Below are 55,099 nucleotides of genomic sequence, written 5' to 3' on the forward strand. Positions count from 1 at the left end.
CCCGCCCCGTCCCCCCCCGCCGGGGGGCGGGCGGGCGCGCCCCCGGCCGCCCCCCCGGGGCCCGGGCGGGGCCCCGACCCGGGCGGGGGGGGGCCGCGGGCCCCCGCGGCCTGGGCGCGCTTGTCATTGCCCACCAGCGCGGGGCGCACCAGCACCCCGCCCGCGTCCAGCGCCAGCAGCCCGTGCTGCTGCGCCGAGACGCCGATGGCCTGGACCCCCTCGAGCAGCCCGCCCTCGGCGGCCTCGCCGAGCGACATCAGCCACGCCTGCGGGTCCACATCTCCGCTGCCGCCGACCGGATGCGGGGCGTACCCCTGTTTGATCACGGCACCCGTATCGGTGTCACAGACGACGATTCGTGTGCTCTCGGACGAACTGTCCAACCCGGCGACTATCCCCATGGATCAGATCATGCCACCGCCGGGTCTAGGTGTTGCTGGTGCCCCAGTCGTCCTCGCCCACCGCGCGGGGGGCGCGCTGCCCGATCTTCTCGCGCAGCGGCCGGACCTTGTCCAGCGCCCGCACGGCGGCATGCCGGCCTCCTTGCGCGGCCGATTCGGCGGTATTGCGGACGGCCGGGTTCCGTGCGAACTTCTGCGCGCACGCGCGCAACTGCTCGTACCGCTCGCGGCCGGCTCGCGTGCCCAGTACGTAACCCACAGCCATCCCGGTGATGAACGTCAGCCGGTAGCGCATCGACCTGCCCTTCTCGCTGTCCTTCACATCTGGACCCCGGGGTCGTGCCGCACGTCTACCCGCCCGCGCCGCAGATCACCCACGATCATCCAGAAGATCATCCCTGGATCGGCGGAGGTTCGCCCGAGGGTGGACGCGGCGAACCGATTGGCGGAGCACCCCCCTGCTTGCGCTAATGTATGTGTCGCAGCGAGCGCACGCCGTCCGGGAGATCCGGGCGGGGCCACGGTCGCGGCACACGAAGCAATCCCCTGTAGCTCAATTGGCAGAGCAGCCGGCTGTTAACCGGCAGGTTACTGGTTCGAGTCCAGTCGGGGGAGCTCGGTCCCCTGTAGCTCAATTGGCAGAGCATTCGGCTGTTAACCGGAGGGTTACTGGTTCGAGTCCAGTCGGGGGAGCAGGTGAGGAGGACCCCTCGTGGGGTCCTTTTTCATTTCCGGCCCCCTCCGGACGTGATCTACGTCATGATCGCAGCCAGGGGGCCTTCCAGCATCGGCCCTCCGAAGCAGCAGATCGTATGAGCGGCTATGCTGCGGCAGACGGCGCGCGCGGATGTGTACGACGCGCCGTTACGGGGCGGTAGCTCAGCCGGTTAGAGCAGCGGACTCATAATCCGTCGGCCGTGGGTTCGAGTCCCACCCGCCCCACCAGGGCACTACGCGGGCAGACCCATCCTGACCTGCGCAGACATAAGAACGGGAGTCGCCACGCTGACGCGGGGACTCCCGTTCATCCGTTCAGACCAAGATCCAGGGGACACACAGGGGACACGGGGCCGGTTCAGGGGACAGAGGGGCCCTCACGCCGCCTTCCGACGCCCCTTCGAGGTCCGGCGGGCGGTCCGGGCCGCTGTGGGTGGCAAGCCGGTCGGCAGCGCCCAGCCGTCCAGGCCCGGGGACTCGGACCGGGCGATGGTGAAGCGCGTGAGCGAGAAGTCCGCTCGCTGTTCCTCGGGGTAGCGGTCGTTGAAGTTCTCGACCCGGACCAGCTCCAGGTCGTTCGCGGTGCAGTGATCCCGTATCCACTTCACGGCCGCGTTGGCGGCGTCGTCCTGGCCCCGCCCGGCCAGAGTGATCATGCCGAGGAGATCGGAGTCGGGTTGGGACTGCGCTCCAACGGCCCAGGTGTCACCTGGATGCCGTGCGCCGTGGACGAAGAAGATGGCGATGTCGCCCTGCCAGGCGGTTTCGGGGATTGTAAGCGGGGCGCGGACCTGGAAGGGCACGTCGCGGGGGACGACGGCCATGACCGACTCGGCCTCGGCCCGCATCATCTCGGGCAGCACGCTGGTGTAGGTGTCGGAGGTGATCTGGCGCGAGGAGTGCCCCAGCTTCTCCTGGACCACCTTGATGTCGGTACCGGCGAGGAGGGACAGGGTGGCGGCGAGATGGCGCAGGTCGTGCAGGCGGACCGGCGGCAAGCCGGACAGCTCCACGAGGCGGGTGAAGCGGCGGGAGATCCAGTCGGGGTGCAGCGCCTCGCCGTTCTCGTGCGTCCACACGCGGCCGGTCTCGATGTAGGCGTCTCCCCACTCCTGGCGCTTCTGCTCCTGCTTCGCCCGGAAGCTGACCAGGTTGTCGCCGGATTCCAGGCTCAGGGAGAGGGTGCGGACGCTGTCGGCCTTCGGCGCTTCGCCGTACAGCTCGTACGCCACCTCCACGATCTGCTGGGAGATCCGCAGCCAGAGGGCATCGGTGCTGACCTCTGCCCAGGGCAGCGCGGCCATCTCGCCGCGCCGGGGGCCGAGGAAGATGAAGCTGTGCCACAGCTCGTAGAGCCAGTCGCCCTTGACGAAGTCGAGGAACTGACCCGTTAGCTCCGGTGTCCAGACCATGACCGGGCCGGGCTTCTCGCCGGTGCGCTTCCAGTGCTCGATGCGCTCGGGCGTCCAGACGAGCGGCTTCGGCCGGGTGACCGGCGGCAGCTCAACGAAGTGTGCCCAGTTCTTGGCGAATGCCTGCTCGCGCTTGATTCCCCAGGACAGCGCCGAGCTGAGGGTGTCGTTGATGCGGTGCATGGTGGCGGCGGAGGTGACCTTCCGCAACCCCTTCTTGCCCTCGCGCAGGGCCGCGTTAGCGTCGAGGAACGCTCTGCGGGCGGTGCGGCGCTCCTCCTTCTTCCCGGCCGCCTTCACCCAGGCCCGGTGTGCTTCGTCGCGTTCCTTCTGGAGCTGATCGACGCGGAGGCGGTGGAGGATCCGCTCGGCGTTCTCCTTCTCGATCGCGTCGTACATCTTGTCGAGGTGCCGGACCTTGAGGTCACGGCGCTTGATGTGGCCGAGGTGAGGGAGGAGGTAGAGGTTGATGTGCTCCTCGTAGCCGTGGCGGGTGGTGCGGGCGAGAGACTTCTTCGCCTTGATCCACCGGAGGAAGAAGTCTCCGCACGTTTCGTCGGAGAGCACGTCGGTGCCGGCGGTGGCGGCGTCGTAGAGTTCCTTTGCCTTCTTCTTGGCGTCATCCAGCTTGGCGAAGCCGCCGCGGCGCACTCGTGCACGTTTGTTGCCCGCGCCGCGCTCGGCCTCGAAGTAGAAGTACCAAGTGCCGTGGCCCTTGCCGAGCTTCGGGCACGTCAGCCCGATGTCCCCGATCTTCGGTGCACCATCGGCGTCGAGGACCGGGTTGCCCTCCTCGTCCTTGAGTGGTCCTTTGCACTGGCATCGCCGGTAGTAGCTCGGCGAGAACATCTGACCCCCTGCTGCCGACTGCCCCACAGCCCGCTTTGCTTGTGCGTACGTGTCCGTACGAGTCCGGTGTGATCTTTCTTCATCTTGCTGGGGCTGTCGGACACTGTTGTAAAGTCGTGCGCAAGTTGGCGCGGGGGAGGATGCGACCAACGACATGGCTGCTCAGGAGGCAGGCGAACAGGCTCCGTCCGGAGCGATGGGACTGGAGGAGCTGCTGGCTCTTCCGGCCACGGTGAACGTGACAACTGCTGGCCGGGCCCTCGGGATCGGCCGCGACAAGGCGTATGAACTGATCCGGTCAGGACGGTTCCCGGTTCGGACGCTCACCCTCGGTGGCACGATTCGTGTGCCGACGGCAGAGCTGTGGAAGATCCTCGGCGTGGAGGTACCAGGCTGAGCACGGGTAAGGCGCAGATTTGAGGTGTGTTGTTGTTTTGCAACAGTGTGACCTATCTTCGGTAAACTTGGTGTGGTAAGGGGGTTCGGCTAGGTCAAGGAGTCCAGGGCATGCCTCGGCTATATGGGTTCGACGACATGGCGCACGAGAGGGTGCGCGAGAGCGAGGCCGCGCCCTTGCGGCAGGCCGCTAGCCGCCGCTACCAGAAGCAGACCTTTGAAGCGATCACCGAGTGGATGAACGCCGAGGGCTACCGGACAACCCGGGGAGGTCTTTGGCGGCCGTCGGTTCTGGCGAATGTCCTCGACCACCCGGCGATCGCCGGGCTCGTTGAGGAGGCGGACGGCAACCTGGTGGACTCAGGGGGACCGCGCATCATCCCGCCCGAGGTGTTCAAAGCCATCCGGGCCATGCGGCCGAAGAACGATCCGACCCATCGTCGGGCTGAACAACGTGAATACCTCATGCCGGGCGAACTTGCCGATTGCGGCCTGTGCGGCGGCGTGGTCGGCTCATCCCCCGCGAACAGCGGGAGCCGGGGGTATCGCTGTCTCCCGAACAGGCCGCAGCACCCGGGCGGCTGCGGCAAGGTCCGCATCAACGCTGACCTGTTCGAGACCTACGTCGCTGAGCACGTACTGGCTGAGCTGGCCAAGCCGGAGGTCAGTGTCCTGATCGGGCAGGCGCGTGATGAGATCCTGGCAGAGGCAGCCGAGCTGCGTGCCCAGGTGAAGGCCGACAAGGCGCGGCAGAAGGAGCTCGGCGAGAGCTACGCTCGCTCGCCGGAGCTGTCCCTGAGCGCCTTCCGCGCCGCTGACAAGCAGTTGACCCATCAGATCCGGGAGAACGCCACTCAGGCCCGCTTCCTCGAGCAGGTTCAGCACGTGCCGGTGGGGGACGTACCGGACCTGGTCCGGTGGTGGAAGCATGCCCCGCTGGTATCGAAGCAGGGTGTGCTGACCCTCATGCTGGAGCGGATAACGGTCTATCCGGCTGCCGCACGAGGGTCGCGCACCGTGGACGGGGATCGCGTTGCGCTGACGTGGCGGAAGTGGAACCCCTCTCAAAGGGATACCGCCGTCACCGCAGGGTGACGGGGACCGCCTTGAGCGCGCGTGAGCGGAACGAGGCACGCCACTGCAACTGCTGTGGAGGAACGGCGAGATCCAACTGGGGGAACCGGTGAAGCAACGTATGGAGGGCGATCTGGATCTCCATACGAGCCAGCGGTGCACCAAGGCAGTAGTGCATGCCCTGGCCGAGGGCCAGGTGGGCCTTGTCCTCGCGGCGGATGTCGAACTCATCCGGTGAGGGGTATCGCTCAGGGTCCCTGTGCGCGGAGGCCAGGCAGAGCATGACGGTGTCCCCTGCGGGGATCTGTGTGCCGCCGATCTCTATGGGTTCGGTGGGGAAGCGCCGAATGGCCATCTGGTTCGGGTGCGCGTAGCGCAGCAGCTCCTCGACGGCTTCGGGCAGCAGGCCGGGCTCAGCGCGCAGCTCTGCGACCTGTCCCGGGTGCCGGAGAAGGGTGACCAGGCCGGCACTGATCAGGTGCTGGGCGTTCTCGCTCCCGGCCATCAGGAGCAGGAAGGCGAGGGAGACGAGCTCGTTTTCCGTGAGTTGATCGCCTTCGTCTCGTACAGCGATGAGTGCCGAGAGCTCGCGGCGGTCGGTGGTGATGCAGGCGCGCTGGAGCGGCGGGAGCTGGGTGACGCTGCGACCTTGGTGGATACGGCCCTCGGCTACCTCCTGGGCTCGGAGCAGAAGGTGGCGGTCGAGGGCGCGGAACACGCCGACGAGGAGACGCCGACACCGGGTGCGGCGGAGGCCGCCGCGGTGCAGGAGCGGCTGCGGAAGTGGGCGGACAAGGAGCTGCTGACGTTCCGGGTCCAGCAGGCGGAGCGAGCGGCAGTGCTCCTTGGGGACAGCGTCATGGCGCTGGCGTGGAACCCAGAGAAGCAGCGCCCAACGCTGCGGGTCTACGATCCGGGGTTCTTCTTCCCTCAGTGGGAGGACGAGGACGACGACTTCCCGCGCAAGGTTCACCTGGCGTGGGATCTGCCGGCGGACGACGATGCCGGGCTGAAGGCCAGGGTGCGTCGGGTGACGTACGAGCTGGGCCCGATCTTCGAGGACAGCGACGACGGGACGGAGACTGGTGGGCGGTCGTACCCGTGGGAGCCGGGCCGGACGTCGAACGTGACGTGCTACCTCACGGACGCGGAGTGGCTGCTGGAGGACCTGAAGAACGGCGAGGCGCTGGACCGGCTGCCGATGGACAAAGCTGCCTACCGGGTACGGCCGGACGGCACGGAGCTGAATCGGTTGGATCTGATGATCGACTTCGTGCCGGTGGTGCACATCGCGAACACGATCCCGGACGGCGGGGAGCACTGGGGCCGGTCGGTCCTCGCGCGCGTTCTGCAGGTGCTCGATGAGCTCGCGGCCACTGACTCGGACAGCTCGGCGGCGTCGGCGACGACGGGCACGCCGATCATCGGGCTCGCGGGGGCGCGGCTGCCGGTGGACCGGGAGACAGGCAGGCCACAGGAGCTTGAGGTGAAGGCCGGTGCGGTGTGGCAGCTCGGTGAGACCGGGCGGATGGACGCGCTGGACACGTCGCCGCAGCTGGCCGAGCTGCGGGCGCGGGTGGATCACCTGCTGGAGCGGATCGCGGCCAACTCGCGGGTGACGGCGGCCGGGCTCGGCACGCTGGACGCCACGGAGGTGCCGTCGGGGTACGCGCTGAAGCTGGCGCTGGGGCCGCTGGACGCGCTGATCGGCATGATGCGGCTGGCGCGGGAGCACAAGTACCGGTTGTTGTTCAAGATGGTTCAGCGGTTGTACCAGGCCGGTCGGGCGGAGGGCTGGATGGCGGGGGAGACGCTGTCGGCGCGGCTGGCGTGGGCACCACACACGCCGACGGACCGGGGCGCGGTGTTGGAGGAGGTTGTCAAGGCGTACGGAGGCAGGGTGCTGTCGTTGGAGACGGCGGTGACGATGCTGCTGGAGGCTGGGTACCCGATCAAGGACGCCTCGCAGGAGGTGGAGCGCATCCGGGCGAAGTCGCAGCAGGAGGCCGAGGTGCGGATGGCGGAGGCGGCGGCGCGTCGGGGGCGTGACGAGGATGAGGAGGGCCGGGAGGATGACGCCGGTCCGGGCGCGGCCGGGGCCGAGGAGCGGAGGCCGGTGAAGAAGGAGAGCGAGCGGGAGCCGGTGGGTTCGGGCGCCGTGAGGTAGGCCCGGACTCCGAGTCGCCGGTGGGGCTTTGATCGCGTGGCGTTCCCGGACGACTTCCGTGGCTTCGGCGAGGGCCGGCTCCTTTCGGGGCGTCTGTACGGATGCGAAGGAAGTCCGGACTCGCGGCGATGGCGGTCGCAGGGTGCTCGCGTCATCCTGGAGCTATGACGGAAAAGCATCGTTCGGATGCCCTGGTCAGCGAAACGATTTCCCGCGACGGGACGGTTGCCCTGGTGACCGGCGCGGCACACGGGATCGGGTTGGAGGTCGCCAGACAACTCGCGCAGCGTGGGATCGATGTGCTCGTCGGAGCGCGTGACCCCGGCAAGGCCGCGGCGGCCGTGCGCGGACTCGACAGGGTCAGTGCGCTGCCGGTGCCGCTCGACATCACCGACCAAACGTCAGTGGATCTGGTCCTCCGCACTGTCGAAGAGACGAAGGGCCGACTCGATATCCTCGTCAACAACGCGGCAGCGCACCCCGACCACGACGAGACGGTGACGAGCGTCGACCTGGAGTCCGCCGCGAGAGTGGTGCAGGTGGACCTTTTCGGCACGTGGCGTTTGACGATCAGTGCTCTTCCGCTGCTGCGGCGCGCGCCCGGGCCGCGGGTCGTGATCGTCAGCTCGGGTGCGGGCTCTCACTCCGACGATCGCTACGGGCTGGCCTCAGCCGGCGGGGCGTACGCCAGCCACGCGATCGGGAAAGCGGCGGTGAACGCCCTGACTTCCGCTCTCGCAGCCGGGCTCGCCGACACTCCGGTCGTGGTCAATGCGGTGTGCCCCGATGTCACGGCCACCGTGCCCGGTGCGGAGGCACGGGGAGCACGGCCGGTCGAGGAGAGCGCGCCGGGGATCGTCTGGGCGGCGACGCTGCCCGACGACGGCCCGCGAGGCGGCTTCTTCCGAGACGGCAAGCCGTTGGGATGGTAGGTACCGGCGAGCGCACGATGGTGCCCGATGACCTCCTGTCGGACGTCTTTCGGCACGTCGAGATTCATGGCGTGATCTCCGGCGGGATTGCCGCATGCGCGCCATGGGTGTCCTCCGGCGAGGTCAGCGACGATGTGAAGATCGTCGCGGTGCTGCGTGGGCAGGCGCACCTGCGAGCTGACGGCGGAGTCTCGGCGCACCTGGCGGAGGGCGACGTCGCTGTCCTGGGCCGTCGCTCCTGGCTCGCACTCCGTAGCGGCGCACAGCGGGAGTCCGCACGGGAGATCGCCCCTCCGGTGGGGTGGACCAGGCTTCCTCTCGACCCTGCGAGTCAGCCGGACGTGGTCGTTGGCGGGCACGTCCAGTTGGGTCCTCGGGGGCGCGAGCTGTTGCACTCGGTACTGCCCCCTGTCGGCCACATCCGTGGCTCGGCGCCTGGGGCAAGTCGGCTGCGCACTGTTCTGGATCTGCTGCTCCAGGAGTTCTCCGGCGGTGACGTCGGCTCCGGGTTCGCTGTCTCGCAGTACGCGCAACTCCTCGTGCTGGAGGTTCTGCGCGCGTACGCCGATCAGGCCGGGCTCTCCCCAGGGTGGCTCAGGCTGCTCTCGAACGAGCAACTGCGGCCCGCTGTGCAGCTCATGCATGACGACCCAGGACACCCCTGGCGGCTGGAGCAGCTCGCGCGAGCGGCCACGATGTCCCGGACCACGTTCGCGGAAAGCTTTCGGCGAACAAGCGGACTCCCCCCTTTGGTCTATCTCCGTCGCTGGCGCATCGTGCTGGCCGAGCGCGCCCTCCGGCACACGGACACCAGCGTCGACGCACTCGCCGCACGGCTCGGCTACGCCTCGCCGAACTCATTCAGCACCGCGTTCCGGCGCACCATTGGCGTGCCGCCCTTGACCTACCGGCGAGCACACGCCAAGACAGTCAGTGGACCAGCTCAGACAACAATCCCCGACTGAGGTGCCAGGGCGGTCGGCCGAACAGACGAGAATGTGCTTCGGACGGTGTCCGAGCGGGTGGCTACACTGATCGGCAGCGCGGGGGCGCGCACCTGGAGGAGACGTATGGTCCGGCCCCTACCGCCTCGCCGCCCTGTCGGCCACCGCCGTGACGGGCAGCCGATCTTTCCGATTCTCGGGGCCTCGTCTGAGGACGAGATGAACGAGCGCCTGGACGACGCCGAGGAAGGCGGCCAGGAGCAGCAGGTCAACGTCACCCAGGACCGCTTGGGCAAGATGCTCACGCGGGAGAAGGCTCAGGGGGAACGTGCTGCGATCAAGCGGCTGCTCTCGACGCTGGGGTTCGATACCCCGAAGGCGTTGACGGAGTTCGTCACCGAGCAGCGGGAGGCTGAGCAGGCCGCGCTGTCGGAGGTCGAGCGGCGGGAGCAGGCGGCGGCCGAACGGGAGTTGCAGGCCGCACGTCGTGAGGAGCTGGCCGCTGAGCGGGAGCGTGCGGCGATCCGCCGGGCGGCGCTGGTGGCGCTGGGCGCGGATGGCGACGACCTCACCGACGCTGAGCGGCTGCTGGCCGTCGATGACGAGGAAGCCGACGATGCGCAGATCCAGGCGGCGGCCGAGGCCCTGCGTTCCCGACGACCGGAGCTGTTCGGCGAGGTGCGCAGCCCGGTGCCGGCGGCCCCGGCGGGCGCTCCGGCCGGACGAGCCCCGTCGCGGACAGCGCCCCGGCAGAAGCCGGGCTCGGCTGGGCTGGAGATGGCCCGGCGCCGTGGCCTCATACCGGAGTTCAGCGACGCCACGAGCTGATCGGTAGCACGTACAGGGGACCACGCCCCTTCTCCCCGTGGACGGCACTGCCCTGGCGGGCGGTGTGCGGAAGCTGACCGCATCGTCCAATGGAGACAGAGCATGTCCATTCAGCCCGTTGAGTCCTCGCAGTACCTGACTGCCAACCGGGAGTGGCTGGCGTCGCTGCACGGCACCGATCAGACCGACACGATCACCCTCGACCTGCCGCTGTTCACCGAAGGGGTGCACTACGAGTGCGGTGAGTGCTGCGACCCGTACGGCCGGGTCTTCTCGGGTGTGCCGGTCGGTAAGGTCACCGAGTCGGGCCTGTACGGGCCGTATGACCCCGAGGCGCACTGTGGCCGCCAGGTGCTGCGTGGCTTCGTGATCGCCGAGGCGCCGTTCGCGCCGGGGCAGACGCGGGTTCCGGCCGCGCTGCTGTGGCACGGGGCGGTCAAGGCGTCCAAGGTGCCCGGCGGTATCGACCTGTCGCAGCTGACCTGGCACCCGCGGGCCGCGCTGATCCGGTTCGTGTGAGCGGGGCCTGACCTGTGTCGATTCAGGACCTGTTGAAAGACGTGGGCGTTGTCGATCTGACAGCGTTCGCGCGGGCGATCCCTTCTCCGAAGGACTTCCTCCTCACACAGAAGATCTTCCCGACGCTGGTGCTGCGGGAGGTCAAGTGGCGGGTGAAGGACTCGGGGCGGTACGTCAATGTGGCGAAGTACCGGGCGTTCAATGCGAGCGTGCCGTTCGCCACCCGTGAGGCGTGGCAGACCTCCCGTGAGGGGGCGCTGCCCGCGCTGGGGCAAAAGCTGATGGTCTCCGAGCAGGAACAGATCCTGCTGGAAGCCTCGCACGGCTCGGACCAGGACCGGCTGATCGAGCTGCTGTACGACGATGTCGAGCGGCACGTGGAGGCGATCCAGTCACGCCTGGAGATGGCGGCCGGCGACGTGCTGGCGGACGGGAAGTTTTCGCTGGTGCAGGAGAACGGGCTGACGCTGGAGGTCGACTGGAACGTCCCCGCGGCGAACATGCCGGTCGCGCAACGGCCGTGGTGGGACCCGGCATCGGACCCGATCGCCGATGAGCTCCGGTGGATCCAGCACCTGGACGACGTCGGCGCGCCGGAACCGGAGCTGGTGGTCACCAGCCGGAAGGCGTTCTCCTACCTCGCGGCGAACAACGCCTACCGGGCGGCCTACTACGGGTCGGTGAACCCGTCCACGACGCCAACGGCGACGCTCACCCCGCAGCAGATCAACGTGGTGCGCGGTAACTACTCGCTGCCGCCGATCACGTTCTACAAGGCGCAGGTGCGGGTGGACGGCAAGCCACGCAAGGTGCTGCCGGAGGATCTGTGGTGCCTGATCCCGCCGGACCGGGAGAAGTGGGCGCAGACCCAGATCGGGGTGACGGCCGAGGCGCTGGTGCTCTCGCGGGGCACGAACCCGGAGATCGTCCGCGAGGACGCGCCGGGCATCATCATCACCCGCGGGGTCCAGGACGACCCGGTGCAGATCTACACCAAGGGCGCGGCGGTCGGCATGCCGGTCATGCACACCCCGGACGCGCACATCGTGGCGAAGGTCCTGTGATGCCGGTGCCTCGACTGAAAGCCGCCGTGTACGTGCAGGATCCGGCTACGCGCGAGGAGCTGATCCTCCTGCCCGGCGAGGAGCCCGCCCCCCGCCTCGCCGCCCTGGTGACCCACCACGACGCGTGGGAAGTTCCGCCTGAGGGGCGCGGGCCGCTGCCGATCGCGGTCGGCGAGCCGGACCCGACCGCAGAGAAGACGGTAGACCCGGAGCCGGAGGACGCAGGCGGAGGCAGTTCGAAGAAGGCGCCGCCACGCCGCTCGCGATCCGCTTCGACGTCGCCGTGACCTACGGTCCGCCACCGGGAACGCCTCGGTGGCGGGCCGTTCCCGTACAAGAGGAAGGGCACTGGTGGATGAGTTCCAGCGGTCGTGGCTGCTGGCGCAGCTCGGACCGGATACGGACCCAGCCGACCTGGAGCGCCGGTTCTTCCGGCTGCGGTCGGCTCGTGCGGTGGCACTGGAGGTGCTGGGGGAGCGGAGAGCGAAGTTGCTCGCCGACCCGCTGAAAGTGACCGTCGACGGTGTTGTGACCATGGACCTGCAAGAGAACCTGCGCGGCATCGAGCGGCAGATCGACGGCGTACGTCAGGCTTCGGCTCCCGAGGACCCTGAAAGTGAGAGTGAGGAGGGGAACGCTCTGGCGACGTCATTCATAGTGCCGACACGTCGGTACCGGTAGATCGGTGCTGTTCAGGCAGAAGTCGGATCGACGAGCGGGGGATAGGGAAGGTTCGGCGGCTACCCGCATCCATGAGTCGATCGTTGGTGCACCGTTCTGTGGACAGGACTATCCACTGCCGAGCCAGCTGGGCAGGATCAGCACATGAGGATTCTGGTCATTGGCGGAACGTGGTTCCTGGGTAAAGCCATCGTGCAGAGCGCCCTGTCGCAGGGGTACGAGGTCACGACCTTCAATCGGGGCCGGTCAGGGGCCGACGTGCCGGGCGTTGAGGCCGTGCATGGCGACCGAACGGTGCCCGAAGATCTGCTGAAGTTGGCTCAGCGAGGGCCGTGGGACGCGGTTATCGACACATCCAGCTCGGAGCTTCCCCCGCGTGACGTGCTCTTGAGCGCAACGTCTTTGGCTCGCCAGGCCCGACGCTGGGTGCACATTTCCACTGTGTCCGTGTACGAGGGGTGGCCACACGAGGCGCTGACCGAAGAGTCGACACTGCTTAAGTGCCCCGCCGATGCCGACGAGTCATTCGGCTACACGGGCGAGGACGGGAGCCCCACCAAGTACGGCTTTCAGAAGGCCGGTGGGGAGCGCGCCGTGGTGCAAGTCTTCGGCGATGCTGCCGTGTTCCTGCGGCCCGGAGTGATCTTGGGTCCCGGGGAGTACATCGGCCGACTGCCCTGGTGGCTGGAGCGCGCCAAGCGGGGCGGGAGCATCTTGGCGCCAGCCCCGGCTGAGCAGCGAATTCAGCCTGTCGACGTTCGTGATGTCGCGGACTTCACGCTGCTTCAGGCTGCCGGTTCGGTCAGCGGAGGTTTCAATGTGACTCACCCGGACGGCATCGCATTCGGCGACTTCGTCCACGAGTGTCTGCACACAACCGGGGGTAACGGCACGCCCGTGTGGGTTGAGCCCACTGTGCTGGCCAAGCACGGTGTAAAGCAGTGGACCGAGATGCCGCTGTGGCGAACGCACGCTGGAGTGTGGTCGGTGGATTCTCAGCGTGCCGTGGAAGCTGGGTTGCGTTGTCGGCCGATCGCCGAAACGGTGCGCGATACGTGGCAGTGGTGGGCCGCCGACGGGCGTCCCGTGGACCACCCGCGGTGGGCAGAACACGGGATCGCGCCGGAGAAGGAGGGGAGGATTCTCGCCTCGCTCTGATCAGGCTTCGACAGCCAGCTGGTGGTTCCCGAGCTGGTATGGCGCCGATGCGCGGGTGAAGTCCTCGATGCGCTCGCGGAGCTGCGTGGGCAGATGAGCACCGTGGAAAACGGGCTGGGACAGGTAGCGACGGACCTGGGCGGCGCGCACCAAGATGCCCGTGATGCGGTGGTCCCCGGGGATAGCCCAGATGGGCTCAAGGGCCTCAGCGGCGCCATCGACGTCTCCGGAGATGAGACGCGCCAGTGCAAGGTCGGCGGCCGCACTGCCGAGGACGTGCGCGGCCCGGCTTGTGGGGTGCTTCTCCGAGAGCAGCGCCAGCGCCCGGCGGGCCGTGGCCTCGGCCTGTGCTCCGTTGCCGATCAGGAGTGCTGTTGAACTGTTCGACATGGCCAGCCGTTCATCGGGAAAGCCGAACTCGCCGCCTACGCCGTCGTGCAGGTCGTCGCGGTGGCCGAGGCCGGTCTCCTCAGACTGTTGGATTGCCCGCTGTGCAGACTCCACGTCGCCCAGGTGTCCGAGGGCTCGGGCCTGAATGGCCAGGAGACGGCGCTTTGCGACGTCGCCGAGCCCGCCATGCGACAGAGCACTACGGGCTTTGACGATAGCCTCCGTTGGCTCGCCGGCATGATAGGCGATATACGCCAGAGAGCCGTCCGCAAAGGCTTGTAGTGGGGTGAACCGTGCGCTCTCTCCGTACAGTGCGGCCGTACGCGCCAAACGCCTGGCTCCGGATAGAGAGCCGAGGTTGAAGGCGGCTGCCGAAAGCAAGGCCACTGCTTGGCCGCACAAGATCAGTAGCTCTTGCTGCTGCACCGGAATCTGCGTGCGATCGCGGTGCCGCTCTGCGTCCTGTCGAAGTTCCTCGGCCTGACTGAACACGGTGAGTGCCGGGCGGGCGTGGTACTCCTGTGCGAGAGTTCCTATCCGATCGCGGAGCTGGTCGATGGTGGTGTTGGAAATCGACGCCGTGGCGGTGCTGTCAGCGTCTTCGTGGGCTTCACGTGCCGTCATGAGGATCTGCTCTTCCAGGTCGAACGCGGGTACCTGGGGGCTTGTCGCAGGTGGGGGGCCGAAGAGGGCTTCGACGTCGTATCCGGGGAACATCGCCTCAAGGACGAGACAGGTGTCGGCGGTCGGTAAGCCCTTCAGCTTCCCAGCCGTCCAACGCCTGAACTGTGTTTCACCACAGGTCGGGTTGCTTGTCCCCTTCTTGACGACCTTGTCGGCTGTTTCATTGAACAGCGTCTCGAAGGTGGCGTAGGTCATCCGTCGTTGAGTGACCAGCAGCTTCAGCAGCGTCCTCGGTGCTTCGTTCATGCCACCCCCAGTGGATGCGCCGCAGTGCTGCGGCCGCTCCTGCGGATCAATCCCTCCTGGTGAAGGGGATACCGCGCGCTCGCTCTCCTGCAACCAGCGTTGTTGAGAAGCCACGCCAAAGCTATAGATAGGCCACCTCGCTCACCCGGAAGAACCCCAAAGGCCACCTCCCAAGTCATGGTGAGGCCACGCCGAGCAGGGGCAACCTGGGCCCCTCATCGCTCAGAGTGCTCGATCAACCACGAACATGGAAATCAGGGAGTCTTCCGTGAAGCCGCAGATCCAGCGTGCAGCTCGCCACCGACGCGGTCTGATGGAGCTCGGGAACGGACGGAAACGCATGGTGGTGGATGGTCATAACGAGGCCAAGTCCCTCCTCCACCACGGTGTCTCAGTTCGGAGGCCACGTTGATGACGACCTATGTGTGGCCCCCCAAGTCCCGTGATGGCTATGCCCTGGTGCACGCGTACACGGATGTTCTCGGCTGGCGCCTGTTCGTCGGCACGGAACCGGTGCGGCCCGGCGAAGTTGAAGACGCCTTCGTCCACAATGCCAGCACCGTTGTGCTGGCTGCCTGCGCTGAGTTCGACGCCGTGTCCGTCCCGCGCAAAGCCGCTACGGAGGCGCTCGTCAGGCTCGACCGGAAAGGGAAGGTCGTGCCCTGCCTCCTGCACGGCGACACGGGCACCTTTCTGGCCGCGCGCGGTACCGGACCGTGTGCCTCCATGCTCCCAAGCGTCCAGGTCACGGCTGGACGGGATGCGCGGATCATCCTGCCTCCGACGATCGGGGCCCGCTGGGACACTCCACCTTGGCACCCCACTGAACGGGCCCCACTGGAACTGCCCAGCGCCCGTGTCCTTCGCCCCTTCCTTGGAGAAGGACTGCGTCTCTACGGCCTCGGCGAGATGGGGGTCAGACCGTGACGGCCGAGATCACGGCGACCGTGGAAACAGGTGCGGTTGGGCTGGTCAAGCGCGCCAGACCCTTGTGCTTCGCAGAGCTGCCCGACATATGCCGGGAGGTATTCGGCCACGTCCGTCAGGTGGGCTGGTACGCCCAATGGCCTGGCACGTCAGTGCCGCTTCCGCCGCCCCCTTTACGCAGGAGGCCGTCCGCATCTTGACGCTCTTCGCCTTCGTCGCGTGGCGGCAAGGCGACCTCATCGCAGCCCGGCTCGCCCTGCGCGATGCCATCACCACCGACCCCGACTACGAGCTGGCCACCGGCATACATCTCGGCACCGTCGACGGCGAAGACCCCCGAGAATGGCTCGCCTCCGCCCGCGAGGGCAGTGCCCACCACGCGACGTACCTCCAGCACGCCGTCCAAATCGCCAGCGAGTACAGCCCCACCAACGCGGCGCGCTACCGCGAAGCCCTCGACGTAGCCACCGCCAGCTACCTGCCCCAGGCCCTCACCGAAGACCAGAAGATCCACGCCCGCCACAGCACCGTCGACATCATCGACGGAGCCCTGACCGACTTCCGCAACGGCCGACCTCAGCTCATGGACGAGATCGCCGCGCGCATCATCCTCGGCCTACAAGACCCGGAAACTCGAGACGCCGCATTGTCCACCGGCGAGGAGAGTGGTCTCTCCTACGAACGGCAGCTCTGGGGCTACCTCGCCCGACGCTGCGTACCGCCGCACACCGACAAGGCCCCGCCGCTCCTCACCCTCCTCGGCTGGGTCGCCTGGCGACAGGACGACACCATCACCGCCGCCCACGCCTTTGCGGACGCCCTCGACATCGACCCCGGCTACGATCTCGCCAAGATCCTGCTCGACGGCATCCGAACCCGGTGTGACCCTGCCGCGCTCCTGGCGGCATTCCGGAACGCCGCGGCGCGATTCGCCGCGAGCCGAGCGGATCTCGACACCCTCTGATGACCACCACGGTGGCCCCGGCAACCTCGCCGGGGCCACCCCAGCTCGGGCGCTGTCACTTGCCATACCGCCTACCTGCCCCAGTTCTGGAACAGGGCATCTTCCTTTGGTCCGCCCAGCGATCCGAACGAACTTCCAAGGCCAATTGAGATGCGCACGGCCGCGCTGTCTGAAAGGTGATCACTCGTTTGTGGGACTTCGGCATACAAAGCCCATTTCGTGACGAGTGTCCTGTCGGCCGTCGTGGACGGCCGAGCAACCAGGCTGCTAACGAAAGAAGTTGACGATGAGCTTCATCCAGACCGGCAAGATCGACCTGAACTCGGACAATGCGATCGAGACGACTGGCGGTAACACCTCGACCTTCACGCGCGTCACCTTCCCCACCCCGTTTCCGGCGGGTTCCAACGTCGTTGTCCTCCCGCTGACCCAGACCTTCAACGGTCCAGAGACACCCGGCATCCGCATTCATGACGTCACCAACACGGGCTTCCTCATCCGCCTGAACGAGGTGTATGCCGGCACCGCCAAGAGCGACGGCAAGCACACCACCGAAACCATCGGCTGGTTGGCCGCGACCGTCTGATGTGCGCGCACCGACCGGGTGCTGGGAGCTCCCTCCCTTGAGGAGCACCCGGTCGGAGCGCCGATGCGCACTCGCGCTCGACAGCGAAGCACCGAGGACCGCTCAGTGCTCCCCGAACTCGACGGCACGGAGGCGACATGAACGGGGAACGCATACGCTGGGGTACGGCGGCTGACCTGCAAGAATCCGCTCGGCTCCACCCCGGGCACAGGGGGCGAGAGCCCCGCTTCGCCGGTATGGAACTCCGCTGCGCGAGAGTTCGAAGCCTCGACTACCCCGCAACTCCACCTGCGTTGATGCAACTGGACGTCCCCAGGCTGTTCTTCCCGGAGCGCCCTCGGGGGACCGCCAGGGGACACTCAGGGGACGGAAGGACTCGGAAGGATCAGGAAGGCCGAAGATCAGCCCGAACCGCTTCGCGCATCTGACCTGCGGTTATGGGAAGAACAAGGCAGGATCCGGGAGCGATCGGAAGATCCGAAAAGGACTCATAATCCGTCGGCCGTGGGTTCGAGTCCCACCCGCCCCACCAGGGCACTATGCGGGCAGACCCATCCTGACCTGCGAAGACTCAAGAACGGGAGTTGCCGCGCCGACGCGGGGACTCCCGTTCATCCGTTCAGACCAAGATCCAGGGACCATACAGGGGCCCGGAGGGCGCCGGTTTGGCCGCGAACGGCCTACGCAGCCCCTTGATCTTGCTCGCTGGCCTCGGGACCACTCGGAGAGACGGGGACCGGAGTCCACCCGGCCAGCCCTGTCTCCTCCCCGCTGTCGATCACGAAGCGGGCGAGACGATGCAGGCGCTTCCCCGACTCTGGGAGATGCCCGCTGACCCTGGCCGCCGACAGAATTCTCAGACTGGCCTCCTTGCAACGGTCGCGTACCCACTGGATCGCGGCCTGGGCCGCCCTCTCCTGGCTGGCGGCCGATGTCTTGATCCTTCCGAGGGGGCGGTCGTCGTGCCGGGCTTTCACGCTGATCGTCCAGGCGCCATCTCGGGCTCGGACGGCGTCGGCGTGGACGACGATCATGCCGTCGTCGAAGAGCTTCTGCGGAAGTTCGAGCTGCCTCAGCACGTTGTAGGGCACGCTGCGTGGAATCGCGGACGTCATGGACTCGGTCTCGCGTCGTGCGAGCTCGGGAAGGACGCTGGTGTAGGTGTCAGAGGTGATTTGGCGCGAGCTGTGTCCCAGCCGCTCCTGGACGACCTTGATGTCGTTTCCTTGTAGCAATGACAGGCTGGCAGAGATGTGCCTGAGGTCATGAAGGCGCACGGGAGGTAGGCCGGACAGCTCCACCAGGCGTTTGAAGCGGCGGCTCACCCAGTCCGGGTGGAGTCCTTCGCCGTTCTCGTGAGTGAAGAACCGGTCCGACTCGACCCAGGCTTTTGCAGCGGCCCACTCCGCGCGCGCCTTGTCTCGCCTGGCTCGCCCTTGCCCCAGTACCTCGGTCGACTCATCGCTCAGGTTCAGCGTGCGGACGCTCTCGGCTTTGGGCGCTTCACCGTACAGCCGGTAGGCCACTTCAACGATCTGGGCGGAGATGCGCAGCCAGAGAGCGGCGAGGTTGACTTCCTGCAATGGCAGGGCGCACATTTCGCCGCGTCGGGGGCCGAGGAAGATGAAGGTGTGCCACAGGTCGTACAGCCAGTCGTCTCGGACGAAGTCGAGGAAGGCGCCGGTTTGCTCGGGCGTCCAGACCATGACGGGACCGGGCTTCGCGCCGGACCGTTTCCAGTGCTCGACCCGTTCGGGCGTCCAGACGAGCGGCTTCGGCCGGGTGACCGGCGGCAGCTCAACGAAGTGTGCCCAGTTCTTGGCGAATGCCTGCTCACGCTTGATTCCCCAGGACAGCGCGAACGCTCGCAGATCATCCACCAGCCGGGTCACCGGTTCGTCATGCTGATCGAAGAGGGGGTCCTCCGCTACCAGTTGGGCGACGAGGACGCGATGGCCGCGCAGCTTGGTTACCTGCTCACCGCTGGGGCCCTTCCGGCTGTCTCGTTGGGGATCATCCCCAGCGCGACGCGGGGGCGCGTCCTATGGCCTCAGGAGCTGTTCCACGTCTACGACGACACCCTTGTGTCGGTGGAGCTGCTGTCCGCGCGGGTCCAGGTCACACAGCCCTCGGAGATCGCGCTGTATCTGAAGGCGTTCGAACAACTGCGCGGCATGGCCGTGTACGGGGCCGAGGCGCGGGCGTTGATCCTGAAAGCCATCGAAGCCCTGCACTGACCTCGAGCACGACAAAGCCCCCTCGCCCGGCCCGGAGGCCAGACGAGGGGGCAGACGTTAACGAACGCCGTGAAGAATGCACGCCCGGAGTTAAGGGTCAGAGGCGGCGGCGGTCCGGCGTGGTCGGGCCGTTCGTCGGGTCCGTGACGTCAGACGCGAGATACGGATGTCGTGGACCGGCTGCTTGCCAACAACGAATCAGCCCCGTGGGCTTAGGCTTCTCATCCGCAGGCCAGCAGCCCAACGCCGCTCAGCAGTATTCCCGCCACGAGGAGGCTTCCCCAACACGCCGCCGATGCCTTGGGCGGATGTTCCGCCTGCAATGGCAAGGGCCACGGCTCCCACCACCACGGCAGCTTTCTTCGCGACCGACACCCTGTACTCCTCTCGCCTCTTCTCCCCTCCCATCACATACCGAGGCTGGCCAGCACGCACCCCGGGCGTGGCACCTGGGGCCTGGGGCTGGGGGCTAAGCGGCTTTGGTGAAGTTCGTCGCTGATCCTTTGATGCGTGTGCGTTGTCGGGCCAGAGCCTGGTCGACGGCGTTGCCGACTGTCTCAGAGGTGGTGTGAACGCGCTCGGGGTAGTCCTCGTACTTCGCCGAGCGCCATATCCGCTCGATGTCGTTGAGCTCGGGGCTGCGGGGCGGCAGGTAGAAGAGTTCGACACCAACAGCGGCCAACTCCTCGAGGCGGCCTTTGAACGCCCTGGCCACGTGCGCCGAGGCGTTGTCCAGGACGACGGTGCAGGGACGGGCACGCTTCCAGCCCGCGGGCGGTTCCTCCAGTCCCGCAGCCCCGCCGGGCAGACCAGCCAGCTTCGTGCACACGAACTCCAGCAGCATGGCCGCGTCGATCTTGCCGCAGGTCTTCTCCCACACCAGGCCGGCGCCCTGTCCCACGGACAGGGCGCCCAGCACGTTCACGCGCCGGCCCTTCTTGTCCTCACGTGGCACCACGGCCCGCTACCCTGCCCGTGACCAGGTGTATCCAGTGGGCATGGTCGGCGCGAAGCCGCTCTCGTGGAGGAAGTACAAGTCGCTTACGCCGGTATCCGCCGCCAGCCGTAAGGCCGTAAGTCCTCCAGCTGGGCCCGCGCGGCCTGCTGGAGGACGGGGTCGGCCTTGTGCCGCAGGGTGTCACGCGTTCGTTTCCACCGGAACCCGTCCCGGTGGAGCAACTCGGTCAGCCAGGCCGCGCCGGCCCTCACCCCGCGTTCGGCCCGCAGCCAGTCGCACAGTGCTGCGGCTGTCCAGGTACGGCCCTGACACGCGGACTCATCCAGCAACGCGGCCAGGGCCTGTCGGTCCTCGCGGGTGATCGAGGGCGGGCGGCTTGGGGGCGGGGCATCGGCCAGGGCTTCGAATCCACCGTCCTCGAAGCGGTGGACCGCACCTCGCACGGTGACGTTGTTACATTCGAGCAGATCAGCAACCTGGGGCACGGTCATACCTCGCGCAGTCAGCCGGATGCACTCCAGACGCAGCCGGGCATGCGGCGCGAGATCACGCGCCCGCAGACGCTCACGCACCTCACGTTCCTGATCAAACGTCAACTTCACGCGCAGGATCTTCGGCATGGCAGCCCCTCCCTGCCCCCTCGTACCCGAACTGCAGCCGACATCATCGACAGACCGCTCAGTCGCTCCCGTACGCGCGCAGGAAGGCGTCCACGGCCGCATCCGCGATGACGCGGAGCTCGGCGGCGGGGACGCGACGGGTGCCCAGCCGGGAGCGGGACTCCAAAGGGCCGGTGAGCAGGGCGAAGAAGTGTTCGGCGGCCTGCTCCGGGTCGCATGGGCGCAGGCGGCCGGCGAGCGAGAGGCGGGCCAGCCGATCGGCGAGCGCCGCGCGGGGACGGTGCGCGGTGCGCTCCTGCACGGTCTCGATCAGGTCGGGGAATCGCGCCACCTGGGCGTAGGTCAACCAGCGCAGCGCGCGGGCGCGTTCACCGCAGCAGATCCGCAGCAGCCGCTGGGCCAGGTCCGCAAGCGCCACACGCAGGTCATCGTCCGGGGCTCGCTCGCGCAGCCGCTCGACGACCGCGAGGTTCTCCGCCATCAGGGTGTCGGCCGCTGCCTCGATGGTGTGGCGGAAGAGGGTCTCCTTGTCGTTCAGGTGGCTGTAGACGGTCGGTTTGGCGACGCGCGCCTCCTCCGCGATCTCCTGGACGCATGCCTGTGCGTATCCGCGCCGCGCGAAGACGGCGAACGCGGCGTCCAAGATCGCCTGTCGCTTGTCGACCCGCCCGCGCGAGACGCCACTGCCCCCGCTTGACGCTGTTGAACCCATGGGTTCATTCTAACGTCAACACCAATAAGGCAGATTTACTGAACTGGCTAGTTCAATCAAGGGACGGGAAACCATGATCATTCACACGCTGCGCTTCGCCTTCAAGGATGGGACGACCGAGGAGCAGAAGGCCCAGGTGCTCGCGCTGATGCGGCGAACGGCGTCCGTCGAGTCGGTCTCGTTCGCAACCGTCGGGCAGAGCCTGGGCGATCCCGCCGACGGCCTCACCCACGCCTACTGCGTGGGCATTGAGGACCTGGCGGCCCTCGAGCGGTACATGCACGACCCGGTTCACCTGGCGGGAGATCCCGAGATCATCCCGCACCTGGCCAAGATCTCCATCGGCCCCGACCTTTCCGACGACATGGCCCCAGAGCTGGCCAGCGAGATCATGGCGCTGCACGAGAAGAAGGCCGCCATGCACCCGGAGTGGGCCGCCCAACTCGAACCGCTCCTTGAGATACAGGTCGCCTCGGGGCCGTCAGATCGTTCATGACCGGACCCGCCGCTCGTTCATGACCGGACCCGCCGCCGTCCTCGCGGATCCGACCGCAATGGGCCGCCGACCGCGTGAGAAGGCCGACAGCCCGTTTCGTGCACCCGCTCGGGGGTGCGGCAAGGCCTGAGGCGTCCCCCGAGTGTGGACACAGGGGCTCATGCCGCGATTGAGAGTTTAGCTGCTCGTAGGTGCTGCTGTTCGAACTCCACGGGCGAGAGGTGGTTGAGAGCACTGTGGCGCCTGCGTGCGTTGTAGTACGTGAGCCACTGGAAGATCTCCAGCCTCGCCTGGCGCATCGTCGAGAAAAGCCTGTGGTGCATTGTCTCTCTCTTGAGTCCTTGCCAGAAACTCTCGGCGAGGGCGTTGTCGTAACTCGAGCCGACCCGGCCCATGCTCCTGCGGATCCCGAATCCGTCGCAGACCTGCGCGAACACGGCCGCCGTGTACTGCGCGCCGCGGTCCGCATGGAAAATGACCCCGCCCACGTTGCCGCCGCGGGCCGCAACCGCCATCTTCAGCGCGTCGATAACGAGTTCGGCGCGCATGTGCGAGGCCATCGACCAGCCCAGCACCGGGCGTGAGCAGATGTCGATGACGCAGGCGAGATACAGCCACGCGCCGCCGACCTGCACGTATGTGATGTCGCCGCACCACTTCTCGTTCAACTGCCGGGCGGTGACATCGCGTTGGACGAGGTCCGGTGCCGGTGGTGCGAGCCGGTCCGGGATGGTGGTGCGCTTGCGGCGCCGCAGATGACGGCCCTCGATCCCGTTGATGCGCATGAGCCGCTCGACGCGTTTGCGGTTGACGGAGTGCCCGAAGCCGCGCAGCTCGGCATGGACGCGCCGGACCCCGTAGGTACCCTGGTGGCTGGCGTGTATCTCGCGTATCTCGCCGACGAGTTCCTCCTCATCCCGCCGCCTGGCCACCCTGGACTCAGCCGAGGTCAGGTGTCGGCAGAAGCCGGACCGCGACACCTGCAGCACCCGGCACAGCCGCTTCACGCCGAAGTCGGCGCGGTGGGCGGAGATGAAGTCCCAGCGACCGGTCATGCCCTCATCTCCGCAGCGGAATACTGGGCCGCCCGGCGCAGGATCTCGCGCTCGAGTTCCCATTCCTTCTCGGCCTTGCGCAGGCGGTTGTTCTCCGCCCGCAGCCGGGCCAGTTCCTCGTCCCGGCTCTCCACGGCCCGTTCCCCGCGCGTGCCGCGGCCGGCCAGTTCGTCGGCCTGGCGCACCCAACTGCGCAGCGTCTCGCCGGTCACCCCGACGTCGGCCGCGACCGCCGCGTACGTGCGCTTCCCGCCCGCCGCCCGGTACAGCGCCACCGCGTCGTTCCTGAACTCCGCCGGATACGGAGACTTACGTCCCACCAGGACACCCTTCCTCGGACCTAGAAGATCCATTGTCAGAGTGTCCACACCACGGGAGTCACCTCACCGCCAGCGCTTCACCCTGACATCAGGCAGGTTCGCAATGATCGACGACGGGCTCGGCTTCCAACTCGGGCCCTGGACTGCAGCCCTCGAGGGGAAGCTGGGCCAGCATGTCTCCGGTGTCGCCCGGGCGACGGCGGTGTCGATGGGGGTTTCAGCCGGAAGTGGGGACTGAGCCGATAGTGAATGTCCGGTGTTGGCCCATCCCAGTCGTTGGCGCTTCACGCTGGCAAGGGTCTGCTACTGGGCCCCGCAGCAGACCCTTGCGAACCGCGCCGTTAATCACAAGGCGGGTCAGTGCGCTGAGGATCTCAAGAGAGTCGCTACTACGCTCGTCTTGCTTGGCTACAGCGAACTAGCGCGACACTTCGATCTCTCTAGAAGAGCATGCGATCCGCCGTTGTATGAAGACTGCGTGATGCGGAAGCCGCGACATCGCATGCTTTGGCTGTACTCTCGCCTTACAGCCAAAGCATTCTCCACTTCTGCCGACGCTGGCGCGTCACTTCACGGGCACTTTCATTCCGAACAGTTTTTCCGCATTTCGGAACGCAATTTTTTCCTTGCTTTCGCGTGGCAAATCGACTCCCCGAAACCAGTCGGTCTGAGCTTTTATATCTGCAAACGGGTAGTCGGTTGCAAACATCACTCGATCCACACTTATGTACTTCAGCAGGAGATCGAGCAGTTCAGTCTGGGGGAATGCGCTGGTTGTGAACCAGCAATTGTCATGGAAATACTGCTCGAACGGCTTGTCCAGGCTTTTCTCGGTCACTTCGCTCATCTTCTCCACGATGCGTTTGTAGAAGAACGGAAGACCCTCTCCCATGTGGCCCATGATAATCTGGAGCTTGGGATGCCTGTCGAATACTCCCGAGGTGATCATTCGGACGCACTGAGTAACGACTTCCTGGTGCCATCCATATGCAGAGATGCTGAGAACCTGGTCCTGGTTCTCCTTCTGATATTCCGGCCGCATATTGCTGTAGTAGATTTGGAAAACCTCGTCAGGCGGCAGGCCCGGATGGATGTATATCGGCACATCAAGGGCTTCGGCGCGCGCCAGCAGGGGCTCAAAGTCGGGATGGTCGAGGAATTTCTTCCCGATGATTCCATTGGTCAAAGCCCCCAGGAAGCCATCTTCCCGAACTGTGCGTTCCAGTTCGTCTGCCGAGGCCTCCGGATTCTGCAGAGGCAAGGTTGCAAATGCCTGAAACCGCCCCGGATACTTGGCCATCGGTCCATCGACGAGCAACTTGTTGAGACGATACGCAAAATCGATGCCCTCCTTACCTTTGACATTCTGCACACCTGGCGTATGTGCGGAGAGGATTTGAACGTTGAGCCCCCCCTTATCCATTGCACCGATGCGGCGCGGGCCGAGCTCGGCAAGACCAGTATCCTCGAGGAACAGCCTGTCGTTCAGCACCATCAACTCATGGGTGGAAAAGGTCTCTTCCGTGCCGATGAAGGGCAGGTCCCGGTCCCGCAGTGAAATGTCCGAGGTCTTGTCCGAAGCCTCGTCCTCGTCCGCTGCCGAGACAGCGGCATACGTGGACAAGCCGGCACCAATGCCAAGTGCCGTGGCGGCGGTTAGAATGCCGCGGCGTCCCATGGACTTCATGTCAGTCTCTCCTCAGGTGTTTGTGTGGTGCGGTATCCGTGCGGCATCCGTCTGCGAGATGCTTCAGATCGACCCTTCGTCGTTACCAGGCGCGCCCAGGTGTCCCACCCACGCCGCGTCCCCCTCTTCGACCTCGGCGCCGGCTACGCCGGTCCCGCCGAAACACTGCCAGCCGAGACCAGGGGTCTTCGCGTCCTGCTCGCGCACCGCGGCAGCGCCGCCCGGCGGCACCGCGTACACGACGGCGTGGTGCGCGATGGCAACGTTCTCCGGTGCGAATTGGGTCCCGGTCAGGAACGCCGTCTTGGTCAGGCCCGGATCGATCATCTGGCACCGGTACCCGTCCGAGCCGCCGCCCTCCGGCGGCGCGGGCGTGTAGGCCTTGGCCATCCTCAGGTCGAGGAACCGCTCGCCGGCGCGCGGCGGCTGTGGTGGAGCTGACGACCCGCCCGCGTGCGCGCTGTGCGGGCCGGCCGCGGCGGGCCCCGCACTGTTGTCGGCGTGCGACCCGCAGGCGGCGACAGGGAACGCCGTCGCCAGCGACCCTGGTGGCCGCCCCGAATCTCAACCGCCCGGGCCCGGCGCTTTCCCTGACGGCGCTGCGTCGACTGCCATCACTAGCCTCCTACATACGGGTTGCATCGCTTATCCGGATGCCTACTTCCTACCGAGCGAACCTGAGACGACCGTTAAAGAGCTGCTATCACGATCTGCTGAATCGATGTGATCAGCGGGACGATGTGAAGATCGGTCTCTTTCGGTGGTGTGTGAGCAAGCCGTGGATCGTTGATGATCAGTTGTGGGAGCTTCTCGAGCCGTTGCTTCCGCCGTGGCCCGGTGAAGGCGCCCGGTCCGCGACCGGTGCCGGATCGGCAGTGCCTGCAGGGCATCTTGTACGTGCTGCATACCGGGATCGGCTGGGAAGACCTTCCGCAGGAACTCGGCTTCGGGTCGGGCATGACGTGCTGGCGGCGGATCAAGCGGTGGGCCGATGCCGGGGTGTTCGACGATCTGCATCGGATCCTGCTTGCCCAGCTGAACGCGGCAAACGAGATCGACTGGTCCCGGGCGGTGATCGACGGCAGCCACATCGACGCGAAAAAGGGGGTCCCGGAACAGGTCCGTCGCCGGTCAACCGCGCTAAACCGGGTTCCAAGCACCACCTGATCTGCGACGGTAACGGCACCCCGAACTACGTACTCACCTCCGGCGCGAACGTTCCCGACATCAAACGCGCGATCGACCTGCTCGACGGCTACCCGCCCATCGCCGGACGACCCGGCCGGCCACGCCGCAGGTTCGATGTCCTGCTCGCCGACAAGGGCTACGACAGCGAAACCTTCCGCCGAGCCTGCCGTGAACGCGGCACCCAGCCAGTCATCCCTCGCCGCAAGGGCCCGGATCAAAGGCCTGGGCAAGCTGCGCTACGTCGTTGAACAGCCCATCGCGCTGCTGCACCAGTTCCGCCGCCTCGCCATCCGCGGGACCTCACGGCCCGACGCCGTCGCCGTGGTCTGCGGCGCCGGCACCAACTGCGTGGGCCGGGCGGCGGACGGCCGGACCGCCCGCTTCCCCGCCCTCGGCCCGATCTCCGGCGACTGGGGCGGCGGCCACGACCTGGCCGAGCACACGCTGCGGCTGGCCGCCCGGGGCGAGGACGGCCGGGGCACCCCGACCGCCCTGTCCGCGGCCGTGGCGGCGCACTTCCGGCGACCCACCGTGGAGGCCGTCAGCATCGCCCTGCACCTGGGCGAGCTGCCGATGACCGCGATCCACGAACTGGCCCCCGTCCTGTTCGAGGTGGCGGCCACCGGCGACCCGGTGGCCGGCGGCCTGATCCGGCGGCAGGCCGGGGAGATCCTGGCCCAGCACCGGGTCGCGGCCGGGCGGCTCGACCTGCTCGCCGCCCCGCACGCCCTGGTGCTGGGCGGCGGGGTTCTGCAGGCCCGTCACCGGCAGCTGCACGATCAGATCGTGGCCGGTGCCCGGGCCCAGGCTCCGCTGGTGGAGATCAGCGTGGTCGAGTCGCCGCCGGTGGTCGGCGCGGCGCTGCTCGCGGTCGACGCCCTCGGCACGGCCGCCGTGGCCGAGCAGCCCATCCGCGCCGCACTGACTATCGGACCCTGGCGGTGAACCACCGGTTCATCGCTTCCGTGAACGACGGCACGTCACCGCCGGCCCACGCGACGATGCCGTCCGGCCGGATCAGCACGGCGTCGAAGCCCAGATCGTTCTCGGCCGGGCCGTTCACGTACCGGACGCGGTCGTGCCAGGGTGCGGCCACGTCCCGCAGGGAACCGGCGAAATCGAGGATCACGCCCTTCCCGTCCGGCAGGAGGTCGGCCAGCGCGGTGCCGTCGGCCAGCCGGAAGGCCGGCGCGTTGAGGCCGACGAGCGGCTGGTCACTGCCGAGGTCGTAGTGCAGGGCCAGCCCGGAGAGCCGGTCGTAGATGTAGGTCGCCACGTCCGGGGTCCGGATCAGCTCCCGAATCACCCCCTGAACCGCCTGCGAGAGCGGGCCCGGCCGCATGATCGCCACCTGGGCGCGGGACCAGTCGAGCATCCGCGCGGCGATCGGGTGCCGCTCCTCGGTGTACGTGTCCAGCAGCCCGGCCGGCGCCTGCCCGTGGACCGTCGCGGCCAGCTTCCAGCCCAGGTTCACTGCGTCGCCGATGCCGAGGTTGAGCATCTGCCCGCCCAGCGGCGAGTAGATGTGCGCGGCGTCCCCGGCCAGCAACACGCGTCCGCGCCGGTACGTTGTCGCCTGCCGCGCCCGGTCGGTGAACGTGGATGCCGCACGCACACCGGTCAGCGTCACGTCGGTGCCGGACACCCGGCGCAGCACCTCCTGGAGGTGCTCGAGCGTCAACGCCTGGGAGCGGTCGAAGGCTCCGCCGTCGAAGTCGTTGATACCGACGTGTCCCTCATGGTAGGTCCGCAGGTACATGCCCTCGGGCGTCAGATTGAACCCAGGGCGCAGCTTCTCCGGGTCGTCCATGGTGACGTGCATGGCGTAGCCGGTGAAGGTCGGATCGGTGCCCTCGAAGCCGAAACCCGCCGCGACGCGTACGGTGCTGCGCCCGCCGTCGCAGCCGACGACCCAGCGGGCCACGTGCTCGTCCGCGCCGGCCCGGACCACGACATGGTCGTCGTGCGGCTCGACGCCGGAGACCGCGACACCGCGGCGGATGGTGACGCCGAGCTTGGCGGCGCGCTCGCCCAGCACCGACTCGAGCGCCTCGAGACTGGTCACGATGCGTTCCGGGGCCGGGCTGGGCAGCCGGAAGGGCAGCCTGCCGACGTCGATGGCGTCCGGGTCGACCAGGATGCCGGCGAAGTGAAGGCTGCGCGGCAAGAACACATTCTCGCCGTAGCCCGACGCGGTCAGGATCTCGGCCAGCATCCCCCGGCGGTGGAACGCCTCGACCGAACTCGCCGTCAGCGTCCGCACCCCCAGCGGCAACGACTTCCACGCGGCGTCCGAATCCGGTTCCCGCTCCAGCACCTGGACGGTGCAGCCGGCCCGGGCCAGCTCACCGGCAAGGAACAGGCCGACCGGCCCGCCACCAACGATCAACACGTCATCCACGACACAGATCCCCTCATTCGTACGGTGGATCCAGACTCGCGTGAACGCCTGTCACGGGACGCACACGGCGCTCGCACGGGACCGCGCCCCGGCCGGGCCCGGTGAGCGGCGTGTGCGTGTCGCGTGAGAGGTACGGGCTACGACCCCGGGTCGCCGAGCCGGACCGCGGTGTCCCGGTCCAGCGCCCGACCTTCCGCGTACGCCTCCGCGAACTCCTCCCGGCCCAGCTCGGCCCGCACCTGACCGGCGAGTTCGCGGATCAGCGGATCGGTGTCGTCGTCGGTTCCACGCAGCCCGGCGGCCGCGCCGAGCAGAACCGCCGACTCCCCCGGCCGTCCGCGCGCGGCGGCCAGCTCCGCCGCGTGCACCGTCACCGCCGACAGGAGCGGCAGGTCCCCGCTCCGCCGGGCCGCCGCGAAGGCCCCGGTCAACGCCGTCGCCGCACCGGCACCGTCGCCCAGGCGCAGGCACAGGCCGGCCCGGGCACATCCGGCCAGCGCGCGCACCAGGTCACCGGGGGTCGCCGTCACGCCGGACAGTCCCGGCGGCACGGCGTCGAGCAGCTCCGCCGCCCGGGACAGCTCGCCGCGCCTGACCCGGATGTCGGCCTCGCGCACGTCGAGCACGGCCAGCGTCCAGCTCGACGCCACCCGCACGGCTCGGTCCCGGGCCGCCTCGATGGTCGCGATGGCCCGGTCGGTGTCGCCACTGCGCAGATGCAGCTCGATCCACCGCAGGTCGACGTCCATCCGATCGCCCAGCGTCGGAGATCCGAAGTTCGCAGCCAGTGACCGGGACTCGCGCAGGTCGGCCAGCGCGCCGTCGAGGTCGTCGTACAGACGCAGCTGCGCCCGCAACGACAACGCGCAGGCCTGGCTCCACCGGTCGCCCGCCCACCGGAAGCAGTCCAAGGCCGCTTCCACATCGCTGCGCATCTGACCGATCCGGCTGACGTTCTCGAGAAACTGCGCGCGTAGCAGGTAGGCGTAGCCGGACAGCCATACGTCGTCGCCGGCGGTCAGCTCCTCGACGACCGCCGTCACCGCCTTCTCGTCGCGGAGGAAGGCCAGCGGCAGCAGAACCAGCGCGGCTTGCGGGTCCGGCACCGCGGGGCCGGCGAGCAGCCGGTCGCTCAGCTCACGGATCGCCCGGTGGTCCTCGTCGGCCGGCGCGCCCGGCACCCGTGACCAGATGCCGGCCTGGCTGAACAGGTGGACAACGAGGGCGCGGTCGCGGCCGGGGGCCGGCCCGCCCGGCGTCGCCAGCGCCTCGCCCAGCCAGTACGTGGCGTCGGAGCGCCGGCCGGACATCTGCCAGTACCAGCTCAGCGCCAGAGCCAGCCCGACCGCGCCGGTGCTGTCGCCGGTCGCGCAGAGGTGGCGCAGGGCGGCCTGCAGGTTGTCGTACTCGGCCCCGATGACCTCCATGGCCGCCAGCTGACCAGGGCCGCGCAAGCCCGGGTCCTGTCCGGCGACCAGCTCGGCGAAATGGCCGGCGGCCCGGTCGCGGACGGCGTCGAGGTCGCCGCCGGCCGCGAGGCGCCCGGCGCCGTACTCGCGGATGGTATCCAGCATGCGATAGCGGCCCGGTGCCGGTCCCAGCTGCAGCAACGACCGGTCGACGAGGCCCGCGAGCAGGCCGGGGACGGCACCGGCCGGTATCGACGAGCCGGCGCACACCGCCGTGGCCGAGGCACGGGTGACGCCGCCGGGCAGCACCGAGATCCGCTCGGCCAGCGTGCGCTCGTCCTCGGTCAGCAGGTCCCAGCTCCACGCGATGACCGCGCTCAGCGAGCGATGCCGGGGCAGCGCGGTGCGGTTGCCGGTGGTGAGCAACCGGAACCGGTCGGTCAGCCCGTCGGCCAGCTCCGGCAGGGAGAGGGTACGCAGCCGCGCGGCGGCCAGTTCGAGCGCCAGCGGCATCCCGTCCAGGTCGCACACCACCCGCCGGATGTCCGGCCAGGTGGCCGGGTCGACGTCGAATCCCGGTCGTACCGCGGCCGCGCGCTCGGTGAACAGGCGCACCGACGGCACCGCCCGGGCCCGGCCCAGGTCGAGGTCACCGGTCGGCAGCGCGAGCGGACCCAGCGGCACCAGGGCCTCCCCGTCGACCGCCAGCGGTTCGCGGCTCGTCGCCACCACCCGCAGCCCGGAGCAGCGGGTCAGCAGGGCCGTGAGCAGGTGGGAGGCGGCATCGACGAGGTGCTCGCAGTTGTCGACGACCAGCAGGATCTCCCGGCCGCCGAGCTGGTCGACGAGGACGTCGACGTCGCCGGCACCGCGATGCTCGCGGCGGTCGAGCAGGGTCCCGGACCGCGATCCGATGCCCGCGAGCACCGCCGCGCCGATCTTGGGCGGTTCGGCGATCGAGGCGAGATCGATCAGCCACGCACCGTCGCGGAAGTCCCGCTGGTGGCGGCGGGCGGCCTCGACGGCGAGGCGGGTCTTGCCGGCGCCACCGGGACCGAGCACGGTGATCAGGCGGCCGGTCCGCAGGCGCGCGGCGATCCGGGCGAGCTCGTCGTCGCGGCCGATGAAACTGGTCAGCGGCGCCGGCAGATTGCCCGGTCCGAGCCGTTCGGCCGGGGTGGCCGGCACCGGGCCGGACGGCTGCGCGCGGAGCAGTCGCAGGTGACGGTCACGCAGCATGGAACCGGGGTCGGCGCCCAACGCCTCGGCCAGGGTGCCGCGGAAGCGCTCGTACACGGCCAAGGCCTCGGCCGTGCGGCCCTGGGCGGCGAACGCGTCCATGAGCAGCGCGACCGCCCGCTCGTGGACCGGTTGCCCGGCCAGCAGGGCGGTCAGGCGGGCGGCGGCCGCGCCGGCGTGCCCGACCGCGATCTCGGCCTCGGCCAGATCGGTGACGGCGTCCACCGACGCATGGGCCAGCCCGGCCGCCACCGCCGGGGCCACCGCGGCCAGCAGCGCCGGCTCGGCACCGGGACGGAGCCCGGGCAGCGTGACCGCCGCACCCAGCACGTCCACCGCGGCCCGCGGGTCGCCGGCGTGCAGGGACTCGCGGCCAGCGGCGGCCTGCCGTTCGAACCGCAGCACGTCGACGTCGGCGTCCCGGACGGCCAGCCGGTACCCGTCGGCCACCTGCGTGACCGCGTCGGCCGAGCCGAGGACCTTCCGCAGCCGCCACACCAGCGTCTGCAGAGCGTGCACGGGCTCGGCCGGCGGCTCGGCGCCCCAGATCGCCTCGACCAGGACGCCGGCGCCGACGGTCCGGCCGCCGGCCAGCGCCAGCCGGGCGGCCAGGCACCGCAACCGCGCACCGGGAACGCTCAGGGCCTCGCCACCACGGGAGACCGCGAACCCGCCCAGAAGGTCGACGCGCAGCCGCGCAGCCTCATCCATCCCTCGATTATCCCGCGCGACCGCCCGCGTCCCCCAACCGAGTGCCCGGGCGGCCGGGAACTACTGGTCGGCGAACAGCGGAGCGGCGGCGCGCCAGTCGGAGAGACGCCGCTCGTAGACCCCGCTGATGAACTCCACCCCGCCGGTGCCGAAGATGATCCGCGCCGGTGGCTCGGCCGCGTCGACCACCCGGAGCAGAGCCTGGGCGGCGACCTTCGGGTCTTCCGCCGGGCGGTCCGCGTGGCCGGCGGCCTGCTCGCGCAGCGGGTCGTAGGCCGACGGCCCACTGACGCTCCCTGACCGACCTGCCCGAAAGGGCCCGAGACCTGTGGACAAAGTGGAAGAGCTGGGCAGACAGTGAGGATGTCAGTGGCCTTCCTCCGCTCCTTCACCCACGGTCACGCCCTCCAACTGCACGCGGTGCACCGTAGGTTCCTCGGCGCACTGGCCACGCACACCCCGCTGCTGCCCGGCACCAGCGAGAAGGCGTTCATCGACGTCGGCTCCACCCACAAACGCGTCTACGGCCGCACCAAGCAGGGCGCCGAGTACGGCCGGTTCAAGGGCATCCGCACCCCGCACCCCCTGCTCGCCACGATCTGCACCCCCACCTCCCGGCCGCTGATCGCCACCGTGCGGATGCGCCGCGGCAAAGCAGCCTACTCCCGGGGCGCCCCGAAATTCGTCAGCGAGGCCCTGGCCACCGCCCACGAGGCCGGCTGCACCGGCCTGCGCATCCTGTGCGCCGACTCCCAGTTCTGCAACGCCGGTGTCATCGCCGCCTGCCGCCGGGCCGGCGCCCACTTCTCGATCACCTGCGGCATGAACCCCTCCGTCAAACGCGCCAGGCGCCGACGAAGACATCACAACAACTCACGCCGTATTCCCTGAAGGACCCGGAGCTGACCGGCATGACCCGCCCGCAACTCAGCGACCTCATCGACACACTGACTCCCTCGATGGAACTTCAACGCGAGCACGTGCTGCGCGCGCGCCGCGGTCGCGAACGCCTGGTGGCCCCCGGCACAGGTGCCAAAGCCAAACTCACCCCAGCCGAGCGAGTCCTGGTCACCGTGCTCCACCTGCGCAAGATCGCCCCCATGGACCTCCTCGCCCAACTCTTCGGCGTCACCGCCCCAACCATCAGCCGCGCGAGCCAGGAAGTCCGCCCCCTCCTGGAAGCGCACGACCACCCCATCAGCGCCTCCACCGCTCGCTTTCGCACACCATCCGACATCGCGACGTTCCTTAACCACAGCAAGATCAAGAAAGCATGTTAAAGATCTGCATGCCCTTAATCCTGGTCTCAGGTTGATCGGGGACGATGAGCGGCAAAAGCATCGACTGGAAGGGGGCGGGCCGGCGTGCGGATCATGATCGCGGATGATGAAGCGGCCATCCGTGAGTCGCTGGAGCGGGTGCTCCAGGTCGAGGGTTACGACACCAGCACCGTCGCCAACGGTTTCGCCGTGCTCGACGGGGTCGTTGGGGCCGACGGTGACACGCTGGATCTGCTGATCCTCGACGTGATGATGCCCCGCCTCGGCGGATTGGAGACCTGCCGGCGGTTGCGGGCCGCGGGTCGGGATCTGCCGGTGCTGATGCTGACCGCCCGTGACCAGGTCTCCGACCGGGTCACCGGGCTGGACGCCGGCGCCGACGACTACCTGCCCAAGCCGTTCGCCACCGAGGAGTTGCTGGCCCGGGTACGGGCCCTGCTGCGCCGGCGCACGCCGACCGACGAGGAGTCGCAGATCCTGTCGTTCGCCGACGTCCGGCTCGATCCCGACAGGTTCGAGGCGTGGCGGGGCGGGCGGCCGCTGCGCCTGACCCGTACCGAGTTCTCTCTCCTGAAGGTCCTCATGAGCAACGCGACCCGGGTCTTGACCCGCGACGCGCTGTTCGAGGCGATCTGGGGCTTCGACATGAGCGCCACCGCCAACAACCTCCAGGTGTACGTGAGCTACCTGCGCCGCAAGATGGAGGCCGAGGGTGAGCCGCGATTGATCTACACGCTGCGCGGCCTGGGATACGTGCTGCGGGAGACTCCCCCGTGAGCAGGCACGCCGGCCGGGAACCGCGCCGGCTGACCCGATGGTGGCGCCGGCGGTCCCTGCGGACCAGGCTGACGGTGATCGCGGCGACGGCCATCGCGCTCAGCGTGTTCGTGGCCTTCCAGGTGGCCAGCCAACTACTGGGCTGGGAGCTGCAGGACAGCGCCAAGAATCAGCTGCGCGCCGACTCCCGCATCCTGGCGACGAACGCGGAGCGCGCCGGTCTGGCGCAGCTCCAGCTACCGCCGTATCCCGGATCCGGTCGGCTGGTGCGGGTCATCCTGCCCGACGGCAAGACCCGGACGCCGGCCGGCCAACCCGCGCTGCCCCCCGTCAGCGAGCACGCCGAGCGCGTGGCGCAGGGCGCGTCGGCCGACCTGATGGAGTCGAGGGACAGCGACGAGGACGGCTACGTCATCTACACACTGCGGGCGGGCGACGGCGCGGTCCAGGTGGCCCACGTCGCCGACGACAGCCCGATCAACCAGTTCGGGTTCGGCATGCTGCTGATCGGGCTGCTCTGCGTGGTCGGTGGCGCCCTTGTCGGGCGGACCGTGGCGCGGACCGGGCTGGCACCGATCGACCGGCTGACCGCCGCAGCGGTACGTGTCGCGCACACCCGGGATCTCGACGCCGGCATCCCGGATGAGGGCGGTGGGGAGATCCGGCGGCTGATCCAGTCGATCAACGACATGCTCGCCGCGCTCCGGGACTCCCGGCGGGCCCAGCGGCTGCTCGCCGAGGACGCCGCCCACGAGCTCAAGACCCCGCTCACCAGCCTGCGCCTCAACGTCGAGCTGCTGATCCGGCTCGATCGGCGCGGCACCCTGGACAGCGCACTGCCGGCGGAGAGCCGGACCCGGCTGCTCAACGATCTCGGCGCCCAGGTGACCGAGTTGAGCACCCTTGCCGCCGAGCTGACCGACCTGGCGCGCGGTGACGTCAGCGACGAGAGCACCGAGTTGCTCGACCTCGCCGACGTGGTGGTGGCCGCCGCGACCCGGGCGCGTTCCCACGTGCCCGACATCGAGGTCGCGCTCGACGTGACCTCCGTGTGGGTGAGCGGGCGTCCCGCTGCGCTCCAGCGGGCGGTGCTCAACCTCATCGACAACGCCGGCAAGTGGTCCCCCGCGGACCAGCCGGTCCAGGTCCGGCTCCGTGCCGAGGGCGCGTCGGCGGTGCTCGAGGTCGACGACGCCGGGCCGGGCATCGACGCCGTCGACGTACCGCGGGTGTTCGACCGGTTCTACCGTGCCGACAGCGCCCGGGCGTTGCCGGGATCCGGTCTGGGGCTGTCGATCGTGCAGCGGGTCGTCGACGCCCACGGCGGCCGGGCCACCGTCGCCCGCTCCGCACGCGGTGGCGCGCTGCTTCGGGTCGACCTTCCGGCCGCGGTGCGCTGACCCGCCCCGGCGGCGCGGCGCAGGACCAAAGGGCGGCGGCCGTCGGGCAATGGCCCCGCGCGGCCCACCACCGGGCAGGACACGGTGTGCCGACCTCAGCCCCGGCCGCACGGCGCGGGACAAGCGGCCCACCACCGGGCAGGACACGGTGCGCCGACCCCAGCCCCGGCCGCACGGCACAGGACAAGCGGCCCACCACCGGGCAGGACACCGCGATGCGCCGACCCCGGCCCCGGCGCGTGGCGCAGGACCAAAGGGCGGCGGCCGTCGGGCAATGGCCCCGCGCGGCCCACCACCGGGCAGGACACGGTGTGCCGACCTCAGCCCTGGCCGCACGGCGCAGGACCAAAGGGCGGCGGCCGTCGGACCATGGCCCGCGCGGCCCACCACCGGGCAGGACACCGCGATGCGCCGACCCCAGCCCCGGCCGCACGGCGCGGGACAAGTGGCCCACCACGGGGCAGGACACCACGGTGCGCCGACCCCGGCCCCGGCGCGTGGCGCAGGACCAAAGGGCGGCGGCCGTCGGGCCCATGAAAAAAATCCGGGACGGGCCTGGGTCCCCGTCCCGGATCTCGTCCGTGCCGCCGCGCTCACCGTTGCAGCGCGGGCTCCTCGTCATCACCGAGCGACTGTTGACCGTCCGGCAGCTCCGCCGCTGGACGGGACAGCCGGCTCGGCCACCAGATCCGCCGGCCGATCAGCAGGGTGAGGGCGGGCACCAGGACCGACCGCACCAGCAGGGCGTCGAGCAGCACGCCGAAGGCGACCAGGAACCCGACCTCGATCAGCATCACCAGCGGAAGTGTGGCGAGGACCGCGAACGTGGCCGCCAGGACCAGGCCTGCCGAGGTGATGACGCCACCGGTGGCCGAGAGAGCTTTGAGCATGCCCTCTCTGGTGCCGAGACGCACGGTCTCCTCCCGGGCCCGGCTGGCCAGGAAGATGTTGTAGTCGACGCCGAGCGCCACCAGGAACAGGAATGCCATCACCGGCGCCGAAGAGTCGATACCCTTGAACCCGAGGATCGTGTCGAAGACGAACACGCTGCCGCCGAAGGCCGCGGCGAATGAGACGATCACGGTGGCCATCAGGACCAGCGGGGCCACGATCGCGCGCAGCAGCAGCCCGAGGACGATCAGGACGACGGCGAGCACCAGCGGGATCACCAGCTTCTCGTCGCGGCTGGTGGTCACCTCGGTGTCGAGGTTCTCCGCACTCGGCCCGCCGACGATCGCCTCCGCCCCGCTCACCGCGTGCACGGCGGTGCGCACCCGCTTGATCGTGTCGTACTCTGCGACGGTGTCCGGCGCGTCCGTCGGGAACACGGAGATGTTGGCCCAGCCACGGCTGGTCTGCTCCGGGATGGCCAGGGCCACACCGCGAGTGTCCTTGACGATGTCGAGCACCTGCTCCTGGTGCGCCGGCCGCGTGAAGATCGTCATCGGCTGGCCGCCGAGCTCCGGGAAGTGCTGGCGGAGAACGGTGAAGCCGGTGACCGACTCCGGCGCGGACTGGAACTGGTCCTGCTCCCGCAGGGCGCCGGTGTTGCCCGCCAGCCCGATGGCGAGCACGCCGAGGACTCCGAGCGAGCCGAGTGCCGCCACCCACCGGCGGCGGCTGATGGCGGTGCCGAGCCGTCCCCACAGCCCCGGCTTCTCCTCCACGGCCGTGCTGAACCGCGGGATGGCCGGCCAGAAGATCCGCCTGCCGAGCACCACGAGCACCGCCGGGAACAGCGTCAGCATGGCCACCAGCGCGCACAGGATGCCGGCCGCACCGATCGGGCCCAACCCGCTGGTGCTGTTCAGGTCCGCGACGAGCAGGCAGAGCAGGCCGGCGACCACGGTGGCCGCGGACGCGACGATGGCCGGCGCCGCGCTGCGTAGCGCGTGGACCATCGCGACCCGGACGTTCTCATGGTGGTGCAGTGCCTCCCGATATCGAGCGATGAGCAACAGCGCGTAGTCCGTGCCGACGCCGAATACCAGGATCGTCAGCAGCGCCGAGTTCTGGTCGTTGACCACGATGCCGAAGCCCTTGACGAGGAGGTAGACGGTCCCCATCGAGGTCAGTGCGGCCGCGCCAACGGCCGCCAGCGGGATGATCCACAACACCGGGCTGCGGTAGGTGAGGATGAGCAGGAGCGTGACGACGACGATGGTGGTGAGGAGGACCTGCACGTCGATGCCGTCGAAGACGGCGTCCATGTCGCCGTCGATCGCGCCCGGGCCGGTCACGTCGAGTTCCAGGCCGGCGGGGCGGTCCTTCGTGGCATCACGCAACGGGCCGACGAGGGCCTCCGGTTCGCCGTAGTCCGTGCTCACCTCGAGGGAGAACATCATCGCCTTGCCGTCGGTGGAGCGTTTCGTCGGTGAGCCCTCGTCGTCCTCGCCGGCCGCCGCCGTCGCCTTCGGCGGGTACCGCTTGGCAAGGGTGTTGTAGTGGCGCTCGACCGTCGCGCGGTCGGCGTCGGTCATGCCGCCGGCGCGGTGGTACACGAAGACGAACGTGTTGCTGTCACCGTCGGGGAGACTGTCCTCCAGCACCGCCACCTTGGTGGACTCGGCACTGGCCGGCAGGGTGTCCACGGCGCTGTCGGTGGTGACCGAGCTCAACTTTCCACTCAGCGGCACCATGCCCGCCGCCAGCACCAACCACAAGCCAATCACCAACCACGGCACCCACCGGCCTGCCAACCGACCGGCCGGCGCTTCCCCGGACGGCGCTGCGTTGACTGCCATCACTAGCCTCCTACATACGGGTTACATCGCTTATCTGGATGCCTACTTCGTACCGAGCGAACCTGAGACGACGGTTAATACGGTGCTCAGGCCGGTTGGCCGAACCAGCCCAGCGCACGCACCAGCGTGGTGGCGTCGAGGTCCTGCCCGGTGGGCAAGGCCCGGGCGAGACAGCCGTCGGGCCGGATGAGCAACGCGTCGACGTCCACCCGGTCCGTGCGGGCGGTGACGGTGTTGACCCGTCCGGTCCACGCGGCCGCGTCGTCGCGGACCTCCGCGCGGTCGACGAGGTCGAGCAGGAGCCCACGACCCTTTACGCAGCAGGTCCGCCGACCGGGTCACGGCGGTGACGACGTCCGGGCCGGGCCGCTCCAGCGTCAACTTCATGTCCGGGCACAGGGTGCCGACGAGCCGGTGGTCGTCGCCCAGGTCGTACCGGACGTCCATGTCGGCGAGCATGTCGGCGAGCATGTCGGCGACGTACCGGTGGGCGTCGTCGAGGTCCATCAGGTCGGAGAACATCTCCCACAGCGCCCTCGTCTGCGGGTCGGGTCGCATCAGGGCGATCTGGGCCCGGGTGTTCTGCAGCAGGCGCGCCGCGACCGGATGCCGTTCGGTGGTGTACGTGTCGAGGATGTCCTCGCCGACCCAGCCGCGTACCGCCACGGAGGGCGCGGCCGCTGTCCCCCGGGAGCTGGACCGAGGAGACGGTCCTTCCAGGGCCTGTCTTTGGTTGTGATCAGCGGGCTTGCAGAAGACCCTGATCCAGGGAGCCGTTGCGCGGAGAGGGAGTCCGGCGAGGCAGCCCTCGGGAGGTTTCCCCGAGCGGGTGGCGATGCCTGGCCACTCCTTCTTCCTGTGGTTGGCGGCTTGGTTCTTCTCCGGGATGGCCGCGTCATGCGGCGTTCGCGCAGGTGGGCTCGGTTGGTGCGGGAGGAGCAGACATTGTCGCCGGCCCCGATGCCACCAGGGCCGGCGACAGCCCCTGGGGTCATCATCAACAGGGCAAAGTGTCCTACCGGGCCCGGGGGCCACGAACCCGAACCGGGCTTACAAGGAAGGTAATGGGCTTGAGGAGGGCTTGGCGGCCCGCTCGATCACAGTTGCGTGATCGTTAGGGTTCTTCTGCCGAGACGTCCACCGCATCAAGGGAATCCGCGGAATCAGCAGACCAGGGACCGGTTCAGCGGGCCTGAGCGCAGATGACGGCCGCGGGGCTCGGCGTCCGTCAGCCGGCCGGCCTCGACGACGGGGCGGCCGCCCACCACGACGGTCTCCGGCCAGCCGGTGACCGTCATGCCCTCGTACGGCGTGTAGTCCGTGGCCATGTGCAGGCCTGCGCTGCGGACGGTCCGGGTGGCTGTGGGGTCCCAGATCGCCAGGTCCGCGTCCGAGCCGGGCGCGATGATTCCCTTGCGGGGGTACAGGCCATTGAGCCTGGCCGGGTTGGCGCACATCAATTCGACGAAGCGGCCCGCCGGCAGACCGCCCTTGAGCACCAGCTCGCTGAAGATCACCGGCATACGGGTCTCCACTCCCGGTAGACCGTTGGGCATCGCCCGTACGTCGTGGCTCACCGATTCCTTCTGGGCCGTGTCATAGCAGCAGTGGTCGCTGCCGACGGTGGCGACCTGACCCATCAGAACCCGCGAGCGCAGCCCGGCGACGGTGTCGGCGGCGCGCAGCGGAGGGCAGCACACGAACCGCTCCGGGTGCGGGCCCGCGTACGCCGTGTCGTCCAGGACCAGATGATGGGCGACGGTCTCGGTGAAGGCGCGCACCCCTCGGCTGCGAGCGCGCGCCACCAGGTCGACGGCCTCGGGCGTGGACTGGTGCACGAAGTACACGGGGGCCGCGACCGATTCGGCGATGGCGAGGATCTCGGCGACGGAGGCGTTCTCGGCCAGTTCCGGCCTGGTACCGGCGTGGTGGCAGGCACTGATCGCGTCGGCCGCTTCGCCGCGTTCCTGCACGTCGGAGATGATGTGGTCGGCCTCGCAGTGGATGACCACCATGCCGCCGAGGTCCCTCAGCGTGGTCATCACGTTGAGGATGGTCTTCTCGTCGGCCATGGTCTCGCCGCGGTAGGTGGTGAACATCTTGACCGTGACGATGCCGTCGGAGGTCAGTGAGCGCAGCTGCTCCGGCACGGTGTCGTCCCACTGGACCACACACGCGTGCAGTGCGCTGTCGCACAACCCCTGCCCCGCCTTGGCGCGTTGGGCCGCCGCGACATCGGCCGGGTTCTGCCCGGGGCGGGGGATCGCGAAGTCGACGATCGTGGTCGTACCGCCGAAGACAGCGGCGGTCGTGGCCTGCCGGTAGTCGTCGAGGGAGGTGAAGTCCCCCGAGGTGAAACCGACATGGCAGTGCGGGTCCACCCCGCCGGGCAGTACGAGGCGTCCGGTGGCGTCTATGTGGGTGATGCCGGGCGGCTCTGCGGAACGGTACGCGCCCGGTTCCACCACCCCCAGGACCTTTCCGCCGCCGACCAGGATGTCCGCGGCGCCCTGCCAGTCGGCGTTGACCACGGTGCCGCCTCGAACGACGAGGTTGACCGGTTCGGAAGGGGACATGGTGAGCCTCCAGTAAGGGGGACGGGGGTCAGAGGGTGGCGAGGTAGGTGTGCCAGCCGCCGTGAGCGGTGATGTCGAGGACACCGGGGGCCGTCAGCGCGGAGGCACGCATGCGCATCGAGAAGGAACCCGATCCGTCCTCCAGGGTGATGACGCCCAGCTCGAGTTCCTGGGGCTCCTCGGGGAGCAGCTGATCGCGCAGCACCTCGTAACTGACCTCGTACACCTCGCCGTTGATCGCCGCGCCGCCCTCCGTGACCGGGTGCAGGCCGGGGAACTCGTCGCGTACGGAGAAGAAGCGGTAGGCGGGCGCCGTGCGGGCGGGGCCGAGCGGGCGGGCGCCTTCCAGCGCGTGGTTGAGACTGCCTCCGGACATCGCCTGGCCGTTGACGAACATCTTCAAGGTCATGAGTGAGTGCCTTTCAGGGCGATACGGGAGTGGTGGCGGCGTTGTACAGCAGGCGGCCGGGGCCCAGGTCGTCCACCGGGTCGGCCGGGGGCTCCCCTGCGATCTGGCGGCACAGCGTGTCGCCCCACACCGGGGCGAGGGTGAACGCGTACGTGCCGCCCGCGACGAAGAACCCGGGGTGCCCGGGGACTTCGCCGATCACCGGCATCTCGTCCGGGGTCGCGGCCAATGGTCCGGCCCACATGCGCAGCAGGCGCAGCCCGCCGAGGAACGGCAGGATCCGCCCGGCCTGGGCGAGGTTGCCGGCCATGCTGACGGGACTGACGGTGCTGCGGCCCGCCATGTCCAGCCCGGCGGCGGGCCAACCGCCGCCGATCAGCAGGTTGCCGGCACTGACCTGCTTGACCGACATGCCCTCGCCGATGTGCTGGACCAGGTGGTGCATCACCGGCGGCACCCGCACGGTCACGTGCATCTGGATCGCGACCGGCGACATGCGGACGTGGATTCCGGCCAGCTCGGAGATCTCGGTGATCCACGGGCCGGCCACGTTGACGACCGAGGGCGCGGTCCAGCTGCGGTCGCCCGATAGCACCTTGTAGCCGTCGCCGACCCTTTGGATGCCGGTCACCGGGGTGAAGGCGTGCAGTTGGGCGCCGAGGCGGCGGGCGGCGGTCAGATAGGCGGGGGTGATCAGGAGCGGGTTGGCATATCCATCGAGCGAGCACCAACTGGCGGCGCGTACGCGGTCCGAGAGCAGGGGCATTTGGCTGCGGGCCTCGTCGCCGGTGAGCACTTCGGTGCGGATGCCCACCCGGTGCTCCCACTCGTGCTTCTCCCTCAACTCCTCTTCCTGTGCGGCGGTTTCGGCGACCATGAAGCCGCCGCCGCGGCGCAGTTCCACGTCCGCGTCGAGACGCTCCTCGATCTGCGACCAGTGTTCGGACGCCCGGCGTTGCAGTGGCAGCAGGCGGGCGCTGTCGACCGGGACCTCTTGGCCGGGGCGACGGGTGTGGATGGCCTGGATGTGGAGGTTGCCCGCGGTGGTGCCGGAGCCTTCCCTGTTGGGGGCGCCGCGATCCAGTACCACGACGCGGTAACCGCGTTCGGCGAGGTGGAAGGCGGTACTGGCGCCGAGGATGCCGGCGCCGATGACGATGACGTCGGGCTGTGCGTCGGTCACTGGTCCGTCACCTCCGGCCCTTCGACCGTGGTGGCCATGGGCAGCGGTCGCAGCGGCATACGGGCCGCGAAGCACTCCGCTGCCCGGTCCGGCCCGGAGCCCCGCGCGGCCAGCGCCGCGACGATGTGGCCGCATTCGCGGCCCTGGCAGGGGCCCATCCCGGCGCGGGTGGCGGCCTTGGCGCCATGCAGGTCGTTCCAGCCCGTCGCGACGGCTCGTCGGATCTCGCCGGCGGTGACCCCCTCGCAGCGGCAGACCTGGGTGGCGTCGGAGATGTCCGCCATGGCGTCGGCGGGCAGGGGGTAGAGGCGGTCGGCCAGCGCAGCGAAGCGATCCAGGGCCCGGGCCCGGCGGCGGAGGCCGGCCACCCGCACGTTCGCGTGTCCGGGTGCCAGACGGCGCAGGATCGCATGGGCGGCGAGCTGTCCTCGTACGCCTGCCGCATGCACGCCCGCGATGCCGGCGCAGTCCCCGGCGACGTACAGCCCGTCCACCGAGGTCGCGCCGTCCGCGTCCACGACCGGGAGCCGCTCCGTGCCCGCCGGGTCGGGCTCGGTACGGCAGCCCAGCAGTCGGGGGAGTTCGGTGCTGGGGCGGAAGCCGAAGCCCACGCACAGCGCGTCGGTCTCGACCCGGCGGACGCCGCCGTCCGCGCTGCCGATGTCCACGGCGGTGACCTGGGTGTCGCCGTACGCCGCCAGTACGCGGGAGCCCTGCTCGACGCGGACGCCGTGGCGCGCGAGGGTCAGCAGGTAGCGGGCGGCCTCCGCGAGCCGCGCAGGCTGCCGCAGGGCGCCGCCGATCACAGCGCCCCGAGGGCGGTACGGGTGGTTCAGCTCGAGCAGCGCCTCGATCCTGGCGCCCGCCTCCAGCAGGGCGCAGGCGACCGGGAGAAGAAACGGCCCCGTCCCGGCGAGCACCACCCGTCGGCCCACGGGGACCCGGTCCATGGTGGCCAGATGCAGGGCGAACCCGGGGGTGACCACACCCGGCAGCGTCCACCCGGGGAAGGGCAGGGTGCGTTCGTACGCGCCGGTGGCGGCGAGCGTGGCACGGGCGCGCACCCGTCCCAGGGCGCCGGTGCGCACGTCGCAGGTGAACAGGGTGCGGCCGGCGTCCTCGGCGCCCCAGACCAGGGTGCCGGTACGACAGACGACCCCGGTGGCCCGTACCTGGCGGATCAGTTCGGTGCCGCGTGGGCGGAAGTCACCGAAGGTGGCGGCGAGTTGCTCGGCTCGGCGCTTATAGTACTGGCCGCCGAGGGTGTCGGACTCGTCGAGCAGGACCACGCGCAGTCCGCCCCGGGCGAGGACCAGCGCCGCGTGCAGTCCGGCGGGGCCGCCGCCGACCACCGCGACGTCCGTCTCCGGCTCCTCCGGGTGGTCAGCCATGCGCGGCCGTCGGCACGGGCTCGGTGTGGGTACGGATGTCGGTGCCGTCAGCGACATGCGCGGTGCAACTGCGGGAGCCGGGGCGGCCGTCGATCGTCACCTCGCACTCCAGACAGACACCCATTCCGCAGAACGGGCCGCGCAACTGACCGTTGACCGGGTTGCGGCGCAGCGGCCAGATGCCGGCCGCGACCAGGACCGCGGTCACGGACTGGCCCGCCCATGCCTGGCTGGGGGTGCCGTCGATGGTCACGGTGACCGTCTCCGGCAGGGGGCTGGTGCTCATGGCTGTGCTCACAGGGCTCCAGGGGGGTGGGGGGTTCACAGGATCCGCTCCAGGAACTGGCGGGTGCGTTCGTGTTCCGGCGCGGAGAAGAACAGGTCCGGGGACTTGTCCTCCACCACCAGGCCGTCGGCGATGAACACCACCCGGTCGGCCGCCGCGCGGGCGAAGCCCATCTCATGACTGACGACGATCATGGTCATGCCCTCCTCGCGGAGCCGGACCATGACGTCGAGCACCTCGCCGACCATCTCCGGGTCGAGCGCCGACGTGGGTTCGTCGAAGAGCAGCAGTTCGGGGCGCATCGCCAGGGCGCGGGCGATGGCCACCCGCTGCTGCTGGCCGCCGGAGAGCTGGGCGGGGTAGGAGCCGGTCTTGTCGGCGAGGCCCACCATGGCCAGCAACTCGCGGGCGGCGGCGCGGGCTTCGGTCTTGGGGACGTCGTTCACGTGAACGGGGCCGGATGCCACGTTGTCCAGGGCGGTCATGTTCGGGAACAGGTTGAACTGCTGGAACACCATGCCGGTGCGTCGCCGCTGGACGGCGATCCGGCGCGCCCGGAGGGGGACCTGGCGTCCGGCCCGGTCGCCGTAGCCGATGCGTTCGCCGCAGATGCTGACGGTGCCCGAGTCGGGGGTCTCCAGGTGATTGAGGGTGCGCAGGAACGTGCTCTTGCCGCCGCCCGACGGACCCAGGATGAGGACGACCTCGCCCTGCCGGACCGTCAGGTCGATGCCCTTGAGGACCTCTACTCCGCCGTACGACTTGCGGACCTGGCGTGCTTCGACGACCACGGGAGCGCCTGTCTTCTCGACGGTCATCGGGTCTCCAATTCGAGTGCTGGTACGGCGGCGCTCTTGACGCGGCGGCTACGGCTCGGCCCGGTCTGGTGGCCGCGGCCGACCCGGACCTCCAGCCACCTCTGGACCAGTCCCCACAGGGTGGTCATCGCCAGGTAGTACAGGGCCGCCGCGGTGAGGCCCTCCAGGACGCGGAAGTTGGTCTGGACGGCGAACTGGGTGCGGCGCAAAAGTTCTTCGGCGGAGATCACCGAGACGAGCGTGGTCGTCTTGAGCAGGCCGTTGAAGCTGTTGCCGAGCGGCGGGACCATCACCCGCAGGGCCTGCGGCATGACCACCACCCGGAACACCTTCCAGGGCGGCATGCCCAGCGCGCGGGCCGCCTCGGACTGGCCGCGCGGGACCGAGAGGACCCCGGCGCGGACGATCTCCGAGAGGTATGCCGCCTCGTTGAGGACCAGGCCGGTCAGCGCCGCGCTGATCACGCCGAGGCGCAGGCCCACCTGGGGCAACCCCGTGTAAATGATGACCAGTTGGACCAGCAGTGGGGTGCCGCGCATCAGCCACACGTAGAAGCCGGTGACGATCCGGATCGGCGCGATTCGGGACGCTCTGCCGAGCGCCACGAGCACGGCGAGCGGAAGGGCGAGCGCCATGCTGACCGTGGTCAACCAGATCGTCGTCCAAGCTCCCTGAATGACCTGAGGATTGCTGAGGAAGGAAAAGAAGGCATCCCAGGACCACATGGCTCTCGCCCTTCGCTGGTTACTTCGCGCTGATCGCGCCGGTGGTCACCTTGAGGTCGCCGGTGTAGGCCGTGACGCCGTATTTCTTGAACAACGTGGCCAAGTAGCCGTTGTCGCGCAGGGTGTTGAGCGCACCCGCGACCGCGTCGGCGGGCTTCTGCTTGCCGAAGCCGAGGGCGAGCGGCGCGGGGTTCATGCCCTTCACCGCCGTCTCGAAGCGGCCGTCCTTCTGGTAGTAGCTGGTGACCGACTCGACGATGGCCACGCCTTCGACCTGGCCCGCGGACAGTGCCTGGTAGGCGTCGGCGGTGGTGGTGAAGGTGCGGATGGTGACCTGCGACTTCCCGGCGGTCTTCAGTTTCTTGTTGAGCGCGGTGAGGGTGTCGAACTCGTAGCCCGGGGCCTCCACGGCGATGGCCTTGCCGGACAGGTCGTCCTCGGAGGTGATCTTCTTCGGGTTGCCCTTGGCGACAGAGATGGAGACGCCCTGGATCTCGTACGGGACGAGCGTGACGGTCTCGGCCCGCTCCGGTGTGTAGAACATGCCGGTGTCGATCATGTCCCAGCGTCCGGACTGCACGCCGGGGATCTGCGCGTCGAAGGGGATGTTGACGAACTTCGGGGTGAGACAGAGGAGTTTGGCTATCTCGTTGCCAAGGTCCACCCGCATGCCGACGATCTTGTTGGAGGCGTCCAGGTACTGCATGGGCGGCAGGGTCGCGTTGGTCGAAATCGTCAACGTGCCCGCCTTGACCAGGTCCGACTTGCCCACCTTGGGCGTGCAGCCGGTCGGGGCCGCGGCGGCGGACGACGAGGACGAGTCCTCGCTGCCGCAGGCCGCCACGGTCAGCAGCAGGGCGGCGGAGGAGGCCGCGATGAGAAGTCTGCGCACGGTCGGTTCACCTTTTTCCGGTGCTGGTGGAACAGGGATGCAGCCCGGCCTCGTCGAGCGCCGCGGACAGTCTGAGCAGCGCGGAAGGGTCCTCCAGGGGGAGCAGCGGGGGGCGTACGTGCCCCCCGGGCTGCCCGAGCAGCCGCATGGCGGCTTTGAGCTGCGAGGTGGGTGAGGCGAACCGCGAGCTGTAGTCGTCGTTGACGAGCAGGTTCACAAGCCGTTCGTAGCGTGCGGACCATTCCCGGGCCTGGTCGAGGTCACCGGCCCAGTAGGCCTCGTAGAAGGGGACGGCGAAGAGGGCGCCGAGGCCGCCGCCGTCGATGTTTCCGGCGCCGCCGAACTCGGCCATGACGGCCATGCCCCGGCGGTGGATGAAGCGGCCGAAGACCTGGACCTTCCCGGCCAGGGCGGCGCAGGTGTCCGCGACCTTCAGCTCGTCGCCGGAGCTGTCCTTGACGGCCACCACGGTGTCGAGATCGGCCAGCTTGGCCAGGGTGTCGACCGTGATGTCGACGGCGGTGCCGCGCGGCCAGTTGTAGACCATGAGCGGCAGGTCGACCGCCCGGGCGAGGGCGGCGTAGAAAGCGTGGATCTCGTCCTGACTCGGATGGACGTAGGGCGGCGGGGTGGTGAGGATGCCGTCCGCGCCGATCGAGCGGGCGTGCTCGCCGTATTGCGCCGACTCGTCCGCGGTGTACGCGCCGCAGCCGATCACCACCGGTATCTGTCCGGAGAGTTCGGTGACCGCAATCTCGGCCACCCGGCGGCGCTCGTCGGGGGTCTGCGAGAACCACTCGCCGGTCGTGCCGTTCACCAGCACCCCGTGTACGCCGTGTTCCGCGTACAACCGCAGCAGTTCGCGCCAGGCGCTCTCGTCGAGCGAGCCGTCGGCGGCGAACGGCGTGGGTGCTGCCGGCCAGTAGCCGCGCCAGGAGACGGCACCCGTGGGGGTCATGGTGAGCTCCAATCGAGTATCTGTCCCTTTATGACGCCTTCAGGACGCCACCTTGTGGGATCGATTGCAGAGAACCGTCGCAGCCGCTCCGTGCGAGGTCAACCTCGGATTGGCCTGAAATTGTCGGAGAAACGTAATTTTTACGCCACTGACTTCAAGGTGTCTGACATGATGGCGCCCATCGACTCGGGGGTGTGAAGAGTCGTATGGGATCGATTTCATGATCGGAGGTGGACCGGTGGCGGTCACCTTGGACCAGGTGGCGGACGCGGCGGGGGTCTCCAAGAGCACGGCCTCGCGAGTGCTGAGCGGCTCCAGCCTGGTCAGCGACCGGACGAAGCGCGCGGTGCAGTCAGCGGCGGAACGCCTCGGCTACCGCCCGAACCGGATCGCCAGCGGACTGCGTACGCGGCGCAGCAACCTCATAGGGCTAGTGATCACCAACCTGGTGAACGCCTCCTTCCACACCATCACCGGGGTGCTCCAGCAGCGGCTGGACGAGTGCGGCTACCAGGTGCTGCTGTGTGTCACCGACTCCGACCCGGTGCGCGAACGCCGTTACCTGGACATGCTGTTGGACCACCGCGTCGACGGCCTGATCATCGTGGGCACCGGTGACAACACCGCGACGGTCCGGCAGGTGAGCGCGGCCGGCATCCCCGTGGTCAACCTGATGCGCACACCTGACGGCGCTCCCGGTGACTCCGTGATGGCCGGTGACCGGGAAGGCGCCGAACTGGCCGCCCAGCACCTGCTCGGCCTCGGACACCGGCGCATCGCCTTTATCGGCGGCCCGCCGGGCGTCGACTCCGGACGCGACCGTTACGTGGGATTCGCCGCCGCCCTGACCGCCGTCGGACTCGAACCCGAACCCACGCTCTGCGCGCGTGGCCCGTACACCGTGCCGTTCGGCGCGGAGGCGGTCATGCGGGTGATGGCCGCGGACGACCCCCCCACCGCGTTGTACAGCGCCAACCACGAAGCGACGTTCGGGGCGCTCGGAGCCCTGGTGCAGCTCGGCGTCCGGGTGCCGGAGCAGCTCTCTCTCGTGTGCCACGAGGAGGCGCCCTGGTTTCCGTACTGGCACCCGCCGATCACTGTCGTCGACAACGGCGCCCGCGACCTCGGCGAACTCGCCGCGGAGCAACTCCTGCGCCGCATTGACAGCCGCCCCGACAACGGCGACCCCGGCCCGGAGGGCGTCGGCCGGCTCATCCGCGTCGGCTCCCGACTGGTGGTACGCAGCTCGACCACGGCCCCGCGTCGGCCGGGGTGATGGCCGGTTCCTCGGTCAGCCGACCTGTTGGCTCTTGCGGTCTTGCCCGGCGTTGTGCCGTACTCGCGCTCGGACGCGCTGGCACAACCTGCTCGCCAGGGGTGTGTCCCGTTTGATCACGTGATGCGGAGGGTGGCGAGGGTCCGAGTACGAGAACCGCGGCCGGCGCTACTTCGTGCTGCTTGGTAGGACCGGACCTTTTTGCCTCGCGAGGGATTCGGGACGGATTCGGGACGGATTCGGGACGCAAGGATAGGAACAGACTGACGAGGGCCGAGAAGCACCGACACGATTCCCCTGCCTGACCAGCACGGCGGCAGACATTGCGCAGGTCAGCGCGGTGCGATAGGTCATCCCGTTACGCGAGGGGCGGCTCGTCTGCCTGGCTCGACGGTGGTCCACGACCTGGGACACCGTTCGACGTGCAGATCGGCAACGTGGACCGGTCGTGCCGCAACCCGAACCTGCTGTACTCGCCCGGCAAGCCGTACCTGATTGGCCACGGCGCCGCCCCGACCTGCGACTACAGCTGGGCATCGCATAGGCCAGGGTCTTAAGCAACCACCGGTAGTCGGACCGACAACCTTCGGCGTCCGATTAGGTCACCTTCGGTGTGTGCCGTGATGTGCGGGTGTCTCCAAGTCGACACGATGGCCCCAGGAGGTCGGACATGGTGTATCGGATCAGCAAGGAATTCCACTTCTCAGCCAGCCACCGGCTCGATGGCTTGCCCCCGGAGCACCAGTGCGTGCGCCTGCACGGCCACAACTACGTTGTCGAACTGGAGCTGTCGGCCGCGGCGGACGGCCTGGACGGAGTCGGCTTCGTCCGGGACTACGGCGACCTCGCCCCGTTCCGCCAATGGCTGGACGACAAGGTCGACCACCGGCACCTCAACGATCTGCTTGTCGACCGCAGTCCCTCGGCCGAGAACCTGGCGCGGTGGATGTACGAGCAGTGGCAGCAGCACTTCCCGGAGCTCAGTGCGGTGCGCGTCAGAGAAACCGCCAAGGCCTGGGCGGAGTACCGACCGTGACGCGGGCTCGCACGGCCGGTGCGAGGGGCGGAGGAGGTGGTGCCGTGGTGGAACCGAAGCTCGTGGTCAACGAGATCTTCGGCCCCACTTGAGGACCATACAAGGAGAAGGGCCTTCTGCCGGACGGCGTTGCGCGTTCGTCCGGCTCGGTGGCTGTAATCTGTCCTGCCGCTGGTGCGACACCCCCTACACCTGGGACTGGACCGGCGTCGGCGACACCGGGGTAGCGCACAGCCCCCGGACGGAGCTGCACCCGATGGCCTGGCGCGAGGTGCTTGAGGAGCTCAGCGGATACGCGGTGCCGCTGGTCGTCGTCTCCGGCGGCGAGCCGCTCAGCCAGCAGGACCGCCTGCTGCCGCTGCTGCGCGCACTCACGGCCACCGGCCACTCGGTCGAGGTCGAGACCAACGGGACCATCGAGCCGCTGTCCGAGTTGGCGGCTCTCGGCGTGCGGTTCAACGTCTCGCCGAAGCTGGCACACTCGGGTGACCCGGCGGCACGCCGACTCGTCCCACGGGCCCTGACCGCGCTCGCCGCGGTGCCGGGGACGGCCTTCAAGTTCGTCTGCCGGAGCCCAGAAGATCTTGCCGAGGTGGCGGACGTCGTCGAGCGCCACGGCACCACGCCGGTGTGGGTCATGCCCGAGGGGCGGACGCCGGACGAGCTGAGCCTGCGGCTGGCCGCACTCGGCGACGCGGTGATCGCCCGGGGATGGAACCTCACTACCAGACTGCACGTCGCCGTGTGGGGCGACAGAAGGGGGAAGTAGGCGTGACAATGAGCGTGGGACAGCCGGACCTCGCGGCCGAGAGCAGCGACCCGCTGGAGGACATAGCCCGCCGACTGCTCATCGAGATCGGCGAGGACCCCGACCGGGACGGGCTGAAACAGACCCCGGCCCGGTTCGCCCGCTGGTGGCGGGAGTTCTCCGACTACGACGCGGGTGAGGTCAACACCCTCTTTCCGCTGGTGACCCAGCAGGGGCAGACCGTCACCGTTTCAGACGTCCACCTGTGGTCGTTGTGCGAGCACCACTTACTGCCGTTTTCGTGCACCGTCACCATCGCCTACCGGCCCATCGGCGACGTGTTGGGCCTGTCGAAGTTCGCTCGGATCGCCCACCGGTACGCCCACCGGCTCCAGATCCAGGAGCGGCTGGTGCAGGACATCGCCGCGGAGGTCTCCACGGTCAGCGGGTCGCCCGACGTGGCGGTCATCGCGCAGGGCGAGCACCTGTGCATGAGCATGCGCGGCATCCGCACCCCGGCCCTGATGACCTCCTCGGTGTTCAACGGGGTCTTCGATGATGACGGACCGGCCCGCCAGGAGCTCATCGCCACCGTCTTCCCCAGCCTGTCGAGGCAGCGATGACGACCACGGACGCCCCGCTGACCATCGCCTTCGTCCTGCTCACCCATTCCCCGGACGAACCCGCCGGTATCGAACGGGCCGTGGACTCACTCGCCAACGGTCTGCGTGAACTGGGCCACCGCACCCTGATCGTGGCCGTCGGCCCGCCCTGCCGGAACGACCCTCCTGACCTGGTACGCCTGAACTCCGTGTCGCTGCCCCGCCCGATGCTGGTCGACGAGATGCTGACCCCGTTGCCCGACCCGGCTCCCGTCCGGGAGGAGGGACGGCGGGTGCTGTCCCTCGCGGATGCCGCCGTCGCCGTCGTTCCCTCGACCGGCCCGGAGAGCTTCGGCAACGTCGCCGCCGAGGCCCTGTCAGTGGGTACCCCGGTGATCAGCTACGGCCTGGGCTACCTGGCAACTCTCACCGGCAAGGCGGGTCGCACGGGGGATCTGGACGACGGGCCGGAGCGGTTGTGGTGGGCGTTGGCACAACTGCTCGACGACCGCGCGGCATACCACGCTGCCTCACAACAGGGACCTCAGCAGGTCGCCGCCCACACGCCGGCCGCGGTAGCTCGGGAGTTCCTGCACGCCACGATGGCCGGCGCCCCGGAGGTGTCCTGATGGGTGCAACGGCCGCATCGCTCAAGATCGTCGTGCGGGTCCACGCGTTTCCGCCGGAGCACAACGCGGGCGGCGAGCAGATGCTCGTCAACATGCTGCGGCCCCTGGTCGAGCGCGGTCACGACGTCAGCGTGTGGCTGTCGCGCCACAGCGACGCCACGGAGGTGTACGAGTACCGGGGCATCCGGGTCGTGCCCTCGCAGGCGCGGCTGGACTTCCCATCCGCGCTCCGCCGGGCCGACGTGGTGCTCTCGCACTTCGAGTGCGTGCCGGCCACGGCCTCGCTGGCCCGCAGCTACGGCACACCACTGGTGGTGGTGTGCCACAACACGCACCGGTCAACGTTCCGGGAGATCGCCGTCGGTGGTACCGCGCTGGCCGTCTACAACTCGGAGTGGATGCGGGTGGAGGCGGAACTGTTCTTCGCCGAATACCCCGCGTCGGTCCGACCGGGCTCCGAACTGGTGGTGCGTCCACCGGTGTTCGCGGCCGAGTACGCGGTGACCGTGCCCGGCGACCGGATCACCCTGGTCAACTGCAACCCGGACAAGGGCGGCCACATACTGGAGCAGCTGGCCCGGCGCATGCCGGACACCAAGTTCCTGGCCGTGGCCGGCGCCTACGGGTGGCAGATCCTGCCCGAGCTGCCGAACGTGGATATCCTCGAACACGTCCGTGGCGAGGAGATGCGGGAAAAGGTCTACGCCCGCACTCGGGTGCTGCTCATGCCCAGTTCCTACGAGTCGTGGGGGCTCACCGCGGTGGAGGCCTTCGCCTCCGGCCTGCCGGTGGTGGCCCACCCCACGCCGGGGCTGTGCGAAGCCCTCGGCGAAGGCGGGATCTTCGTGGACCGCAACGACCTCGCCGGCTACGAAGCGGTGCTGCGGAAACTCGACACCGACGCGGAGTACCAGCAGGCGGCCGAGCGGGCCAAGGCCCGGTCCGCGGAACTGGACCCGACGGCCGACCTGGCCGCCTGGTGCGCTGCCGTGGAGTCCCTGGCTCGGCGGTAGACGACTACTGCCTTCCTTCAGCCGTTGGCCGGTGGGGCGTGGACGTGCCGGCCGATGCGATGGGCCTCCCCGAGGATCCAGGCTCCCCAGCGGTCCCAGACGCCGGAGAGCCGGGAGGTGATGAGGACGTGGTCCACGGACTGGTCCGCGAGCGGAGTGCGGATGCCCAGTCCGTGGCGCACCACTCCGCCGGGATGGCGGGAACCCGCGACGGTCTCGTCGAAGTCGAACAGCTCCGCCCTGGGCAGTCCTTCGGGGAAGGAGGAACCACACCCGAACACCGCGACACGGGTGCCCGCGGGAAGGGATCGGAGCGCTGCCAGTTCCGATGCGGCATCCCTTCCGCGCGCATCCTCGGCGGCGCGCAGAACGAGAAGGTACTCGTCCTCCAGGTTCCAGTCGTGGCTGATCTCGAAGTGACCGCTCGGCTTGGCGAACCACGCCCACAGCAACTCGGTCACCGGCTCCGGATGCTTCCGGGCCATCATGAGCACGTTGTCGGAGCCACTGGTCAGATCGTCCCCGACAGATCTCTCATGCGGGGTGTCGAGCGCCCACGCGTCCCTGCTGACGGTGAAGGCCGTGCCGCCGCGGTGAAGTCGATAGCCAAGGTCCGTGTCCTCACCGCCCCAGCTGCGGAAGTCTTCGTCGAAACCACCGACCGCCCAGAAGTTCGCCGCCTGCACAGAGCAGTTGCCGGACCAGAACCACTGCCACGGGACCAAGGTGGCGCCCAGGTCGAAGTCGAATCGCTCGAATGCCAGGTGGCGGACGTCCTGGAAGCCCGGCAGATGACCGTAGCGACGGACGGTCTCCTCGGGGGTCGGAGCCGGCGAGCCGGTGCCGAATCCCGGCACTTGATCGGCGTCGGGACGATAGCCGTACGTGTAGCCGGCCACGGCCAGGGTCTGCCCGGTCGGTGCGGCGGCGTGGGCGGCGAGGTGGGCGCGGACGAAGCGGGGCCCGGGCCGGATGCCGGAGTCCAGGAAGACGAGCACCGGCCCCGAGGCCAATCGTGCCCCCGCGTTGCGAGCGGCGGCGGCCCGGAAGCCCCGATCCTCCTGGAACTGGTAGCCGAGGGTGAGTCGATTTCGGAAGTCCTGCACGACCGAGCGGGTTTCGTCGGCCGAGCCGTCGTCGGCGATGATGACTTCAAAGCCGCCTTCGTCCGGCGGATGCTGTGCGGCGAGGGCGGTCAGGCTGGCGCGCAGCAGCTCCGCGCGGTTGTAGGTGGGGATAATGACGGATACCCGTACTCCGCGTGGTGGCATCGCTACCACCCATCCGTAGTCACGGAGCCGTTGGTGATGCGCAGGAAGCGCTCGGCGACCGCGGTGGACGAATGGTCGGCGACTTGGTGGAGGGCTTGGGCCGCCGCCGCGTGGTAGGCGACCGCGTTGTCCAGCAGTTCGGTGGCGGTCCGCCAGAGGTGCGTTCCGCTGCTGGTGAAGTCGACCGCCTCCAGCGTCCTGCCTGTCAGCAGGGGCTGGCGGCGCATCGGGCTGAGCGCATCGAGGGGCACCAGCCGCCCTGCGCCGCCGACCAGCAGCGGAAGGTGGCCGAAGTCATAGCCCACGACGGGGGTGCCCACGGAAAGCGATGCCGCCACGCCGTCATTGAACGTCTCCGGCCTGGTCGACGGCACCAAGGTCACCGCCGCCTCGGCGAGGAAGGGTTGTACTTCCGGCCAGGGAAGACCAGGAAGTACTTCGACGTTCGGAAAGGCGGCCGCACGCCAGCGGACCGCCTTGACCACATCCGCCTGCACCTCGGGGGGCGGTTCGAGGCCGGTCTCCGCGAGAACGAGCTGCACCGGGCGTCCGAAACTCTCGGGAAGCGCGTCGAGCAGTTCCATGGTGCCCTTGGCCGGATCGGCCCTGGTCAGGATCCGCACCGGTCCGATACGGCGCAGGCGCTCGCGTTCCTCCCGGCCCGGGGCCCGGCCGGTACGTGGCAGGGCGTTGGGCAGGGCGTGCCAGCCTGTCGTGTCCATTCCTGCCTGGGCTGCCTCGTCGATCAGGAAGGGGCTGACCGCGAGGACGGCGTCGGGCCGCTGGGCCAGGCTGTGTCGCATGTGGTCGTCCATCCGGAGGTTCCGCACCATCAGCGCGGTACGGACACCGGGCGCCGCCGGGTTGAGAAAGCCGAGCCCTGCCACGGCATCGGCCCAGCAGACCACATCGATGTCATGGACGGTGAGGATCTCCCGCACCTCCCTGCACACTGGCTCCGGATCCTCGAACAGCCGGGGCAGCTCGTCGAAGCGCAGCGATGCGAGCAGAACCAGGTCACGCTCCTCCTCGACGCCGGGCGGCCCACCCGCGATGAGCACGGCCCGATGACCGATCTCGCGCAGGCCATCGGCAAGTACGGCGATGGCTCGC

54 protein-coding genes, 3 tRNA genes and 3 pseudogenes (1 of these 60 cut by a window edge) are annotated in these 55,099 nt (G+C 69.0%); 32 read left to right on the top strand and 28 right to left on the bottom strand.

Translation table 11 applies throughout. The features are described 5' to 3' along the window. Together ACFXB5_RS01590 and ACFXB5_RS01595 are read right to left on the bottom strand one after the other, a co-directional pair. Positions 1–401: pseudogene (locus tag ACFXB5_RS01590) on the bottom strand (sugar kinase); the annotation flags it as partial. A gap of 25 nt (positions 402–426) precedes the next feature. Beyond that, positions 427–696 carry a YtxH domain-containing protein gene (locus ACFXB5_RS01595; RefSeq protein ID WP_385201580.1) on the bottom strand — a complete coding sequence of 90 codons (270 nt, stop codon included), beginning with the start codon at positions 694–696 and terminating at the stop codon, positions 427–429. A gap of 247 nt (positions 697–943) precedes the next feature. Between ACFXB5_RS01595 and ACFXB5_RS01600 the strand changes: the two genes are divergently transcribed. The 3 genes from ACFXB5_RS01600 to ACFXB5_RS01610 all read left to right on the top strand — a co-directional run bounded on the left by ACFXB5_RS01600 (position 944) and on the right by ACFXB5_RS01610 (position 1,346). After that, positions 944–1,016: transfer RNA gene (locus ACFXB5_RS01600), tRNA-Asn, on the top strand. 5 nt (positions 1,017–1,021) lie between these two features. Beyond that, a tRNA-Asn gene (locus ACFXB5_RS01605) sits at positions 1,022–1,094 on the top strand. Positions 1,095–1,269: 175 nt separating this feature from the next. Next, positions 1,270–1,346, top strand: a tRNA-Ile gene (locus ACFXB5_RS01610). 149 nt (positions 1,347–1,495) lie between these two features. On the opposite strand, the gene ACFXB5_RS01615 is transcribed toward ACFXB5_RS01610, so the two are convergent. Further along, positions 1,496–3,379: a tyrosine-type recombinase/integrase gene (locus ACFXB5_RS01615; protein ID WP_385201359.1), complete on the bottom strand. Its 1,884-nt coding sequence runs from the start codon at positions 3,377–3,379 to the stop codon at positions 1,496–1,498. A gap of 154 nt (positions 3,380–3,533) precedes the next feature. On the opposite strand from ACFXB5_RS01615, the gene ACFXB5_RS01620 reads away from it, so the two are divergent. Next, the gene (locus ACFXB5_RS01620; RefSeq protein ID WP_385201361.1) at positions 3,534–3,776 is read left to right on the top strand and encodes a DNA-binding protein; all 243 of its coding nucleotides are present in this window, start codon (positions 3,534–3,536) and stop codon (positions 3,774–3,776) included. A 137-nt stretch (positions 3,777–3,913) separates the two neighbouring features. Further along, positions 3,914–4,870 carry a recombinase family protein gene (locus ACFXB5_RS01625; protein ID WP_385201363.1) on the top strand — a complete coding sequence of 319 codons (957 nt, stop codon included), beginning with the start codon at positions 3,914–3,916 and terminating at the stop codon, positions 4,868–4,870. On the opposite strand, the gene ACFXB5_RS01630 is transcribed toward ACFXB5_RS01625, so the two are convergent. Further along, complete coding sequence (locus tag ACFXB5_RS01630) at positions 4,857–5,423, bottom strand: cytochrome P450 (RefSeq protein ID WP_385201582.1); 567 nt, start codon at positions 5,421–5,423, stop codon at positions 4,857–4,859. The two genes, ACFXB5_RS01625 and ACFXB5_RS01630, sit on opposite strands and share 14 nt — an antisense overlap. Between ACFXB5_RS01630 and ACFXB5_RS01635 the strand changes: the two genes are divergently transcribed. The 9 genes from ACFXB5_RS01635 to ACFXB5_RS01675 all read left to right on the top strand — a co-directional run bounded on the left by ACFXB5_RS01635 (position 5,328) and on the right by ACFXB5_RS01675 (position 13,142). Continuing rightward, on the top strand, positions 5,328–7,016 hold the full coding sequence (locus ACFXB5_RS01635) for a hypothetical protein (RefSeq protein WP_385201600.1): 1,689 nt from the start codon (positions 5,328–5,330) through the stop codon (positions 7,014–7,016). The two genes, ACFXB5_RS01630 and ACFXB5_RS01635, sit on opposite strands and share 96 nt — an antisense overlap. 164 nt (positions 7,017–7,180) lie before the next feature. After that, on the top strand, positions 7,181–7,948 hold the full coding sequence (locus ACFXB5_RS01640) for an SDR family NAD(P)-dependent oxidoreductase (RefSeq protein WP_385201365.1): 768 nt from the start codon (positions 7,181–7,183) through the stop codon (positions 7,946–7,948). After that, a complete protein-coding gene (locus tag ACFXB5_RS01645) occupies positions 7,942–8,913 on the top strand; it encodes an AraC family transcriptional regulator (RefSeq protein WP_385201367.1) in 972 nt (323 codons plus the stop codon). Before ACFXB5_RS01640 ends, ACFXB5_RS01645 begins: the two co-directional genes overlap by 7 nt. Positions 8,914–9,111: 198 nt before the next feature. Further along, positions 9,112–9,720: a hypothetical protein gene (locus tag ACFXB5_RS01650; RefSeq protein ID WP_385201369.1), complete on the top strand. Its 609-nt coding sequence runs from the start codon at positions 9,112–9,114 to the stop codon at positions 9,718–9,720. 102 nt (positions 9,721–9,822) lie between these two features. Further along, the gene (locus ACFXB5_RS01655) at positions 9,823–10,239 is read left to right on the top strand and encodes a head decoration protein (RefSeq protein ID WP_385201371.1); all 417 of its coding nucleotides are present in this window, start codon (positions 9,823–9,825) and stop codon (positions 10,237–10,239) included. 14 nt (positions 10,240–10,253) lie between these two features. Further along, positions 10,254–11,303 carry a major capsid protein gene (locus ACFXB5_RS01660; RefSeq protein ID WP_385200955.1) on the top strand — a complete coding sequence of 350 codons (1,050 nt, stop codon included), beginning with the start codon at positions 10,254–10,256 and terminating at the stop codon, positions 11,301–11,303. Beyond that, positions 11,303–11,590 carry a hypothetical protein gene (locus ACFXB5_RS01665; RefSeq protein ID WP_385201373.1) on the top strand — a complete coding sequence of 96 codons (288 nt, stop codon included), beginning with the start codon at positions 11,303–11,305 and terminating at the stop codon, positions 11,588–11,590. Before ACFXB5_RS01660 ends, ACFXB5_RS01665 begins: the two co-directional genes overlap by 1 nt. A gap of 64 nt (positions 11,591–11,654) precedes the next feature. Beyond that, positions 11,655–11,984: a hypothetical protein gene (locus ACFXB5_RS01670; protein ID WP_385201375.1), complete on the top strand. Its 330-nt coding sequence runs from the start codon at positions 11,655–11,657 to the stop codon at positions 11,982–11,984. Positions 11,985–12,128: 144 nt separating this feature from the next. Further along, positions 12,129–13,142, top strand: a complete 1,014-nt coding sequence (locus tag ACFXB5_RS01675; protein ID WP_385201377.1) for an NAD-dependent epimerase/dehydratase family protein — start codon at positions 12,129–12,131, stop codon at positions 13,140–13,142. Here the strand turns inward: ACFXB5_RS01675 and ACFXB5_RS01680 are convergent, their stop codons facing one another. Next, complete coding sequence (locus tag ACFXB5_RS01680) at positions 13,143–14,462, bottom strand: DNA-binding protein (protein ID WP_385201379.1); 1,320 nt, start codon at positions 14,460–14,462, stop codon at positions 13,143–13,145. Between the two features lie 411 nt (positions 14,463–14,873). Here ACFXB5_RS01680 and ACFXB5_RS01685 point away from each other — a divergent pair, with 411 nt between their 5' ends. From ACFXB5_RS01685 to ACFXB5_RS01695, 3 genes are all read left to right on the top strand, one after another. Next, entirely contained in the window at positions 14,874–15,389 is a 516-nt protein-coding gene (locus ACFXB5_RS01685; RefSeq protein ID WP_385201381.1) for a hypothetical protein, read from the top strand. Between the two features lie 136 nt (positions 15,390–15,525). Next, a complete protein-coding gene (locus ACFXB5_RS01690) occupies positions 15,526–16,353 on the top strand; it encodes a DUF4192 family protein (RefSeq protein WP_385201382.1) in 828 nt (275 codons plus the stop codon). A 286-nt stretch (positions 16,354–16,639) separates the two neighbouring features. Then, positions 16,640–16,939, top strand: coding sequence for a hypothetical protein (locus tag ACFXB5_RS01695; RefSeq protein ID WP_385201384.1), 300 nt, complete (start codon positions 16,640–16,642; stop codon positions 16,937–16,939). Between the two features lie 680 nt (positions 16,940–17,619). Here the strand turns inward: ACFXB5_RS01695 and ACFXB5_RS01700 are convergent. Beyond that, positions 17,620–18,645: a site-specific integrase gene (locus ACFXB5_RS01700; RefSeq protein WP_385201386.1), complete on the bottom strand. Its 1,026-nt coding sequence runs from the start codon at positions 18,643–18,645 to the stop codon at positions 17,620–17,622. A gap of 153 nt (positions 18,646–18,798) precedes the next feature. Here ACFXB5_RS01700 and ACFXB5_RS01705 point away from each other — a divergent pair. Then, positions 18,799–19,176: pseudogene (locus ACFXB5_RS01705) on the top strand (Scr1 family TA system antitoxin-like transcriptional regulator); the annotation flags it as partial. A 469-nt stretch (positions 19,177–19,645) separates the two neighbouring features. On the opposite strand, the gene ACFXB5_RS01710 reads toward ACFXB5_RS01705, so the two are convergent. The 3 genes from ACFXB5_RS01710 to ACFXB5_RS01720 all read right to left on the bottom strand — a co-directional run bounded on the left by ACFXB5_RS01710 (position 19,646) and on the right by ACFXB5_RS01720 (position 21,466). Beyond that, complete coding sequence (locus ACFXB5_RS01710; protein WP_385201388.1) at positions 19,646–20,134, bottom strand: transposase; 489 nt, start codon at positions 20,132–20,134, stop codon at positions 19,646–19,648. Positions 20,135–20,217: 83 nt separating this feature from the next. Then, positions 20,218–20,754, bottom strand: coding sequence for a helix-turn-helix domain-containing protein (locus tag ACFXB5_RS01715; protein WP_385201390.1), 537 nt, complete (start codon positions 20,752–20,754; stop codon positions 20,218–20,220). A gap of 58 nt (positions 20,755–20,812) precedes the next feature. Then, the gene (locus tag ACFXB5_RS01720; protein WP_257568713.1) at positions 20,813–21,466 is read right to left on the bottom strand and encodes a TetR/AcrR family transcriptional regulator; all 654 of its coding nucleotides are present in this window, start codon (positions 21,464–21,466) and stop codon (positions 20,813–20,815) included. Positions 21,467–21,539: 73 nt separating this feature from the next. Here ACFXB5_RS01720 and ACFXB5_RS01725 point away from each other — a divergent pair, with 73 nt between their 5' ends. After that, positions 21,540–21,962 carry a Dabb family protein gene (locus ACFXB5_RS01725; protein WP_385201392.1) on the top strand — a complete coding sequence of 141 codons (423 nt, stop codon included), beginning with the start codon at positions 21,540–21,542 and terminating at the stop codon, positions 21,960–21,962. Between the two features lie 158 nt (positions 21,963–22,120). On the opposite strand, the gene ACFXB5_RS01730 is transcribed toward ACFXB5_RS01725, so the two are convergent. After that, positions 22,121–23,337 (bottom strand): IS3 family transposase gene (locus ACFXB5_RS01730; protein ID WP_385201394.1). Its coding sequence is split into 2 segments (ribosomal slippage): positions 22,121–23,085 and positions 23,085–23,337, totalling 1,218 coding nucleotides; the frame shifts between segments, so codons are not numbered across the junction. 40 nt (positions 23,338–23,377) lie between these two features. Here ACFXB5_RS01730 and ACFXB5_RS01735 point away from each other — a divergent pair. Continuing rightward, positions 23,378–23,575, top strand: coding sequence for a DUF3363 domain-containing protein (locus ACFXB5_RS01735; protein ID WP_385201396.1), 198 nt, complete (start codon positions 23,378–23,380; stop codon positions 23,573–23,575). A 327-nt stretch (positions 23,576–23,902) separates the two neighbouring features. Here the strand turns inward: ACFXB5_RS01735 and ACFXB5_RS01740 are convergent, their stop codons facing one another. Both ACFXB5_RS01740 and ACFXB5_RS01745 read right to left on the bottom strand, forming a co-directional pair. Beyond that, positions 23,903–25,024 (bottom strand): amidohydrolase family protein, encoded by a 1,122-nt coding sequence (locus ACFXB5_RS01740; RefSeq protein ID WP_385201398.1) that lies wholly within the window; start codon positions 25,022–25,024, stop codon positions 23,903–23,905. A gap of 63 nt (positions 25,025–25,087) precedes the next feature. Next, a complete protein-coding gene (locus tag ACFXB5_RS01745) occupies positions 25,088–25,414 on the bottom strand; it encodes a hypothetical protein (RefSeq protein ID WP_385201400.1) in 327 nt (108 codons plus the stop codon). A 392-nt stretch (positions 25,415–25,806) separates the two neighbouring features. Between ACFXB5_RS01745 and ACFXB5_RS01750 the strand changes: the two are divergent. After that, positions 25,807–26,542 (top strand): annotated as a pseudogene (locus ACFXB5_RS01750) (IS5 family transposase); the annotation flags it as partial. A gap of 18 nt (positions 26,543–26,560) precedes the next feature. Next, the gene (locus tag ACFXB5_RS01755) at positions 26,561–27,157 is read left to right on the top strand and encodes a hypothetical protein (RefSeq protein WP_385201584.1); all 597 of its coding nucleotides are present in this window, start codon (positions 26,561–26,563) and stop codon (positions 27,155–27,157) included. Here ACFXB5_RS01755 and ACFXB5_RS01760 read toward each other — a convergent pair. From ACFXB5_RS01760 to ACFXB5_RS01770, 3 genes are all read right to left on the bottom strand, one after another. Beyond that, complete coding sequence (locus ACFXB5_RS01760; protein ID WP_385201402.1) at positions 27,138–28,613, bottom strand: FAD-dependent oxidoreductase; 1,476 nt, start codon at positions 28,611–28,613, stop codon at positions 27,138–27,140. The two genes, ACFXB5_RS01755 and ACFXB5_RS01760, sit on opposite strands and share 20 nt — an antisense overlap. 137 nt (positions 28,614–28,750) lie before the next feature. Beyond that, entirely contained in the window at positions 28,751–31,972 is a 3,222-nt protein-coding gene (locus ACFXB5_RS01765) for a BTAD domain-containing putative transcriptional regulator (protein WP_385201404.1), read from the bottom strand. Positions 31,973–32,032: 60 nt separating this feature from the next. Then, on the bottom strand, positions 32,033–32,308 hold the full coding sequence (locus ACFXB5_RS01770; protein ID WP_211836097.1) for a hypothetical protein: 276 nt from the start codon (positions 32,306–32,308) through the stop codon (positions 32,033–32,035). Positions 32,309–32,335: 27 nt separating this feature from the next. Between ACFXB5_RS01770 and ACFXB5_RS01775 the strand changes: the two genes are divergently transcribed. The 4 genes from ACFXB5_RS01775 (at position 32,336) to ACFXB5_RS01790 (ending at position 35,429) form a co-directional block, all read left to right on the top strand. Beyond that, a complete protein-coding gene (locus ACFXB5_RS01775; protein ID WP_385201406.1) occupies positions 32,336–32,863 on the top strand; it encodes a hypothetical protein in 528 nt (175 codons plus the stop codon). A gap of 20 nt (positions 32,864–32,883) precedes the next feature. Next, the gene (locus ACFXB5_RS01780) at positions 32,884–33,252 is read left to right on the top strand and encodes a transposase family protein (RefSeq protein WP_211834033.1); all 369 of its coding nucleotides are present in this window, start codon (positions 32,884–32,886) and stop codon (positions 33,250–33,252) included. A gap of 84 nt (positions 33,253–33,336) precedes the next feature. Next, on the top strand, positions 33,337–34,029 hold the full coding sequence (locus ACFXB5_RS01785) for a response regulator transcription factor (RefSeq protein ID WP_037952766.1): 693 nt from the start codon (positions 33,337–33,339) through the stop codon (positions 34,027–34,029). Beyond that, the gene (locus tag ACFXB5_RS01790) at positions 34,026–35,429 is read left to right on the top strand and encodes an ATP-binding protein (RefSeq protein WP_385201408.1); all 1,404 of its coding nucleotides are present in this window, start codon (positions 34,026–34,028) and stop codon (positions 35,427–35,429) included. The genes ACFXB5_RS01785 and ACFXB5_RS01790 overlap by 4 nt, the downstream gene beginning before the upstream one ends. A gap of 593 nt (positions 35,430–36,022) precedes the next feature. Here ACFXB5_RS01790 and ACFXB5_RS01795 read toward each other — a convergent pair. The 11 genes from ACFXB5_RS01795 to ACFXB5_RS01845 form a co-directional block, all read right to left on the bottom strand. After that, positions 36,023–38,173: an MMPL family transporter gene (locus tag ACFXB5_RS01795; RefSeq protein WP_385201410.1), complete on the bottom strand. Its 2,151-nt coding sequence runs from the start codon at positions 38,171–38,173 to the stop codon at positions 36,023–36,025. 86 nt (positions 38,174–38,259) lie between these two features. Further along, positions 38,260–38,472, bottom strand: a complete 213-nt coding sequence (locus ACFXB5_RS01800; RefSeq protein WP_385201586.1) for a hypothetical protein — start codon at positions 38,470–38,472, stop codon at positions 38,260–38,262. Positions 38,473–39,336: 864 nt separating this feature from the next. After that, complete coding sequence (hydA, locus tag ACFXB5_RS01805) at positions 39,337–40,749, bottom strand: dihydropyrimidinase (RefSeq protein ID WP_385201412.1); 1,413 nt, start codon at positions 40,747–40,749, stop codon at positions 39,337–39,339. Positions 40,750–40,777: 28 nt separating this feature from the next. After that, positions 40,778–41,158 carry a gamma-glutamylcyclotransferase gene (locus tag ACFXB5_RS01810; RefSeq protein ID WP_385201414.1) on the bottom strand — a complete coding sequence of 127 codons (381 nt, stop codon included), beginning with the start codon at positions 41,156–41,158 and terminating at the stop codon, positions 40,778–40,780. Between the two features lie 13 nt (positions 41,159–41,171). After that, positions 41,172–42,341 carry an NAD(P)/FAD-dependent oxidoreductase gene (locus ACFXB5_RS01815; RefSeq protein WP_385201416.1) on the bottom strand — a complete coding sequence of 390 codons (1,170 nt, stop codon included), beginning with the start codon at positions 42,339–42,341 and terminating at the stop codon, positions 41,172–41,174. After that, positions 42,338–43,732 carry an FAD-dependent oxidoreductase gene (locus ACFXB5_RS01820; RefSeq protein ID WP_385201418.1) on the bottom strand — a complete coding sequence of 465 codons (1,395 nt, stop codon included), beginning with the start codon at positions 43,730–43,732 and terminating at the stop codon, positions 42,338–42,340. Before ACFXB5_RS01820 ends, ACFXB5_RS01815 begins: the two co-directional genes overlap by 4 nt. After that, positions 43,725–44,018 (bottom strand): (2Fe-2S)-binding protein, encoded by a 294-nt coding sequence (locus ACFXB5_RS01825; RefSeq protein ID WP_385201420.1) that lies wholly within the window; start codon positions 44,016–44,018, stop codon positions 43,725–43,727. Before ACFXB5_RS01825 ends, ACFXB5_RS01820 begins: the two co-directional genes overlap by 8 nt. 35 nt (positions 44,019–44,053) lie before the next feature. Continuing rightward, the gene (locus ACFXB5_RS01830; RefSeq protein WP_385201422.1) at positions 44,054–44,836 is read right to left on the bottom strand and encodes an amino acid ABC transporter ATP-binding protein; all 783 of its coding nucleotides are present in this window, start codon (positions 44,834–44,836) and stop codon (positions 44,054–44,056) included. Beyond that, positions 44,833–45,561: an amino acid ABC transporter permease gene (locus tag ACFXB5_RS01835; protein WP_385201424.1), complete on the bottom strand. Its 729-nt coding sequence runs from the start codon at positions 45,559–45,561 to the stop codon at positions 44,833–44,835. Before ACFXB5_RS01835 ends, ACFXB5_RS01830 begins: the two co-directional genes overlap by 4 nt. Before the next feature lie 19 nt (positions 45,562–45,580). Continuing rightward, entirely contained in the window at positions 45,581–46,453 is an 873-nt protein-coding gene (locus tag ACFXB5_RS01840) for an ABC transporter substrate-binding protein (RefSeq protein WP_385201426.1), read from the bottom strand. Between the two features lie 7 nt (positions 46,454–46,460). Next, positions 46,461–47,411 carry a dihydrodipicolinate synthase family protein gene (locus ACFXB5_RS01845; RefSeq protein ID WP_385201428.1) on the bottom strand — a complete coding sequence of 317 codons (951 nt, stop codon included), beginning with the start codon at positions 47,409–47,411 and terminating at the stop codon, positions 46,461–46,463. A gap of 238 nt (positions 47,412–47,649) precedes the next feature. On the opposite strand from ACFXB5_RS01845, the gene ACFXB5_RS01850 reads away from it, so the two are divergent. The 6 genes from ACFXB5_RS01850 to ACFXB5_RS01875 all read left to right on the top strand — a co-directional run bounded on the left by ACFXB5_RS01850 (position 47,650) and on the right by ACFXB5_RS01875 (position 52,715). Next, positions 47,650–48,687, top strand: a complete 1,038-nt coding sequence (locus ACFXB5_RS01850) for a LacI family DNA-binding transcriptional regulator (protein ID WP_385201430.1) — start codon at positions 47,650–47,652, stop codon at positions 48,685–48,687. Between the two features lie 670 nt (positions 48,688–49,357). Next, positions 49,358–49,723, top strand: a complete 366-nt coding sequence (locus ACFXB5_RS01855) for a 6-pyruvoyl tetrahydropterin synthase family protein (protein ID WP_385201432.1) — start codon at positions 49,358–49,360, stop codon at positions 49,721–49,723. Next, positions 49,671–50,492 (top strand): 7-carboxy-7-deazaguanine synthase QueE, encoded by an 822-nt coding sequence (locus ACFXB5_RS01860; protein WP_385201434.1) that lies wholly within the window; start codon positions 49,671–49,673, stop codon positions 50,490–50,492. The genes ACFXB5_RS01855 and ACFXB5_RS01860 overlap by 53 nt, the downstream gene beginning before the upstream one ends. Positions 50,493–50,500: 8 nt before the next feature. Then, on the top strand, positions 50,501–51,094 hold the full coding sequence (gene folE, locus ACFXB5_RS01865) for a GTP cyclohydrolase I (protein WP_385201588.1): 594 nt from the start codon (positions 50,501–50,503) through the stop codon (positions 51,092–51,094). After that, entirely contained in the window at positions 51,091–51,702 is a 612-nt protein-coding gene (locus ACFXB5_RS01870) for a glycosyltransferase (protein WP_385201436.1), read from the top strand. The genes folE and ACFXB5_RS01870 overlap by 4 nt, the downstream gene beginning before the upstream one ends. Then, complete coding sequence (locus tag ACFXB5_RS01875; protein WP_385201438.1) at positions 51,702–52,715, top strand: glycosyltransferase family 4 protein; 1,014 nt, start codon at positions 51,702–51,704, stop codon at positions 52,713–52,715. Before ACFXB5_RS01870 ends, ACFXB5_RS01875 begins: the two co-directional genes overlap by 1 nt. Before the next feature lie 17 nt (positions 52,716–52,732). Here the strand turns inward: ACFXB5_RS01875 and ACFXB5_RS01880 are convergent, their stop codons facing one another. Continuing rightward, complete coding sequence (locus ACFXB5_RS01880; RefSeq protein WP_385201440.1) at positions 52,733–53,986, bottom strand: glycosyltransferase; 1,254 nt, start codon at positions 53,984–53,986, stop codon at positions 52,733–52,735. A 2-nt stretch (positions 53,987–53,988) separates the two neighbouring features. Then, positions 53,989–55,099, bottom strand: partial view of a glycosyltransferase gene (locus ACFXB5_RS01885; protein ID WP_385201442.1) — the 3' portion only. Its footprint extends 56 nt past the window's final position; the window shows 1,111 of its 1,167 coding nt (coding positions 57–1,167); its start codon lies beyond the right edge, outside the window; its stop codon occupies positions 53,989–53,991.

Source organism: Streptomyces sp. NPDC059455 (assembly GCF_042750115.1).
GTDB lineage: Bacteria > Actinomycetota > Actinomycetes > Streptomycetales > Streptomycetaceae > Streptomyces > Streptomyces endocoffeicus.

Excerpts from the sequence above, each read along its gene's own strand:
- ACFXB5_RS01595 (WP_385201580.1), bottom strand. The coding sequence starts at position 696 with ATGCGCTACCGGCTGACGTTCATCACCGGGATGGCTGTGGGTTACGTA.
- ACFXB5_RS01615 (WP_385201359.1), bottom strand. The coding sequence starts at position 3,379 with ATGTTCTCGCCGAGCTACTACCGGCGATGCCAGTGCAAAGGACCACTC.
- ACFXB5_RS01620 (WP_385201361.1), top strand. The coding sequence starts at position 3,534 with ATGGCTGCTCAGGAGGCAGGCGAACAGGCTCCGTCCGGAGCGATGGGA.
- ACFXB5_RS01625 (WP_385201363.1), top strand. The coding sequence starts at position 3,914 with ATGGCGCACGAGAGGGTGCGCGAGAGCGAGGCCGCGCCCTTGCGGCAG.
- ACFXB5_RS01640 (WP_385201365.1), top strand. The coding sequence starts at position 7,181 with ATGACGGAAAAGCATCGTTCGGATGCCCTGGTCAGCGAAACGATTTCC.
- ACFXB5_RS01645 (WP_385201367.1), top strand. The coding sequence starts at position 7,942 with ATGGTAGGTACCGGCGAGCGCACGATGGTGCCCGATGACCTCCTGTCG.
- ACFXB5_RS01650 (WP_385201369.1), top strand. The coding sequence starts at position 9,112 with ATGAACGAGCGCCTGGACGACGCCGAGGAAGGCGGCCAGGAGCAGCAG.
- ACFXB5_RS01655 (WP_385201371.1), top strand. The coding sequence starts at position 9,823 with ATGTCCATTCAGCCCGTTGAGTCCTCGCAGTACCTGACTGCCAACCGG.
- ACFXB5_RS01665 (WP_385201373.1), top strand. The coding sequence starts at position 11,303 with ATGCCGGTGCCTCGACTGAAAGCCGCCGTGTACGTGCAGGATCCGGCT.
- ACFXB5_RS01675 (WP_385201377.1), top strand. The coding sequence starts at position 12,129 with ATGAGGATTCTGGTCATTGGCGGAACGTGGTTCCTGGGTAAAGCCATC.
- ACFXB5_RS01680 (WP_385201379.1), bottom strand. The coding sequence starts at position 14,462 with ATGAACGAAGCACCGAGGACGCTGCTGAAGCTGCTGGTCACTCAACGA.
- ACFXB5_RS01685 (WP_385201381.1), top strand. The coding sequence starts at position 14,874 with ATGACGACCTATGTGTGGCCCCCCAAGTCCCGTGATGGCTATGCCCTG.
- ACFXB5_RS01690 (WP_385201382.1), top strand. The coding sequence starts at position 15,526 with ATGGCCTGGCACGTCAGTGCCGCTTCCGCCGCCCCCTTTACGCAGGAG.
- ACFXB5_RS01695 (WP_385201384.1), top strand. The coding sequence starts at position 16,640 with ATGAGCTTCATCCAGACCGGCAAGATCGACCTGAACTCGGACAATGCG.
- ACFXB5_RS01700 (WP_385201386.1), bottom strand. The coding sequence starts at position 18,645 with ATGGTCTGGACGCCCGAGCAAACCGGCGCCTTCCTCGACTTCGTCCGA.
- ACFXB5_RS01715 (WP_385201390.1), bottom strand. The coding sequence starts at position 20,754 with ATGCCGAAGATCCTGCGCGTGAAGTTGACGTTTGATCAGGAACGTGAG.
- ACFXB5_RS01720 (WP_257568713.1), bottom strand. The coding sequence starts at position 21,466 with ATGGGTTCAACAGCGTCAAGCGGGGGCAGTGGCGTCTCGCGCGGGCGG.
- ACFXB5_RS01725 (WP_385201392.1), top strand. The coding sequence starts at position 21,540 with ATGATCATTCACACGCTGCGCTTCGCCTTCAAGGATGGGACGACCGAG.
- ACFXB5_RS01740 (WP_385201398.1), bottom strand. The coding sequence starts at position 25,024 with ATGAAGTCCATGGGACGCCGCGGCATTCTAACCGCCGCCACGGCACTT.
- ACFXB5_RS01745 (WP_385201400.1), bottom strand. The coding sequence starts at position 25,414 with ATGGCCAAGGCCTACACGCCCGCGCCGCCGGAGGGCGGCGGCTCGGAC.
- ACFXB5_RS01765 (WP_385201404.1), bottom strand. The coding sequence starts at position 31,972 with ATGGATGAGGCTGCGCGGCTGCGCGTCGACCTTCTGGGCGGGTTCGCG.
- ACFXB5_RS01775 (WP_385201406.1), top strand. The coding sequence starts at position 32,336 with ATGTCAGTGGCCTTCCTCCGCTCCTTCACCCACGGTCACGCCCTCCAA.
- ACFXB5_RS01780 (WP_211834033.1), top strand. The coding sequence starts at position 32,884 with ATGACCCGCCCGCAACTCAGCGACCTCATCGACACACTGACTCCCTCG.
- ACFXB5_RS01795 (WP_385201410.1), bottom strand. The coding sequence starts at position 38,173 with ATGGCAGTCAACGCAGCGCCGTCCGGGGAAGCGCCGGCCGGTCGGTTG.
- hydA (WP_385201412.1), bottom strand. The coding sequence starts at position 40,749 with ATGTCCCCTTCCGAACCGGTCAACCTCGTCGTTCGAGGCGGCACCGTG.
- ACFXB5_RS01810 (WP_385201414.1), bottom strand. The coding sequence starts at position 41,158 with ATGACCTTGAAGATGTTCGTCAACGGCCAGGCGATGTCCGGAGGCAGT.
- ACFXB5_RS01820 (WP_385201418.1), bottom strand. The coding sequence starts at position 43,732 with ATGGCTGACCACCCGGAGGAGCCGGAGACGGACGTCGCGGTGGTCGGC.
- ACFXB5_RS01825 (WP_385201420.1), bottom strand. The coding sequence starts at position 44,018 with ATGAGCACCAGCCCCCTGCCGGAGACGGTCACCGTGACCATCGACGGC.
- ACFXB5_RS01830 (WP_385201422.1), bottom strand. The coding sequence starts at position 44,836 with ATGACCGTCGAGAAGACAGGCGCTCCCGTGGTCGTCGAAGCACGCCAG.
- ACFXB5_RS01835 (WP_385201424.1), bottom strand. The coding sequence starts at position 45,561 with ATGTGGTCCTGGGATGCCTTCTTTTCCTTCCTCAGCAATCCTCAGGTC.
- ACFXB5_RS01845 (WP_385201428.1), bottom strand. The coding sequence starts at position 47,411 with ATGACCCCCACGGGTGCCGTCTCCTGGCGCGGCTACTGGCCGGCAGCA.
- ACFXB5_RS01855 (WP_385201432.1), top strand. The coding sequence starts at position 49,358 with ATGGTGTATCGGATCAGCAAGGAATTCCACTTCTCAGCCAGCCACCGG.
- folE (WP_385201588.1), top strand. The coding sequence starts at position 50,501 with ATGAGCGTGGGACAGCCGGACCTCGCGGCCGAGAGCAGCGACCCGCTG.
- ACFXB5_RS01870 (WP_385201436.1), top strand. The coding sequence starts at position 51,091 with ATGACGACCACGGACGCCCCGCTGACCATCGCCTTCGTCCTGCTCACC.
- ACFXB5_RS01875 (WP_385201438.1), top strand. The coding sequence starts at position 51,702 with ATGGGTGCAACGGCCGCATCGCTCAAGATCGTCGTGCGGGTCCACGCG.
- ACFXB5_RS01880 (WP_385201440.1), bottom strand. The coding sequence starts at position 53,986 with ATGCCACCACGCGGAGTACGGGTATCCGTCATTATCCCCACCTACAAC.